Here is a 54,763-nt window from a genome sequence, read left to right as displayed (position 1 = left end):
GTGGTCCGCGACGCCGTCTTCGCGGCCGGAGTGCTGTACGTGGTGTGCCAGGTCGCGCTCGTCCTGGCCCTGCGCCGGCTCGGCACGGCGTTGCCGCGCTGGTTCCCGGCGCTGGCGTTCGCGGCGCTGACGGTCGACCCGCTGCTGCTCTCGTCGATCGGGCTGGAGGTCGCGCTGGGCGCCGCGGTGCTCGGGTGGGTGACGGTGTTCGCCGTCGAACGACGGCCCCTGGTCTTCGGGCTCGCCGCGGGCGCTCTCGCGCTCGTACGGCTGGACCTGCTGATCTTCGCCGTGGTCTTGGGTTTCTCGCTGCGTTCCGGACGGGCGGTGCTCAGTGCCGCGTTGGTCGCCGTGCCGTGGTTCGTCTTCAGCTGGGTCGTGCTCGGCGCGGCGGTGCCCGACACGTTCGTGATCAAGACGCTGCAGGGCGCGCAACGGGCCTGGGGTGACTGGACTTTCGCCAACGGCCCGCTCTTCTACGCCCGGACCGATCCGGGCGTGGCGGTGCTGTCCTTCCTGCCGCTCGCGGCCGTCCCCTTCGCCTTCCGGCGGTCGCCCGCGCTCCGGCCGTTCGCGCTCCTGGCCCTGGGCGGCGCGCTCTACCACGGGATGTACGTGCTGCTCACGGTTCCGCCGTACCACTGGTACTACGGCCCGGGGATCACCGCGGCGACCGTGTTCGCCTGCGCCTGGGCGGCTTCGAGCCGGATCGCGACCGGCGCGGTTCTCGTGCTGATGGCTGCGAGCGTGGTCGCGTATGCGGCTCCGGGAGTGCCCCGGGAGTTCGCGCCGTTGACGTCCAACTACGCCTCGACCGCTCGATATGCGGAGATCGGCCGCGACCTCCACGCGCTGGCCGGGTCACGCGTCGTCGGCAGCGCCGGGGAGATCGGCGTGCTGGCCTACACGTGCGAGTGCGCGATCGTCGACGTCTTCGCCGACCGCGGCCTGCTCCCCGCGGCCATCGACGCCCGCGGCGCCGGTGATCGGTGGATCCGCGCGGCGCTGCGGGTCGACTACGCGTTCTTCGACTTCGACGTCCGGCCGCGGCGGCCCGACCTGGTGCTGCGCCGGTTGCCGAGCCCGCCGCCGGACGCCGTCGCGCACTGGACGCTCGACGCGCCGACGCTCGGACGTCAGGAGCTCTACTTGGTGCCGTCGTGAAGGAACTGCGCGTCGGTCAGGTCGAGTTCCCGGTGTTCGCCGCCCTCGAAGTCGGCGCCCTCTTCGAAGACCGTGCGCGAAAACTCGAACCGGCCCCCGGAGCGGATCCGGGTGAAGCGGACGTTACTGGTGAAGTGCGCCCGGGAGAAGAAAGCGCCTTCCTCGAAGACCGACCGGTCGAAGTTCACGATGTCGAGGAACTCCGTGCCGTAGAACCCCACCTGGCGGGTGAAGTGCGTGCCCCGGATGTGGAGCTGACCGACGAACCGGGCGCGGCTGAAGTCGGCGGCGTCCAGGGTGCACCCGCTCAGCCGGAAGTCGACCAGCGTGGCTCGCTGCAGGTCGATGGACATCCCCGGCCAGTAGCCCGCCGCGTCGTGGCTCAGGTGCGTCTTGAGCAGCTCCTGCACGGCCAGCCGGACGAGGAGTTCACCCTCCTCGGGGTCGTGGTCCAGATCGCGTGCCGCAGTGCCCTTGAGCCCGACGACCGGGGCCTTGAACGGCATCCGCAGGTAGGCGCACAGCACGTTCACGATCGTCTGGCGCTGCTTCGCGTTGTCCTGCCCGAGCCGCTCCAGCGCGTAGAGCCCGCCGAACCGCACCGGCGCCTTGTCGCTGCCGAGCTGTTCGACGGCCTTCGTGTAGAGCTCGGTGACCCGGCGCTCCTCGAGGTCGCGTTCGGTCACGCCCGCGACGCGAGTCGTCTCGGCGAGCTGCAGCTCCATCGTGCGCTGGCGGCGCGTCGCCAGCCACAGCGCGAACACGCCGCCCGCGCCCGCACCGATGCCGAACGCCGTCTTGACGGCGTCGATGCGCACCGGCGCGTCCGGCGACCCGGACCAGCCCAGCAGCAGCCAGAGCAGCCCGGCCGTGACGACCGCGACCACCCCGGCGGCCGCGGCCACCCACCGCCACTTCAGGAGGGGCAAGGCTTTACACGGCGCCGTACTGGCGGTCACCCGCGTCGCCGAGCCCCGGGACGATGAAGCCCGAGTCGTTGAGACGCTCGTCGATGCTGGCGGTGACGACGCGGACGGGCAGGCCGGTCTTTTCCAGGTGTGCCAAGCCTTCCGGCGCGGCCAGGGCGCAGATGGCCGTGACGTCGTCGGCGCCGCGGTCGGTGAGCAGCCGGATCGTGTACTCCATCGAGCCGCCGGTGGCGAGCATCGGGTCGAGCACCAGCACCGGCCGGTCGGCGAGCGACTCCGGCAGTGATTCGAGGTACGGCGTCGGCTTGAGCGTCTCCTCGTCGCGCGCGAGGCCGACGAAGCCCATCTGCGCGTCCGGGATCAGCTTGTGCGCCTGGTCGGCCATGCCGAGGCCGGCCCGCAGCACCGGGACGAGCAACGGCGGCTTGGCCAGCTTGTAGCCCTCGGTGCGCGCGACCGGCGTGTGGATCCGCTCGGTCTTGACCGGCACGTCGCGCGTGGCTTCGTAGACCAGCATGACGGTCAGCTCGTGCAGCGCGGCCCGGAACGCGGCGCTGTCCGTGCGCGCGTCGCGCATCGTGGAGAGCCGGGCTTTCGCGAGGGGGTGATCGACGACGTGCACATCCATGCGGGTCAATCTAGCCGTCCCGCGAACCTTTTCACCCAGCCGCGCTGCCAGGGCGTTTCGACGGCGCGTTCGTTGTAGTGCTCACGCACCCAGGCGACGGCTTGGTCCGCGGGGACGCCGGAGAGGATGGCGAGGCAGGCCATCACCGTGCCGGTCCGCCCGGCGCCGCCGTAGCAGGCGACTTCGACGGTTTCGGCCTTGGCTCGTTCGTGGAGGGCCGTGATCTGCCGGCGTGCTTCGGCGGGCTTGACGGGCAGCAGGAAGTCCGGCCAGGTGACCCATTCGTGCGGCCAGGTGATGCCGCCGCCGTGCTTGCGCCGCAACCGGCTCGTCCCCAGGTACAGCCCGAAGTCCGGCTCGCTTTCGTCCGGCCGCGGGCGACCCAGCCCGCGGCCGCGGACCCGGACGCCGTCCGGGAATTCCACTGTTGTCGACCCCATCGGGTCAGTGTCCTCCGGAAGAGGGACACGCAGGGTGGTTTTCGCCGCTAAGCTCCGCCGGGTGAGCGAACTGACGCCCGACCGGATGAGGGCTTCCGACGCGGACCGCGAGCGCGTCGCGCAGGTGCTGCACAACGCCCTTTCGGAAGGGCGGATCACCGTCAACGAGCTGGAAGAGCGGCTCACGACGGTCTACGCGGCGAAAACCGTCGGGGAGCTCAAGCCGGTGACGGCCGACCTCCCGAGTTCTTCCGCCACTCTCGAACCGGCGCCGACGCGGGCCTTGGGCTTCCCCGACCAGCGCATCGGCGGCCACCCGGGTTCCCCGGTGTCGATCGGCGTGCTGTCGGGAGCGGTCCGCAAGGGCAGCTGGGTCCTCCCGCCCCAGCACAACAGCTTCGCGTTCTGGGGCGGCACGGAGATCGACCTGCGCCACGCCCGGTTCGCGGACCGCAACTGCACGATCACCGCGGTCGCGATCATGGGCGGCATCCAGATCACGGTCCCGGACGACATCAACGTCGACGTGACGGGCATCGGGTTCATGGGCGGGTTCGTGCTGGAGGACAAGTCCGGGGCGCCCCCGGCCCCGGCGACGGCTCCGACGGTGAAGATCAACGGGTTGGCGTTCTGGGGCGGGGTGGTCGTTTACCGGAGGCCGGCCAAGCGGGTCGAGCCGCCGCAGATCGAAGGCTCCTGACCTCGACGTTGTGACGCGTCGCGCACTCAGCGTCACACCCAATGGGGGCTCGCACTGTCGGACCCGCCGCCTAGACTCAGGCCCATGACAGCCACGACCAGCACGTCAGCGGCGCCGGCCACCCCGGCACCGCTGGTGGACGCGACTCGCGACGACGCGAGCCTGCGCCGCTTCCTGCTCGGGCTGCCCGGTGTCGACCAGGTCGGCGTCGAGCAGCGCGCGGCGGGCCTCGGCACGCGCAGCATCAAGAAGGACGCCAAGCGGTGGGCCATCGACACCGCCATCTCCATGGTCGACCTGACCACGCTGGAGGGCGCCGACACCCGCGGCAAGGTCCGGGCGCTCGCCGCGAAGGCCGTCCGTCCCGACCCGGAACGCCAGGACACCCCGCGCGTCGCCGCCGTCTGCGTGTACCCGGACATGGTCGCCACGGCCGTCGAAGCGCTCAAGGGCAGCGGCGTGCACGTCGCCAGCGTCGCGACCGGCTTCCCTGCTGGGCGCACCAGCCGGGAGATCAAGCTGGCCGACACCAAGATCGCCGTGGACGCGGGCGCGCACGAAGTCGACATGGTGATCGACCGCGGCGCCTTCCTCGAGGGCCGCTACATGGACGTCTTCGAGGAGATCCAGGCGATAAAACAAGCCTGCGGCGACGCCCACCTGAAGGTCATCCTCGAAACCGGCGAGCTGGCGACGTACGACAACGTGCGGCGCGCGTCGTGGCTGGCGCTGCTCGCCGGCGGTGACTTCATCAAGACGTCCACCGGCAAGGTCTCCCCCGCCGCGACGCTGCCGGTCACCCACATCATGCTGCAGGCCGTCCACGACTGGCACGTCCAGACCGGCCAGCTGCGCGGCGTCAAGCCGGCCGGCGGCATCCGGACGACGAAGGACGCGATCAAGTACCTGGTCGCGGTGCACGAGGTCGCCGGCGAGCAGTGGCTGGTCCCGGACCTCTTCCGCTTCGGCGCGTCCAGCCTGCTCAACGACCTGCTGCTGCAGCGCCGCACCCAGGTGGACGGCCACTACAGCGGCCCCGACTACGTGACGGTGGACTGATGCCTGTTTTCGAGTACGCACCGGCGCCGGAGTCGCGCGCCATCGCGAACCTCAAGGACTCCTACAAGCCCTTCATCAACGGCGAGTTCGTCGACGGATCGGGTGAGCCGCTCAAGACGATCAACCCGGCCACCGAAGAGGTCCTGGCCGAGGTCGGCACCGCGTCGAAGTCCGATGTGGACACCGCGGTCAAGGCCGCGCGCAAGGCTTACGACTCGGTCTGGTCGAGAATGCCGGGCACCGAGCGCGCCAAGTACCTCTTCCGCATCGCGCGGCTGATCCAGGAACGCTCGCGCGAGCTGGCGGTGCTGGAGAGCCTGGACAACGGCAAGCCGATCAAGGAGTCGCGCGACTCCGACGTCCCCACGGCGGCGGCGCACTTCTTCTACCACGCGGGCTGGGCCGACAAGCTGGAGTACGCGGGGTACGGCCCGAACCCGCGGCCGCTCGGCGTCGCGGGCCAGATCATCCCCTGGAACTTCCCGCTGCTGATGCTGGCCTGGAAGATCGCGCCGGCGCTGGCCACCGGCAACACCGTCGTGCTGAAGCCGGCCGAGACGACGCCGCTGACCGCGCTGGTGTTCGCCGACATCTGCCGGCAGGCGGAGCTGCCGCCGGGCGTGGTGAACATCCTCCCGGGCGCCGGCGACATCGGCGCGTCCATTGTGGACCACGCCGGGATCGACAAGATCGCCTTCACCGGCTCGACCGAGGTCGGCAAGGCGATCCAGCGTCAGGTGGCGGGCACGCCGAAGAAGCTGACGCTGGAGCTGGGCGGCAAGGCCGCGAACGTCGTGTTCGAGGACGCGCCGCTCGACCAGGCCGTCGAAGGCATCGTCAACGGCATCTTCTTCAACCAGGGCCACGTCTGCTGCGCGGGCTCGCGGCTGCTGGTGCAGGAGTCCATCGCTGAAGAGGTGCTGGAGAAGCTCCGCTACCGCGTCTCGACGTTGCGCGTCGGCGACCCGCTCGACAAGAACACCGACGTCGGCGCGATCAACTCGGCCGAGCAGCTGGCGAAGATCCGCGGGCTCGTCGAATCCGGGGACGCCGAGGGCGCGCAGCGCTGGACCAGCCCGTGCCCGATGCCGGACCGCGGGTTCTTCTTCGCCCCGACGGTGTTCGCGAACGTCCACCAGTCGATGCGGATCGCGCGCGAGGAGATCTTCGGCCCGGTGCTGTCGGTGCTGACGTTCCGCACGCCGGACGAGGCCGTCGCGAAGGCCAACAACACGCCGTACGGGCTTTCGGCCGGCATCTGGACCGAAAAGGGCTCCCGGATCCTGTGGATGGCGAACCAGCTGCGCGCGGGCGTGGTCTGGGCCAACACCTTCAACCGCTTCGACCCCACCGCCCCCTTCGGCGGCTACCAGGAATCCGGCTTCGGGCGCGAAGGCGGCCGCACCGGACTGGAGGCGTACCTGAATGTCTGACCGGATTTCCGTCGCCAAGACGTACAAGCTCTACATCGGCGGCAAGTTCCCGCGTTCGGAGTCCGGCCGGGTGTACCCGGTGACGGACGCGAAGGGCAAGTTCCTGGCGAACGCGGCGCACGCGTCCCGCAAGGACGTCCGCGACGCGGTGGTGGCGGCCCGCAAGGCGTTCCCGGGCTGGTCGGCGGCGACGGCGTACAACCGCGGCCAGGTGCTCTACCGGGTGGCCGAGGTGCTGGAGGGTCGTCGCGACCAGTTCATCGCGGAGGTTTCGGCAGCCGAGGGCTTGGCGGCGAAGAAGGCCGAGTCCCTTGTGGACGCCGCGATCGACCGCTGGGTCTGGTACGCGGGCTGGACGGACAAGATCGCCTCGGTCCTGGGGTCGGCCAACCCGGTCGCGGGGCCGTACTTCTCGTTCACGATGCCGGAGCCGACCGGCGTGGTGGGCGTCCTGGCACCGCAGGGGTCGTCGTTGCTGGGCCTGGTCGAGGTCCTGGCCCCGGTCCTGGCCACGGGCTCGACGGCGGTGGTGGTGTCGAGCGAGGAGAGGCCCCTCCCGGCGATCACGCTGTCGGAGGTCCTGGCGACGTCGGACGTCCCGGGCGGAGTGGCGAACATCCTGACGGGCCGGGCAGCGGAGCTGGGGCCGTGGCTGGCATCCCACGGAGACGTCAACGCGCTGGACCCGACTGGCGCTGCGCTGGACGACCGCCCGGGCTTGGCCCGCGAAGCGGCGAACACGGTGAAGCGGGTGCTGACGGTCCCGGCGGCGGAGCCGGACTGGACGTCGGCGCCGGACTTGACCCGGATGCGGCGTTACCTGGAGGCGAAGACGGTCTGGCACCCGCTGGGCGTCTGAGCTGCCCGAACGGAGGCCACCACCTGGGTTCACGAGGTGGTGGCCTCCTTCGTATTCGACGACGCTAAGGTGTCGAGCGAGTACGGAGAGTGGGCAGGGTGAACAGACCGATCTTGATCCCTCCTCGCATGGCCGCACGTTTCCGCGGCTCATGCCTGGTCCTGGGCGTGATCACGGCAGGCGCGAGCGTCCTGGTGGGCATCGGAATCCCGGTCGGCGGCCTTCTCCTCCCCCGCGGGACGGCCCCGGCGTTCGCCATGACGGTCGTCACGGGCGTCTTCCTCGCCCTGTTCCTGCTGGTCTCAGGCGTGACGATGACGCTGGCCCGAAGCTGGGTGACGACCGTTCCCCGGGGCCACGTCCTGGACCGGCGAAAGTCGGCGATGGCCCTCTATCCGCTCGGCGTGCCGGCCGGCGCCGCCATCCTCACGTCGTCGTTCTTCTTGGCGACCCTCCTGGGCCGCATCACCCCGGGGATCGTGGCCTACCTCTTCCTCCCGGCCATCGCGGTCGTGCTGTGCGTGGTCAATTTCCTGGTCGGCCTGCCGCTGTTCCGCCCGTCCCAGCGCACCATCCAGCGGTACGCCCGCTAGCTCATCGTCACCGAGAAGTCCGTCAGCGTGAACCTCGCCTTGCCCCCACCGGTCGAGCAGAACTCGATCCCGTAGCCGATCTGGTTCACCGTCGGGTTGGGCGGGAGCAGGCCCTTGCCGATCGCGAACGCGATCATCGCCTTCAGATCCAGGCTTCCCGAGTACTGCGTCGACCGCGAAACGAACGCCACGTACCCGTCGTCGTCCGCCCAGACGTCGTACGTGGAGCCGCCCGCCGTGTACGTCGTCAGCTTGTCGCCGGACGGCTGCTGCTTGAGGTTCTCCGTCCACACCATCAGCTCGCTGACGCCGGCCCCGTCGCCCACTCCGTTCAGCCACAGGTCGTACGCCACGTCGTAGATGCCCACGCCCGGGCCGCGGCCGGCGAACGTCGTCTTGATCACCGAATAGTCGTTGAACGGTTTTCCGTTCTGGTCGTTGATGTCCTTGTGCACATTCGGATAGGTTTTCACCGACGTCGAATCGGGTTGGGTGGATTCGACGTACCAGTTGTCGTACGCGCACGCGCGCAGCGTTTCCGGGCCCGCCTCGTCCGCGTTCCACATGTTGTTGTGGACGTAGTAGCCGCCGTCCGACCAGCCGCCGTCGGGGTCGGTCGTCGTGAACTCCGGGCTGCGGCAGCCGCGCACCGGTGTCGTCGACGGAGGCGTCGGAGTCGGTACCACCGCAGGGGAAGACGTCGTCGGTGAGACCGAAGTCGCCGGCGAGAGGGACGTGCTGGGCGACGTCGTCGAGGGGGCCGCCGGGGCCGGGGCCGCGGCGCCGCCGTCCGGGCCGTCACCGCAGCCGGCGACCACCAGGAAGGGAATCGTCAACACCACGGCCAGCATTCTTCGTCGCATTTTCCCGCCCGCAACCCGAATTCGGCAGAACGAGGCGGAACCCTAACACGGAAAACCGGGAAATCAGCCGTGGTCGTCCGCCGGATCCAGGTCGTCCGAAGTGATCGGGCGGCCCGGCAGCTCGGTACCCGGGCGCGCACTGAGCCCGTCGATCATGATCCCGACGCAGCGGCGCGCCGCCATCTCGGCCACCTCCGGAGCCTTCGCCCGCACCTGCCGCAGCAGCGTCGCGAAGAGGATGGCGATGTCCCCGGCACCGACGTCCGGGCGCAGCTTGCCCTCGGCCTGGGCGCCGCGGACGAAGTCCTCCACCACCCCCAGGATCTCGTCCCGCAGGCGCCGGACCTCCGGGTCGCCCTTGAGGATCACCAGCGCCCGGTGCGACACCATCGCCAGCTGGATGCTCAGCTGCAGCTCCACCGACTGCCGCAGCAGCCGCTCCAGCGCGCGCCACGGCGATGTCTCCTCGGCGGCGATCGTGCGGGCGTCGATCAGCACCCGCTCGAAGTTGTCCATCGCCACCGCGCGGACCAGCGCGTCCCGGTCCGGGAACCGGCGGTACAGCGTGCCGACGCCGACGCCGGCCGCGCGGGCGATCTCCTCCATCGGCACCTCGGGACCGGAAACGGCGAAGATGGTCTTCGCGGCGGCCAGGATCTGGTCGCGGTTGCGCCGCGCGTCCGCCCGCAGGGTGGTCTCGGGGTCTGCCGTCATGCCGTTCGCCTCTCGCTGGATCGCGCGGGGTGATTCTCGCATGGTCAAGCGGCCACACACTCGAACTCAAGTGAGTCACCCGTTAGCTAGTGGACGACTTCCCTCCACTTCGGTACCTTGGGTCGTAGAACCGGAATGTAATCCTCCGCATACTGTTAGTCCGTTTTAGGGGGCCCGAAATGACCGAAGTCGCCGATCCCACCACGAAGGACGAAGTCTTCCCGCTGGAGCGCACCTGCCCGTTCGCCCCGCCGGCGGCGTACGAGAGGCTGCGCGAAGCGGGGCCGGTCCAGCGCGTCGAGCTGCAGTCCGGCCAGGAGGCGTGGGCGATCACCCGGCTCGAGGACGTCCGGCAGATGCTCACCGACCCGCGGTTCAGCTCCGACCGGTTCAACCCCGGCTTCCCGTTCCTGACCAAGCAGGGGCGCCCGGTCCGGCGGACCAACTTCACCGCGTCCCTGATCAACATGGACCCGCCGCAGCACGGCGCGGCGCGCCGCGAGGTCGTGGGCGAGTTCACGGTCAAGCGGATGAAGGCGCTGCAGCCGCGGATCCAGCAGATCGTCGATGAGCACATCGACGCGATCCTGGCCGGCTCGAAGCCCGCCGACCTGGTCACCGCGCTCAGCCTGCCGGTGCCGTCGCTGGTCATCTGCGAACTGCTCGGCGTCCCGTACGCCGACCACGACTTCTTCCAGGTCCGCAGCTCGACGTTGCTCAACCGGGACGTCGACCAGGACACCCGCGTCAAGGCCGTCGACGAGCTGCAGGAGTACCTCGACCGGCTGGTCACCAGCAAGGAGACCGAGCCGGCCGACGACCTGCTCAGCCGCCAGATCGCCAAGCAGCGCGAAGAGCACGGCGAAGCCGACCACGACTCGCTCGTGTCGCTGGCGTTCCTGCTGCTCATCGCCGGGCACGAGACGACGGCGAACATGATTTCACTCGGCACCGTCGCGCTGCTGGAGAACCCGGACCAGCTCGAGCTGATCAAGAACGACCCCGGCAAGACGCTCGACGCCGTCGAGGAGCTGCTCCGGTACTTCACGATCGCCGAGTTCGCGACCTCGCGCGTCGCCACCGAGGACCTCGAGATCGGCGGGCAGCTGATCCGCGAAGGCGAGGGCGTGCTCGGGCTGAGCTACTCCGGCAACCGCGACCCGGAGGCGTTCGACAACCCGGACGAGCTGGACATCGAGCGCGGCGCGCGCCACCACGTCGCGTTCGGGTTCGGCCCGCACCAGTGCCTCGGGCAGAACCTGGCCCGGATGGAACTGCAGATCGTCTTCGACACGCTCTTCCGCCGCATCCCCGAGCTGAAGCTGGCCGTGCCCGTCGACCAGCTGCCGTTCAAGCACGACTCGTCGATCTTCGGCCTCTACTGCCTGCCCGTCACCTGGTGAGGAGAACGCCATGACCGCGGTCCACGAATTTCCGATGACCCGCACGTGCCCGTTCGCGCCGCCGCCGGCGTACGAGGAGATCCGGGAGAAGGACGCGGTCACGCGGGTCCGGCTGCCCGACGGCGGCCAGGCCTGGGTGGTCACCCGGCACGAGGACGTCCGGACCGTGCTGAACGACCGGCGGTTCAGCGCCGACCGCCAGCACCCGGACTTCCCGCAGCTGGTCAAGGGCGGCTTCCGGCGGCAGGGCGACGAGCGCACCATGATCACCATGGACGCGCCCGAGCACGGGCCGGCCCGCAAGGCCGTGCTCGGCGAGTTCACCGTGCGCCGGATGGAGGCGCTGCGGCCGCGGATCCAGGAGATCGTGGACGGGCAGATCGACGCGCTGCTGGCCGGGCCGAAGCCGGGTGACCTGGTCGAGACGCTGTCGCTGCCGGTGCCGTCGCTGGTGATCTGCGAGATGCTCGGCGTGCCCTACACCGACCACGACTTCTTCCAGGAACACACGGCGAAGCTGATCAAGCGCTCGACGACGCCGGAGGAGCGGCGGGCGGCGTTCGACACCATCCGCGGCTACATGGAAGACCTCATCGCGGAGAAGGAGGCGAACCCGCCGGACGACCTGCTCGGCCGGCAGATCGTCAAGCTCCGCGAGGACGGCACCTACCGGCGTGCTTCCCTGGCCGCGACGGGGTTCTTGCTGCTGGTGGCGGGCCACGAGACGACGGCGAACATGATTTCGCTGTCCACCGTGGCGTTCCTCCGCAACCCGAAGCAGCTCGCGGCGATCCAGGCCGACCCGGGCAAGACGCTCGACGCCGTCGAGGAGATGCTGCGCTACTGGACGATCGTCGACGCGGCCACGGCGCGCCTGTGCGTCGAGGACGTCGAGGTCGGCGGGCAGCTCATCCGGGCCGGGGAAGGCGTGCTGGCGCTGGGCTACGCGGCGAACCGCGACCCGCGGGCGTTCGAGAACGCCGACGAGCTGGACATCGAGCGCGGTGCCCGCCACCACGTCGCGTTCGGCTTCGGGCCCCACCAGTGCCTCGGCCAGAACCTGGCCCGGATGGAACTGCAGATCGTCTTCGACACGCTCTTCCGGCGGGTGCCTTCCCTCGAGCTGGCCGCTCCGGTGGACGACCTGGCGTTCAAGGACGACGCGAACATCTACGGCCTGTACCGGCTGCCGGTGACCTGGTAGAGATCGAACTGCCATCCCACCACAGGAGAGAAGAACCATGAAGATCATCGCGGACACCGGCAAGTGCGTCGGCGCCGGTCAGTGCGTGCTGACCGAGCCCGAGCTGTTCGACCAGAGCGAGGACGACGGCACAGTCATCGTCCTGAACGAGACGCCCGAGGGTGCGCTGGTCGAGAAAGCCCGCGAAGCGGTGCACGTCTGCCCCAGCCAGGCCCTCTCCCTGCAGGAGTAGCCGCAAAGCCGTGAATGTCGCATTGAGGGACTTGACGTCCCTCAATGCGACATTCACGGACTTCAGGAGAGCCGGAGCGTCGTCTCCGGGTGGAAGGCGTGGGTCTCGCCTTCGCCGCGCAGGCCCACCCGGACGTTGTCGCCCATCCGGGGCGGCGTGCGGCCGTCGACGCGGACGACGAAACGGTCGTCGCCCACCTTGCCGTGCAGGTACGCGTCCGCGCCCAGCTCCTCGACCAGCTCCACCACCAGTTCGAAGCCGCCTTCGGAGACCAGCTGCAGTGACTCCGGGCGCACGCCGAAGACCACCTCGCGCAGGTCCCCGGCCGCGGACACCACCGACCGCGGCAGCGGCAGCACGACGTCGCCGAGGCGGACACCGCCTTCGGTCAGCGGCAGTGTCGCCAGGTTCATCGCCGGCGACCCGATGAAGCCCGCGACGAACGAGTTCGTCGGGTTCTCGTACAGCTCCCGCGGGGTCGCGCACTGCTGCAGGACGCCGTCCTTCAAAACAGCCACCCGGTCGCCCATCGTCATCGCCTCGACCTGGTCGTGCGTGACGTAGATCGTCGTCGTCCGGAGCCGGCGTTGCAGCTGAGCGATGTTCGCCCGGGTCTCCACCCGCAGCTTCGCGTCCAGATTGGACAGTGGCTCGTCCATCAGGAACACGCTGGGCTCGCGCACGATCGCCCGGCCCATCGCGACGCGCTGGCGCTGGCCGCCCGACAGTGCCTTCGGCTTGCGATCCAAAAAGCGAGTCAGGTCCAGCATCTTGGCCGCTTCGCCGACCTTGGCCGCGATGTCCGAAGAGGACAGTCCACGCAGCTTCAGCGCGAAGCCCATGTTGTCGGCGACCGTCATGTGCGGGTACAGCGCGTAGGACTGGAACACCATCGCGATGTCCCGGTCCTTCGGCGGCAGGTTCGTGACGTCGCGCTCGCCGATGTGGATGGCGCCCTCGTCGATGTCCTCCAGCCCGGCGAGCATCCGCAGCGCCGTCGACTTGCCCGAGCCCGACGGCCCGACCAGGACCAGGAACTCGCCGTCCGGCACCGAAAGGTCGAACTGGTCGACCGCCTTGACCGGAGGGGAACCCGGGTAGATCCGCGACGCCCGTTCGTAGCTGACAGCTGCCATGACTACTTCACCGCTCCCATCGACAGACCCCGGACGAGGTGGTTCTGCGCGATCCAGCCGACGATCATCACCGGCAGCGAGGCCAGCAGCGCGGCGGCGGAAAGCTGGGCCCAGTACAGGCCCTCACTGGTGATGAACCCGACGAGGAACACCGGCACGGTGCCGGCGCGGGCCGCCGTCAGGTTGACCGCGTAGAAGAACTCGGTCCAGGAGAAGATCACGCAGATCAGCGCGGTCGCCGCGATCCCGGGCGCGACCACCGGCATGATGATCTTGCGCAGCAACGTCGGCAGGTTCGCGCCGTCGATCCGGCCGGCCTCGATCATCTCGTGCGGCACCTCGAGGAAGAACGACCGCATCATCCAGATGGCCAGCGGCAGGTTCATCGACGTGTAGAGGATGACGAGCGCCCACACCGTGTCCAGCAGCTCGGTGTTCTGCGAAATGATGTACAGCGGGATGATCGCCGCCACGATCGGCAGCATCTTCGTCGAGAGGAAGAAGCCGAGGGCGTTCGACGTCTTCTTCACCGGCGCCAGCGACAGCGCGTACGCCGCCGGGATGCCGAGAATGAGCACCAGCAGCGTCGAAAGCACCGTGACGAACGCCGAGTTCGACAGGTAGGGCAGGAATCCGCCCTTCAGCACGTTCGCGATCTGGTCGAACGTCGGGCTGAAGAACAGCTTCGGCGGGTCGGTGTAGGCGTCGGCCTCCTGCTTGAACGCCGTGAGGATCATCCACAGCAGCGGGAAGACGAACAGGATCGCGATCACCCAGGTGACGGCGGTGAGCGCGCCCGGGCCGAACTTGCGCTTCGGTTTACGGGCCGGGGGTGCGGTGGCGGCCGCCGGCGGGCGCGTTTCGAGAGTGGTCATTTGATGCCTCCGTCCACCGAGAAGGTCCGGAACATCAAGCGCAGCGCGAACGTCGCGACGATCATCGTCAGGATCACGACGATCACGCCCATCGCCGACGACTGGCCGACGTCGAAGCCCTCGAACGCGCGCTGGTAGATGTAGTACGGCAGGTTCGTGCTGGCCGTGCCCGGCCCGCCCTGCGTCATCAGGAAGATCGCGTCGAAGCTGTTCACGATGTAGATCGCGCCCAGCAGCGTCGCCAGCTGCAGGAACCGGGACAGGTGCGGCAGCGTGATCGAGGCGAACGTCCGCCACCTGCTCGCACCGTCCACAGAGGCCGCTTCGAGGACCTCTTTGGACTGGCTCTGCAGGCCGGCCAGGATGAGCAGCATCATGAACGGCGTCCACTGCCACACGATCTGCGCCATCACCGCGGCCAGCGGGAACTCCGAAAGCCAGTCGACGTCGGTGCCGAAGACGAAGTGCAGCAACCCGTAGGTCGGGTCGAAGACCGTGGTCTTCCACAGCAGCGCGCCGGCCGCCGGCAGGATGAGGAACGGCGTGATCAGCAGCGTCCGGACGACGCCGCGGCCGAGGAACTTCCGGTCGAGCAGGATCGCCAGGCCGAGGCCGAGCAGCAGCGCGACCAGCACGCACACCACGGTCAGCACCACGGTGTTGAGCAGCGCGACCAGGAACGTCGTGTCGCTGAAGACGTCGATGTAGTTGTCGAGGCCGACGAAGTGCCGCGAGCCCGGCCGGACCAGGTTCCACGACTGGAACGAGTAGAACACGGTGAGCAGGAAGGGCAGCTGCGTCACCGCGATGACGAAGATCAGTGCGGGCAGTAGCGGCAGCCGCCGCTTGGCCGCGGTGCTCAGACCTTTCTTCTCCTCGGCCTTCGCGTGCGAGGTGGACGTGGGGGCATCTACGGAGAGCGTGGACATCACTGCACCGCCTTGTAGGAGTCGCCCACCGTCTGGGCGTAGTCCTGGGACTGCTTCAGGGCGTCATCGACGGACTCGCGGCCGGCGATCGCTGCCGACAGCTGCTGGCTCACCCGGGTGCCCAGGTCCTGGAACTCGGGGATGCCGACGAACTGGATGCCGGGGTAGGGCACCGGGTTCGCCATGGCCTTCTGCTGGTTCGCGTCCGCGATGCCGTCCAAAGTGGGCTTCGCGTAGGCCTGCGCGGCCTTGGCGTAGTCGGGAATGTCGTAAGTGGACTGGCGCACGCCTGGCGGCACGCGGTTCCAGCCGTAGGCCTGGCCGACCTTCTGCACGTACGCCTTGTCGGTCATCCAGGCCATGAACTTCCAGGCCGCGTCCTTGTCCTTGGCGACCTTCGGGATGCCGAGGGCCCAGGTGTAGAGCCAGCCGCTGGCCTGCGTCTTGACGACCGGGGCCGGCGCGTACCCGGACTTCCCGACGATCTTGCTGCTCGACGGGTCCTCGTTGGTGCCCGCCATGACCGTCGCGTCGTACCACATCGCCGCGTTGCCCTGCGTGTAGCGCGTGCCGCACTCGGAGAACCCGGCGCTGGAGGCACCGACCTCGCCGTGCTCGCGGATCAGGTTGACGTAGAAGTTCGCGGCTTCCTTGAACTCCGGCGACGTCAGCTTGGCGTTCCAGTCCTTGTCGAACCACTGCGCGCCGAAGGTGTTGGCCACCGTCGTGAACGGCGCGAGGCTCTCGCCCCAGCCCGGCTTGCCGCGCAGGCAGATGCCGGCGACGCCGTTGGCCTTGTCGTCGAGCTTCGCGGCGTAGTCGGCGATCTGCTGCCAGGTCGGCTTGGCCGGCATGGTGATCCCGGCCTTGTCGAAGAGGTCCTTGCGGTAGGCCAGGAACGACGACTCACCGTAGAACGGCACCGCGTACATCTGGTTCTGGTACGACAGCGACTGCTTGATGCTGGGGATGAAGTCGCCTTCGTCGTAGCCCGGGGTGGCCGCCATGTGCGGTTCGAGGTTTTCGAGCCAGCCGTTGGCCGCCCACTGCGGGGCCTCGTAGTTGCTGATCATCACGACGTCGAACTCGCCGCCCTCGGTGGCGGTCGACGCGGTGATCTTGGCGCGGGCCTGGTTCTCCGGCAGCGAGACGAACTTCAGGTTGATGCCCGTGGCCTTCTCGAACTCCGGGGCGAGGGAGATCGCGTCCTTCATCTGCGGGTTGGCCACGATCGCGATGACGAGCGTGCTCCCGCCGGTGCCGACCGAGCCTGCCCCGGCGCACCCGGTGACCAGCAGGGACGTCGCGGCGAAGAGGGTGAGGAGCTTACGCACGGCTACCTCCCGGGAGTACCTGCACCTTGAGGCCCGAGCCGCTGCGCATCTTGGCGAGCGCCTCGGGGTACTGCTCCAGCGGCAGCGTGTCCGTGAGCAGCGAATCGGTGTCGATCGCACCGTTCGCGACGAGGTCGAGCGCGGCGCCGAAGCTGTGCAGCACGGCCATCGAGCCGACGATGGTGATTTCGTCGTTGTAGATGCGGAACGGCGAAAGCGCGACGCGGGCTTCGGCCGGCGCGACGCCGAAGACGAGCAGCCGGCCGCCGCGGCGGATCGAGTCGAAGGCGGCTTCGATGGCGGGGGCGGCGCCGGTGGCGTCGACGGCGACGTCGAACTTCTCGCCGTTCAGGTCGCTGACGTCCTTCGCGGTGGCGACGGCACCGAGCGTTTTTGCCCGGGGCAAGCGGGCTTCGTTGCGGTCGACCACCGTGACCTGCGCGCCGGAGCGCTGCAGCAGCTGCTGCATGATCAGGCCCATGGTGCCGGCGCCGACCACGAGGAAGCGCTCTCCGGCTTCGACACCGACGCGGCGCACGCCGTGCACCGCGCAGGAGACGGGCTCGACCAGCGCGCCCTGTTCCCAGGTCATCGAGTCGGGCATGCGGTAGCAGGTGGAGGACGGGACGGCGACGTACTCGGCGAAGGCGCCGTTGACGGTGTCGCCGGTGGCACCCCAGTTCGCGCAGAGGTTGCCGTGGCCGGCGCGGCACGGGCCGCAGTAGCCGCAGAACAGCGACGGGTCGACCGCGACGCGGTCGCCGACCTTCCACTCGCCCGGCACGTCCGCGCCGAGCTCGACGATTTCCCCGGCGAACTCGTGCCCGGGGACGATGGGATACGGCGTGGGCGGGAAGTGCCCGTCGGCGATGTGCAGGTCGGTCCCGCAGATCCCGCACGCTCCGACCTTGACGACGACCTGGCGTTCTCCGGGTTTCGGATCGGGCACCTCGCCGACCCTGATCTCACCGGGCCGGTCGACGATGGCGGCACGCATGCCTTGCCCCTTCCTCGCGCTCATACGAGCAGCGTTGACCTATGGCGTCGAGAACATGTGAAGGCATTACAGGACTGACCTCAGTGTTACGTCAACCTTTCGGGCAGATTTCGGGCTATAGTTGCTCATATGAGCGCTTCCAAGAAGCAGTCGTCGCTGACCGAAGCGATCCTGCTGGCCACCGTCGCCCGGCGCTTCTACGTGCAGGGACGCTCCAAGCTGGAGATCGCCGACGAGTTCGGCGTCAGCCGGTTCAAGGTGGCCCGGATGCTCGACACGGCCCGGGAGTCCGGCCTGGTCAGGGTCGAGTTCTCGCTGCCGGCGCCGGTGGACCTGGCACTGTCGGACGAGGTGCGCTCGGCGTACGGCCTGGAGCGCGCCCTGGTGCTCGAACGCTCAACCGAGCGCGAGCCGAGAGAGGTCGTCCGGGCCAAGATCGGGACCCTGTCGGCCCGGCTGCTGGAGGAGATCGCGACTCCTTCGGACGTCATCGGGCTGTCGTGGGCGCGGTCGGTGAACGCGATGACCGAGGCGATCCGGGCGCTGCCGCGGTGCCCGATCGTCCAGCTGTGCGGGGTGCAGGCCGGGATGGACATGCGCGGCCGGTCGGTGGAGACGGTCAGCCGCGTGACGTCGGTGTCCGGCGGCGACGCGTACCCGATCTTCGGGCCGCTGGTGCTGCCGGACCGCCGCACGACGGAGACCTTGCGACGCCAGCCCGGCATCGCGGAGACGTTCGGCCAGTTCCGGCACTTGACGAAGGCCGTGGTGAGCATCGGCGCGTGGCAGCCGGGCGAGTCGACGGTGTACGACGCCCTGGACGAGGCCGAGCGCGCGGCGATCACGGCCCGCGGAGCAACGGCCGAGGTCGCGGCGCGGCTGTTCGACGCTTCCGGCAACGCGTTGTCGACCGGCCTGGCCCACCACGTGCTGGCGATCAGCCACGAAGAGCTGACGGCGGTGCCGGAGGTGATCGCCCTGGGCTACAGCCGGCCGAAAGCGGCGGCGGTGGACGCGGTCCTGCGCTCCGGCATGGTCACAACCCTGATCACCGACGCCGCGGCAGCAGTCCCCCTCCTGGCCTTGGCAGCCAAAAACCCACCCCGCTGAGGCCTCCAGACGCCGCTTTCGCCGAGAAAGATGCGCTACCGAGCCCCTCAGGCGGAGCTTTCGCCAGGAAAGATGCGTTACTGGGCCCCCAGACGGAGCTTTCCCTAGGAAAGATGCGTCGTTTGGGACGCGAGTCTCAGGATGTGGAACGTACTCCCCTGGGTGTAGGCCTCGTCCCGGGCGCTAACCCAGCGGGTGCAGATCGCGCCCCTCGGGCTCCGGGGATTGGCCCGATGTGCGCGCGTGTTTCCTCCGCGAGCCTGGAAGACGTGACCCGAACCAAGACTTCCCCGCGCTGGCGGCAAGCCGTCGTCTGGCTACACGTCGTCTCGTCCGTCGCCTGGATGAGCCAGGCCCTCGCCCTCGTCGTGCTGATGTCCCTGGCCGTCGCGCATCCCGTCCCGGCCGCGACGTCGATGGCCGACCGGCTCGACTCCGTCCTGCTCGCCCCGATGGCGAACGTCTCGGCGTTCACCGGCCTGCTGCTCGCCGGCGCGACCGCTTGGGGTTACACAAGGCATTGGTGGGTGCTCACGAAGTTCACCCTGACCCTCATCCAGCTCTACGCCGGGATCTTCCTGCTCTCCCCCGCGCTGCGCGAGTCCGCGGACAGCGGCACCGCGACCTGGGCGCAGATCGCCGGAGCGTCGCTGATGGCGAGCGCGCTCTCGTTCCAGGCGTGGCTCTCGATCGCGAAGCCGTGGAAAAAGACGCCGTGGTCGCCCGCCGCGAAGCCGCCCACCGCGCCGACCTGGGTGTTCGCCGCCGGAATCGTCGCGCCCGCGGTCGACGTCACCGCCGGGCTCGCCCTCGGCTTCCCCATGCCGGCGGCGGAGCTGATCATGCTGGTCGTGCTCGGTCTTGAGCGGCGACGACGTCGTCGCCGTGCTCCGCGGCCCAACGTCCGAAGCCTTCGATCGGCTTCAGGAAACTCGAGCCCAGCGACGTAAGCGCGTACGCGCCTTCGCGTCGCTCGACGAGACCGTCGAACTCCAGACGGCGCAAGGCTTCCGTGAGCACCTTCGCGCTGATTCCGCCGATCGTGCGACGCAGGTCGCCGTGCCGGCGCGGGCCGTGGCGCAGCGCCCACACCACGACCGGGTGCCACGTGTTGGCGACCAGGTCGAACGCGAGCGGATCGGGATCTTCGGCACGGGCGCGATGGCGGACGCGCTCGGCACGCACTGGGCGCGCGCCGGCCACGAACTGAGGGTGGCCGGCCGCCGCACCGGAACCTGGACCGAGGTGGCGGCTTTCGCGGACGTCGTGCTCCTGGCGATCCCCGCGGACGCCGTCTTCGAAATTCTGCCGGAAGCGGGATCGCTGCGCGGAAAGGTCCTGGTGGACTGCACCAACCAGCCCGGCCCGACCGGCACCGAACCCCCGCCGGGCACCCCGGTGGCGACCCGGATCGCCGCCTGCGCGCCGGACGCGCACGTCGTCAAGGCGTTCAACCTGGCCCCGGCCGACGTCTGGCGGAAGCCACCCGCGACACTCGCCGTCCCGCTCTGCGGCGACGACCCGGCGGCCCTCGACGCGGTCCGCACGCTGGTCCGCGACGTCGGCTGCCGGCCGGTGTCCGGCGGCGGCCTCGACCGGGCGCACCTGCTGGAGGCGACGGCGGCGTTCGCCATCGGCCTGTGGTTCGCGGGTGAAGACGCCCAGGCGATCCTGGTCTCAGCCCACAGCTGAGACGTTCCCCGAGGCGAGGTCCGCCACCCGGGCGTGCAGTGCCTCGCCGCCGCGGGGAACCACCGTCACGGTGCCGTCGGCCAGATCCGTCACCACCGTGCTCAGCGTCATCAGCGGGTCACCGCCGGAGGCGGTGCGGTACACGTCGTTCGTCAACGCCGAGACCAGCCACTTCGCGTCCGGCGCGAGCGGGTTCAGGTGCGCACACACTTCCGCCCGGTCCAGGCTCTCCTCCGGCGCCACGTCCCGATGCGGCGAGAGCCGGCGGAAGTGGTTGGTGTGCCAGGAGAACCCACTGCCCACAGTGGTCACCGCGGTCTCGTCCCCGGCCTTCTCGACGACCGTCACCGCCGGCGAACCGACCTGGCCCATCGTGTACGCGAACCCGCCCGCCGAAGGACGGGAACGCAGCACCGACACCGCTTCCGCCACGGACGACGCACGCTGAGCCGTGCGCGCCACGAAGTGCCGGCCCGCGCAGGGCGACGGCGCCACCACGCTCACGCTGTCGATCCCCCAGACCAGACCGTGCGTGGTCAGCGTGAAGGTGTTGGCGGGCAGGAAACCCGGGTACCACCAGACGCACACGCCGGGCTCGCCGTCGATCAGCAGCGTCAGGAGCCGCCCGATCCCGTCGAACACCGGGGCGCCGTCTTCGTTGTGGCCGAGCAGTGACGGCGAACCCGCCCACGCCAGGTCCGTGCACCCCGTGCCGTCGCCCGCGCCGAGGTCGCCGCGCAGGTTGGCCAGCAGCAGGTCGTCGAACGGCACCCCGGCCCCCGCCGCCAGGGCCGTCAGCTCGGCGTACGCGTCCGGGTGCTCGACCTGGGACGCCGATTCGATCGCGCGGAACAGCACCGGCGACCGCCGCGCGCGCTCGGTGACCGGCCACGCCGGCAGTCCGGCCAGGACAGTTCGGATGTCGGCGGCGGCATGCGAACCCAGCGCGCGGAAAGCGGCTTCCCGGGGCCCGCGGACGACCGTCCAGCGCACGTCGCCGATCCGGTGCTCCCGCACTGTCGCCACCATGGGATCACGATGACTGAGCAGTCAGGAAAAGGCAACGGCTAGTGACATCCGGGGCTCCGCCACCTGGAACCCTCGAAGAAAGTCAGTGCGCGCCCACCTCGGTCACCCGCACCACGGCCACGCCGGCCTCGTCGGACGCCGCCAGGTCGACCTCCGCGCTGATGCCCCAGTCGTGGTCGCCCGCCGGGTCGTCGAAGATCTGGCGGACCTTCCAGACGTCCGGCAGCTGCTCGATCATCAGCAGCGCCGGGCCGCGCGCGTCCGGGCCGGTGCCGAGCGTCTCGTACTCCTCGAAGTAGTCCTCGATCGCGTCCGCCCACGCGTCGGCGTCCCAGCCGGACGCCGCGTCCAGCTCGCCGAGCACGTTCCACGCCCGGCGCCCGAACAGCTCGACCCGGCGGAACAGCTCGTTGCGCACCAGGACGCGGAACGCGCGCTCGTTGCGCGTGACGGCCGGCGGCAGCTCCGGCGGCCGCTGCGACACCGGGCCCTCTTCGTCGGGGTGCCGCAGCGCCTCCCACTCGTCCAGGAGACTCGAGTCGACCTGCCGGACGAGCTCGCCGAGCCACTCGATGAGGTCCTGCAGCGGCTCGGTCTTCGCCTCGTCCGGCACCGTGTGGCGCAAGGAGTCGTAGACGTCCGTGAGGTAGCGCAGCACCAGCCCTTCCGACCGGGCGAGCTGGTAGAAGCCGATGTACTCGACGAAGTTCATCGCGCGCTCGTACATGTCGCGCACCACGGACTTCGGCGAAAGCTCGTAGTCGTCGACCCACGGGTGGCCCTGCCGGTAGCTGTGGAACGCGCCCTGCAGCAGCTCTTCGAGGGGCTTCGGGTACGAGACGTTCTCGAGCAGCTCCATCCGCTCGTCGTACTCGATTCCCTCGGCCTTCATGGCGTTCACGGCCTCGCCTCGCGCCTTGAACTGCTGCTGCGACAGCACCGGCCGCGGGTTGTCCACTGTGGCCTCCACAGTGGACACGACGTCGAGCGGGTAGCTCGGCGACTCGAGGTCGAACAGGTCGATCGCGGCCAGCGCGAACGGCGAAAGCGGCTGGTTGAGCGCGAAGTCGAACTGCAGGTCGACGGTGAGCCGGATGATCCGGCCCTGCTCGTCCGGTTCGGGCAGCCGTTCGACGACGCCGGCGGCGAGCAGCGCGCGGTAGATCGCGATGGCGCGCAGGATGAGCTTGCGCTGCGACGCGCGGTCCTCGTGGTTGTCCTCGAGGAGGTGCCGCATCGAGTCGAACGCGTTGCCCGGCCGCGAGATCACGTTGAGCAGCATCGAGTGCGTGACCTTGAAGCTGGACGTCAGCGGCTCGGGCTCGGCCGCGATCAGCCGGTCGAACGTGCTCTCGGTCCAGTTGACGAAGCCCTCCGGCGCCTTCTTCCGGACGATCTTCTTTTTCTTCTTCGGGTCGTCACCCGCCTTCTCCAGCGCCTTCGCGTTCTCGACGACGTGGTCGGGCGCCTGCACCACGACGTAGCCGTCGGTGTCGTAACCCGCGCGCCCGGCGCGGCCGGCGATCTGGTGGAACTCGCGCGCCTTGAGGTGGCGCTGGCGGACGCCGTCGTACTTCGTCAGCGCGGAGAAGACCACTGTCCTGATCGGTACGTTGATGCCCACGCCGAGGGTGTCCGTCCCGCAGATCACCTTGAGCAGCCCCGACTGGGCCAAGGTCTCGACCAATCGGCGGTACTTCGGCAGCATGCCGGCGTGGTGCACGCCGATGCCGTGGCGGACCAGCCGCGAGAGCGTCTTGCCGAACCCGGCGGCGAAGCGGAAGTCGCCGAGCAGGTCGGCGATCGCCTCCTTCTCGGCCTTGGTCGTGACGTTGATGCTCATCAGCGTCTGCGCCCGCTCGATGGCCGCGGCCTGCGAGAAGTGCACGACGTAGACCGGCGCCTGGCCGCCGTTGAGCAGCTCGGACATGGTCTCGTGCAGCGGGGTGAGGGCGTAGCGGAAGGTCAGCGGCACCGGGCGCTGCGCCGACGTGACGACGGCGGTCGGCTTGCCGGTGCGGCGGGTGAGGTCCTTCTCGAAGAAGGACACGTCGCCCAAGGTCGCCGACATCAGGACGAACTGCGCCTTGGGCAGCTCGAGGATCGGCACCTGCCACGCCCAGCCGCGGTCGGGCTCGGAGTAGAAGTGGAACTCGTCGGCGACGACCTGCCCGACCGGGGCGTCGGCACCGAACCGCAACGCGATGTTCGCCAGGATTTCGGCCGTGCAGCAGATGATCGGCGCGTCCGGGTTGACGCTGGAGTCGCCGGTCATCATCCCGACGTTGTCGGCGCCGAAGATCTCGATGAGCTGGAAGAACTTCTCCGACACGAGGGCCTTGATGGGCGCGGTGTAGTAGCTGCGGCGGCCCTGGGCGAGCGCGGTGAAGTGCGCGCCGACGGCGACGAGGCTCTTCCCGGAGCCGGTCGGCGTCGAGAGGATGACGTTCGATCCGGAGACGACCTCCATCACCGCCTCCTCCTGCGCCGGGTACAGCTCGATGCCCCGGTCGGCCGTCCAGGTCGTGAACGCTTCGAAGAGGGTGTCGGGGTCGGGATCCGCAGGCAGGAGGTCTGTGAGAGTCATCAGGAGTCCATCGTGCCATCCGCTCGTCGCAAAGTCGGCAGGGGCAATCGCGTCGCGCGTGGTAAACCCGTAGGCTTCGCGGTACCGCGCGTCGACCGGGGGATACATTCGGTCCCGCGCGCACACGGGCGGTAATCCGGAGGGTTTAGGAATGGCACAGGACATCATCCCGATCGAACTCGGGCTGCCGCAGGGCGACGTCGTCACCCTGTGGGCCCCGCGCTGGCGGGAAGACGGCGAGGAGTGGGAAGCGTTCCTCGGCGACGAGGACGACCTGTACGCCTTCCCGGACGCCGCGCACCTGGCTGCCTTCGTCCGCACGTCCGAGCGCCACGACCTGCTGGACCACCCGGCCTGGGACGCCGTGCCGTCGCTGAACGTGCCCGAGCTGATCCCGGACGAGGACCACACGTACGACCTCGTCGGCGTGCCGGAGCTCGTCGCCGAGGAGCCGGACGTCTGGCACATCGCGGAGCTGGCCGAGATCGTCGGCATCGTGCGCTCGCTCGCCGACGTCTGCGACCTCGAAGAGGTGCACGAGATCCTCGACTCGACCGAGGGCTTCTCGCTGCTCGACCAGGGCACGCTCCCGTTCACCGGGAGTGTCGGCGTGCAGGTGTGGAACGACCTGTCCGAGACGGTGTCGCAGAAGTGGGACACCGTGCTGGACGCGATCGACGGCCTGGTGACCGCGCCGGACGTCGACGAGAAGGTGCTGGAGCAGACGGCCGAGGAGCTGGCGGCGTTCCACGAGGAGTCCGCGGAGGCCGAGGCCGGCGCCGAGGGCGAAGAGGACCTCGAGGCGATCGACTCTCTCGACTCCGACTCGGACGAAGACTCCGATGAGGACGAGGACGACGCTCCGGTCGGTTTCTGGGCCGAGGTCGGCATCGACCCGATCAAGATCATCACATCCGGCGCGGAGTACTACACGCTGCGCTGCTACCTCGACGACGCGCCGGTGTTCCTCGGCAGCGAGGGCGAGATCGACGTGTTCACGTCGGAGAAGGCCCTCGCGCGGGCCCTGGCCGACGGCAAGGACCTGGCCGACACGGACCTCGCGGACGTGTCCACGTGGGACGAGGTCCTGGCGAAGGCGACGGCGGGCGAGCTCGAGGTCGAGGTCGACGCCGAGAACACGTACGTGCTGACGGGCCTGGACGCGGACATCGCGGAAGGCCCCGAGGCGATCGACCCGACGCAGCTGGAGCTGGCGGTCGAGCTGATCACGGACGCGGCGGACTGGGCGGGCGACGACTCGGTCGAGACGGCCCTGGCGGGCAACGAAAGCCTGGGCTGGCTGGTGTCGTTCGTCCTGCGCCCGGACCCGACGCGTCTCGAGCCGTCGGCGCCGTTCGACGCTGAGCAGAGCGCTTGGCGGAAGCTGGTCGAGGGCTTCGAGAACCGCCTGACCGTGGCTTGATCTTTTGGTTCGGCGAAGGCTGCCTCCCCCGCTTTGTCGGGGAGGCAGCCTTCGCCGTGTCCGGGCCTCGCGCGCACGCCGTGAATGACTCATTCACGGCGTCGGACGAGGTGAATGAGTCATTCACGGCATGTGGGCCGCTGCCGCACACCGGCATCCACAGCCTCCGCCGGTTGTGGACAACCCGGCCCGCGGTGGGCTCCGGCAGCCGGTTTCCGTCGGAGCCGACCGATACGCTGGAGACGGGGGGCGCCCCCGCGGCCGGAGGTCGGTTCGCCGGGGCGATCAGCCGCGCGCGATGCCTCTCCAGACACAGGTGATGCCCCTGTGATCACGCGTGAAGCCGCTCCGATCACGCGTGATCGCCGTACCCGATCGTCGCAGAAGGCTCCGGCCCATGTACCCGGACAGCTGGCTCACGTACCCGGACGGTCGGCTCGCGTACTCAGGCGGTCGGCTCACGTACCCAGAGGGTCGGCTCACGTGCTTAGGCACGTGTCTCGCGTGATCAGGCGCGTGTCTCGCGTGATTGAGCGCGCAACTCGCGTGATCAGGCAGGCTTCTCGCGTGATTGGGCGGGCATCTCGCGTGACTGGAGGGGCATCACGCGTGATGGGGAGGTCGACACGGGTCAGTCGCGGGGTTCGGCGCGGACCGGGACCACCAGCACCGCCAGCGCCGGGAACACCGCCGCCACGCAGAACGCCAGCGCGTACCGGCTGTCGCCGATCACCAGGCCCAGCAGCGGCGGCGTCAGCGAGGCCGCGATGTTCTGGCCCGTGTTCTGCGTCCCCATCGCGCGGCCCGACCACGCCAGGCCGGCCAGCTCCGCCGACGCCGTGAAGCCGAGCCCGTTGTCGGCCACCGTGATGATCCCGGCCAGCGCCAGCGCCAGCAGCACCAGCCAGAGCCACGTGGCGTCTCCCAGCGCCACCAGCAGCATGACGAGACAGCTCAACACCGCGAGCTGACGCATCGGGCGCAGCCGGCTCCCCACCCGGTCGGACCACCAGCCCGACCCCAGCCGCCCCAGTGCGCCGAGCACCTGGACCACCGCCAGGTACCAGCCCGCGGACAGGGGGCTCCAGTGGTGCACCGCCACCAGGTACGCCGGCGCGAACGCCGACACCGCGAACTGCGGCACCACCAGCAACGCGCTCGCGCCGTGGACCCGCCACAGCGTCGCGTGCCGGTACGGCGACGGCGGCTTCTCCCCCGAAGACGCCCGAGGCGGCCGGGGCGGGTCCGTGACCAGCCACGCCACCAGCAGCGCGACGACGATCGCCAGCCCGGCCGGCAGCAGCACCGCCGCGCGGAACCCGAAGTGCGCGGCCAGCGGCGGCAGCCCGAGCGCCGCGACGCCGACGCCGAGCGGCTGGGCCGTCTGGCGGATCCCCATCGCGACCCCGCGCTCGGACTTCGCGAACCAGCCCATCACGACGCGACCGCTCGCCGCGTTGACCGAAGCCGTACACGCTCCGGCCGCCAGGAACACACCAAAGAGAAGCCCGACCGGGTGACTTCCGACCCCGGCGTACACCAGGAGTAACCCTGACGCACCCAGGCCGAGCGCCATGATCAGACGCTCTCCGTAACGGTCCGCAGCCGCGCCCCACACGATCAGGGTGAACAACAGGCCGATGCTCGGGGCCGCGACGACCGTGCCGGCCTGGGCCAGCGTCAGTCCCTCCGCGTCCCGCATGACCGGGACCAGGAACGGGATGCCGTAGAGGAAGGAGCAGCTCGCGGTCTGCGCGGCGAGGCCGAGCGCGAGGATGAGCCACCGTCGTGAACTCGCCTGCACCCGTTCGGCCGAATCGCCCGCGACCTGCGCCATCGTCGTCACCGTCTCAAATTCTGAGAACAACTTCCTACATGGTGAACGATAGTTGGCATGGCTAAGGACCGCAAGCACCCAGCGGGACGGTCAGCGCAGCGCGGCGTACCCGGGCTTGATGACGTCGTCGATCAGCGCGAGCCGGGCGTCGAAATCGATGAACGCGGATTTCATCGCGTTGATCGTGAACCACCGGAAGTCGTCGAGGTCGTACCCGAACGCCTCGTGCAGCGCGGCGAATTCGCTGGTCATCGTGCATCCGCTCATCAGCCGGTTGTCCGTGTTCACGGTCACCCGGAAGCGCAGCCGCTCGAGCAGCGCGAGCGGGTGCTCGGCGATGGAGCGCACCGTGCCTGTTTGGACGTTCGACGTCGGGCAGATCTCCAGCGGGATCCGGCGGTCGCGGACGTACGCGGCCAACCGTCCAAGGTGGACCGTGCCGTCCGCGCCGGTCTTGATGTCCTCGATGATCCGCACGCCGTGCCCCAGCCGCTCGGCCCCGCAGTGCTGAATCGCCTCCCAAATGGACGGAAGACCGAACGCTTCGCCGGCGTGAATCGTGAAATGCGCATTGTTCTGCCGCAAATACTCGAAAGCGTCGAGATTGCGGGTCGGCGGGAATCCGTCTTCGGGTCCGGCGATGTCGAACCCGACCACGCCGGCGTCGCGGTAGCGGACGGCCAGGGTCGCGATCTCGAGGGCCCGGGCGTGCTGGCGCATCGCGCAGAGCAACGTCCCGACGCGGATCGAACCGCCGTTCGCGGCCACGCGCCGTGTGCCCTCCGTGAACCCCGCCTGGACGGCCTCGACCACCGCATCGAGTGACAGACCGCGTTCGACGAACAACTCCGGTGCGTAGCGCACCTCGGCGTAGACGACGCCGTCGGCGGCCAGGTCCTCGACCGCTTCCGCGGCGACCCTGACCAGCGATTCCTCCGTTTGCATCACGCCACAGGTGTGCGCGAAGGTCTCGAGGTAGGACACGAGTGAGCCGGAGTCGGCCGCGCGGCGGAACCAGCTGCCCAGCTCGGCCGGGTCGGTGGTGGGCAGCCCGGCATAGCCGGTGGCTTCGGCGAGCTCGGCGACGGTGGCCGGGCGCAGGCCGCCGTCGAGGTGGTCGTGCAGGAGGACCTTCGGCGCGCGGCGGAGTGTCTCGCTGGTCAGAACAGGGCTTTCGTCAGGCATCCCCCAACGGTAACCTCGTTGTCATTCCCCTACATGGCCGTAACTCTCAGGCTCCGGTCAACGCTCAGCGTTGACGATCATGCGACGAATCGGCCATCCGGGGGCAGCCTCCGTAATACGCGCTTCACGGGGGCCATACGCACAGCAATTTCGCAATCGTTAAGCTTCGTGGCACGTCCCTCCATTTCCCCGCCGACGAAGGACACACAGCAGTGACCACTGACAACCACATTGCCGCCCCGTCCTTCGACCGGATGCGCAACATGCTGGTGCGCGCGGCCGAAGTGCGTGAGAGCGAGCAGCAGCAGATCTTCGACGCGCTCGACGACATCTACGCCCGTCTCGCGCCGGTGGACTCGCTGGGCGCGGTCCGCAAGCGGCTGTCCGAGATGCCCGACCGCACCGAGGTCAGCGTCCTGGCCGAGCGCCTCGACGAGACGATGTCGCGGCTCGAGGCCCAGGACAACGCGATCGCCGCGCTGACCCGCGCCGTCGAGAGCATCGTCGACAAGCTGGCCAAGCCGTTCGCGCAGCTCGACGGCCGGCTCGACGGCATGGCCGCCCGCTTCGAGGGCGTCGCGGGCCGGATGGACGGACTCGAGGACAAGCTCCAGAACATCCACCGCCGGATCGACGAGGTCGGCAGCCACCTCGACAAGCAGGACGCGAAGCTCGACTCGATCCCGCAGTCGGTGCACGGCCCGGTCCGCGAGCGGATCGAGCAGGCCGAGGCGTCGCTGCGCGACCGCGTCGACCACGCCGACCACGAGCTGCGGGGCAAGCTCGACGAGCTGAGCCGCACGACGCAGGAGCGCATCGGCGAGCTGGACCGCGTCACCGGCGAGCGGATCGGCGCGAACACCGAGGCGCTCAAGACGGCGCTGACCGAGACCGGCGAGATGATCGACGCGTCGGACCGCCTGGAGGGCCTGGGCAACCGGCTCGAGAAGGTCACCGTCCGCCTCGACGAGCTGGCTGGCCGCCTCGACAAGGTGGAGGACGGCTTCCTCTCCGGCATCGGCGACCTCGACGGCGCGCTCAAGGCCGGGCTGTCCAAGGTCGAGGGCACGCTGTCCAAGCAGCCGGACACCGACTCGGTCGACACGCTGGTCCGCAAGAGCAACGACGAGAGTGTCCGCCGCATCGGCGGCCAGCTCGACGAGGCGATGGCGACGTTCGCGGAGCTGATGCTCGGCGGCGGCCCGGCGGTGCAGCAGATCTCCCCGCCGCCCCCGGCCCCGCGCCAGCCGCGTCGCAGCTCCCGCAACGGCCGCGCGCCGAAGCCGGCCGACGCCAAGGCCAAGTCGGGCGAAGGCGCCGAAGAAGCCACTGAGTAACCCAGCCCCACGAAGAGGCCCCCACCGGTACACCCGGTAGGGGCCTCTTTTCCTGTCCGGAGTAACCGCTCCGGATCACTTTCTCGGGGAAAGTGACGCTTCGAGGGCCCGAACGCCGAGCTTTCGTAGGGAAAGTGGCGAGTGGGTCACTCGGGCGGGTGGTCGTCTTCGCGATGATCATCACACCGTGCCGCGGATCGTCTCCCGGACTATCGGGTTCGGTGCGGACGCCGCCGACGCGACCGAGTAAGCGCCTTCGAGAGCGGCGAGAGCCGCCGGGACCGCTTCCGGCGTGTCCGTGTGCAGCTCCAGCAGTGGCTCACCCTCGGTGACCTGGGAACCGGGCTTCGCCAGGCACAGGATGCCCGCCGCGGCCTGGACCGGGTCCTCCTTGCGAGCCCGGCCCGCGCCCAGCCGCCACGCCGCGACGCCCACCGCGTAGGCGTCCAGCGAAGCCAGCATGCCCGAGGCGGGGGCGACCACCGTGTGGACGTGTGACGGCGTCGGCAGCGGCGCCGAAGGGTCGCCGCCCTGGGCGGAGATCATCCGGCACCACGTCTCGTACGCCTCGCCGGAAGCCAGCACCGCCGCCGGATCCACGTCGAGACCGGCGAGGGCCAGCATCTCCCGCGCCAACGCGAGAGTCAGCTCGACGACGTCCGAAGGCCCCCCACCCTGCAAAACAGCAACCGACTCCGCGACCTCCACCGCGTTCCCGACCGCGCGCCCCAGCGGGACGTTCATGTCGGTCAGCAGCGCCGTCGTCGGCACCCCGTGCGCGACCCCGATCGAAGTCAACGTCGAGGCCAGCGAACGCGCCTGCTCCAGCGTCTTCATGAACGCGCCGGATCCGAACTTGACGTCCAGGACCAGCCCCGACGCGCCCTCCGCGATCTTCTTGCTCATGATCGAGCTGGCGATCAGCGGGATCGACTCCACAGTGGACGTCACGTCCCGCAGCGCGTACAGCTTCTTGTCCGCCGGCGCGAGCCCGGACGTCGCCGCGCAGACCACCGCGCCGACGTCCTCCAGCTGGGCCTGAATCTCCGACGTCGTCAGGGAAGCCCGCCACCCCGGGATCGACTCGAGCTTGTCGAGCGTCCCGCCGGTGTGCCCGAGCCCGCGCCCGGACAGCTGCGGCACCGCCGCGCCGCACGCGGCCACGAGCGGCGCCAGCGGCAGCGTGATCTTGTCGCCGACCCCACCCGTCGAGTGCTTGTCGACCGTCGGACGGGACACGGAAAGCGACAGCCGCTCGCCGGAGTCGATCATCGCGCCGGTCCAGCGCGAGATCTCGGCGGAATCCATGCCCCGCAGGAAGATCGCCATCGCGAGCGCCGACATCTGCTCTTCGGCGACGTCCCCGCGCGTGTACGCGTCGACGACCCAGTCGATCTGCTCGTCCGAAAGCCGGCCGCCGTCCCGCTTGGTCCGGATGACGTCGACCGCCGCGAAGCCCGTCACGGCAGGTCGTCCGGGCCGAAGGCGTCCGGCAGGACGTCCGACATCGGCAGGATGCCGCTCGGCGTGTCAACCAAGCAGGCAGACCCGCCCAGCTCGAACAGGATCTGCCGGCAGCGCCCGCACGGCATCAGCAGGTCACCGGCGCCACTGCGGCACGCCACCGCGACCAGCCGGCCGCCGCCGGACAGCCGCAGCTGGCCGGCCATCGTGCACTCGGCGCACAGCCCGAGCCCGTAGGAGGCGTTCTCGACGTTGCACCCGGTGACCACGCGGCCGTCGTCGACGATCCCGGCGACCCCGACGTGCAGGCCCGAATAAGGCGCGTACGCATGGGAAGCCGCTTCGATGGCCTGAGAACGCAGCGCGTCCCAATCCACAGCGGACGTCATCAGTCCTCACCTCGCCGGTACGGCTGCCCGTCGGCCTTCGGCGGCCGCAGCCGCTGCGAAGCCACCGCGAGCACGATCAGCGTCACGAAGTGCGCGGTGTACGGGATCAGGTCGGACGGCAGCGTGTCGTTCGACCAGTAGATCAAGTACAGGATCCCGGCGCCGACGACGCCGAGCCCGGCCGCGATCCACTGCTTGCGGAACAGCTGGACGACGACGATCACGGCGACCAGGATCACCGCGCCGTACAGCAGCGCGAGCACCGCTTCGCCGCCACCGGCGAGCTGCAGGCCGTCCGCGTAGCCGAACAGCGCCGCGCCGCCGAGCAGGCCACCCGGCCGCCAGTTGCCGAAGATCATCGCCGCGAGGCCGATGTACCCGCGGCCGTTCGTCTGGTTCTCCAGGTAGTCCGCGCCGCCGCGCAGCAGCACCAGCGACGCGCCGCCCATGCCGGCCAGCGCGCCCGAGATCAGCATCGCGATGTACTTGTGCCGGTAGACGTTCACGCCCAGGGACTCCGCGGCCACCGGGTTCTCGCCGCACGAGCGCAGCCGCAGGCCGAAGCGGGTCTTCCAGAGCACCCAGAAGCTCACCGGCACCAGGATGATCGCGATCATCGTCAGCGGCGCCACCTCGGTGACCAGGCCGCGCAGGATGCCGGCGACGTCGGAGATCCCGACGCGCTGCTCCTTCTCCAGGTCGCCGAGCCAGTCCGAGAGGCCGCTCGCCGAGTAGGTGTCGAACTTCGGCACCACCGGCGACTGCCGCGGGTTGCCCGACAGCGGCTCGAAGATGAGGTTCGCCAGGTACTTCGTGACGCCGAGGCCGAGCAGGTTGATCGCGACGCCGGAGACGATGTGGTTGACGTTGAACGTCACCGTCGCCACCGCGTGCAGCAGCCCGCCCAGCGCGCCGAACACGAGCGCGGCCACCAGGCCGGCCCACGCGCCGCCGTAGTACGAACCCCAGGCGGCGCCCCAGGTCCCGAGGATCATCATGCCCTCGAGACCGATGTTGACCACGCCCGCGCGTTCGGCCCAGAGGCCGCCGAGCGCGCACAGCAGGATCGGCAGGGCCAGGCGCAACGCCGTCGACGACGTGTTCGACGACGTCAGCGCGGCGACGCCGGTGGAGTACGACGCCGTCGAGACGACGGCGATGGCGATGACGGCCCAGATGACCCCGCGGAGCCAGCCGGGGATCCGGGACCGCTTGCGGTGCACCGGCATGGCGCCGGGGCTGCCCGCGTCGGGCCGGGAGACGTCGGTGACGACCATCAGACCGCACCCCCTTCGGCGACCGAAGCGCCCTTGCGGCCGTTGCCGGCGAGTGCGCGGCCGACTCTGCGTTGTTCGGCGGCGAGGTCGGCCCGGCGCACGACCTCGTACGCCACGACGACCGACAGCACGATGATGCCCTGCATGATCGTCGCGATCTCCTTGGACACGTTGATCTGCTCCAGCGACACCGCCGAGGTGTCCAGGAACGCCCACAGCAGCGCGCCGAGCGCGATGCCGCCGGGGTGGTTGCGGCCCAGCAGCGCGACGGCGATGCCGGTGAAGCCGTACATCTGGGTCGAGGTGATGCCGTAGGTGTAGTCGCGGCCGAGCAGCTCCGGCATCGCGACCAGGCCCGCGACGCCGCCCGAGAGCAGCATCGCGATCAGCGTCATCTTCTTGGCGTTGACACCACCCGCGGCAGCCGCGGTGGTCGACTCGCCGGACGCCTTGAGCTCGAAGCCGAACCGCGTGCGGTTGAGCATGAACCAGTAGGCGGCGCCGATGATCGCCGCGATGACGACGAACCCGAAGAGCGTGCCCGAGCCGAGCGGGATGCCCGGGATCCGGCCGGACGACGCGATCTCGCGGGTCCCGATGTTGTTGCCCCGCTGCACGCCGAACTGGTCGGCGTTGATGAGGAAGGCGATGATCCCGCCGACGATCGCGTTCAGCATGATCGTCGCGATCACCTCGCTCACCCCGCGGGTGACCTTGAGGATCGCCGGGACGGCCGCGTACGCCGCACCGGCGACGACCGCGACGATGAGGATGACCAGCGTGTGGATCACCGGCGGCAGCTGGAGCGCGCCGCCGGCGATGGCCGCGACGACCGCCGCGAACCGGTACTGGCCTTCGACACCGATGTTGAACAGGTTCATCTGGAAGCCGATGGCGACCGCGAGCCCGGACAGGTAGTACACGGTCGCGAGGTTCACGGTGTCGACCGCGGTCGACCCCTTGAACATCTGGCCGATCATGGTGCCGTACGCCTGCAGCGGGTCGGCCCCCGAAATGATCAGCGCGATCGCCGACAGCAGCACGGCGAACACGATCGCCAGCAGCGGTGGCAGCAGTTTCGTGCGCCAGGAGGTCACTCTTCTTCACCCTCTCCGGCGCCGGTCATCGCCGAGCCCAGTTCCTGCGGGGTCACGGTGGCGGGGTCGGCCTCGCTGACGAGCCGCCCGCGCAGCATGACGCGGATCGTGTCGGACAGGCCGATGAGCTCGTCGAGGTCGGCCGAGATCAGCAGCACGGCGAGGCCGGCCGCGCGAGCCTGGCGAATGTTCTCCCAGATCAGCGCCTGCGCGCCGACGTCGACACCGCGGGTCGGGTGCGACGCGATGAGCAGCACCGGGTTGCCGGACAGCTCGCGTCCGACGATCAGCTTCTGCTGGTTGCCGCCCGAGAGCGCCGCGGCGGGGACGTCGATCCCCGGCGTGCGGACGTCGTACTCGCGCACGATCCGCTCGGTGTCCGCGCGCGTGCCCGCGATGTCGAGCAACTGTCCTTTGGAGACCGGTTCGCGGGTCTGGTAACCGAGGATCCGGTTGACCCACAACGGTTGCGTGAGCAGCAGGCTGTGCCGCGTGCGGTCTTCGGCGATGTAGCCGATGCCGGCCTCGCGCCGCGCCAGCGTGCCGGCCTTGGTGAGGTCGCGAGCCTTGCCCTCGGCGTCGACCAGCTCGATCGTGCCGCCCGACGGCTTGCGCATGCCCATGATGGTCTCGACGAGCTCGGTCTGGCCGTTGCCCTCGACACCCGCGACGCCGAGCACCTCGCCCGCGCGCACGGTGAAGGTGACGTCGTCGAGCGCGTTGCGGTCCGAGCCCTCGGCGCCCAGCGTCAGCCCGGTCAGCCGCAGCACGGCGCGGTCGGTGACGGTGGACTCGCGGGTCTCCGGGCTGGGCAGCTCGGAGCCGACCATCATCTCCGCGAGCTGGCGCGAGGTGATGGTCTTCGGGTCGGCCGTGCCCACGGTCGTGCCGCGCCGGATCACCGTCACGGTGTCGGCGATCGCGCGCACCTCGTCGAGCTTGTGGGAGATGAAGAGGAAGGTGTAGCCGTCGGCCTTCATCTCCCGGACGGTCGCGAACAGCGCGTCGACCTCCTGCGGCACGAGGACCGCGGTCGGCTCGTCCAGGATGATGATCTTCGCCCCGCGGTAGAGCACCTTGACGATCTCGACGCGCTGGCGGTCGGCGACGCCCAGCTCTTCGAGCAGGGTGTCGGGCTTGGCGTGCAGCCCGGTCCGCTCGGCGAGCTCGGCCAGCCGCGCGCGGGCGGCGCGGCCGATGCCGTGCAGGCCCTCGGCGCCGAGGAACACGTTCTCGCCGACCGTGAGGTTGTCGGCCAGCATGAAGTGCTGGTGCACCATGCCGATCCCGACGCGGATGGCGTCCTGCGGGTTGCGCAGCTTCACCTCGTCGCCGTTGATCGCGATCGTGCCCTCGTCCGGCGGCTGCATGCCGTAGAGGATCTTCATCAGGGTGGACTTGCCGGCGCCGTTTTCGCCACAGATGGCGTGCACCTCGCCCGCGGCGACGGAGAGGTTGACGTCGGAGTTGGCCACCACGCCGGGGAACCGTTTGGTGATCCCGGTCAGCTGGACGGCGGGGACGCCCCGGTCGGGGACGGCCTCGGCCGGGGCCTCGGCAGTGCTCATGGGCGGGAGAATTCCATATCTGTCAAAACACGTGAGGGCTCGGAGGGAGAAGTCCCTCCGAGCCCTGCCCGCGTTGTCAGTTACTTCTGCGGCTTGTCCGAAACGGTGATCGCGCCCGAGATGATCTGGGCCTTGTAGCCGTCCAGGACGTCCTTGATGTCGTCGACCTTGCCGCCGGAGGTGGCGTAGCCGACGCCGTCGACCTTGAGGTCGAACCGCTTCGGCAGGGTCGTCAGGTCACCCTTGGCGACGGCCTGGATGTAGTCGAACACCGCGACGTCGACCCGCTTGAGCATGGACGTGATGATGACGTCCTTGTCGGCCGCGACGGTCTTCTGGTTGTACTGGTCGGAGTCGACGCCGATGGCCAGCGCGTTGCCCGACTTGGCGGCGTCGAAGACACCCTTGCCGGAGGCGCCGGCGGCGTGGTAGATGACGTCCGCGCCCTTGGCGATCTCGGCCGCGGCCTTGGCGTTGCCCTTCGGCGGGTCCTGGAACCCGGAGAAGTCACCGGCCGGCGTGAGGTACTCGTCCTCGATCTTGATCTTGGACGAAACCGTCTTCGCGCCCTGCAGGAAGCCGGCCTCGAACTTCTGGATCAGCGGGGTGTTGACACCGCCGACGAAGCCGATGTGGCAGCTCTTGCTCTTGTACGCGGCGGCGACGCCGGCCAGGAACGAGCCCTGCTCCTCGGCGAAGACCAGCGGCGTGACGTTCGGGAGCGTGATCGAGTCGTCGTCGACGATCGCGAACTTGGTGTTCGGGTACTTGGCGGCGACGGCCTTGACCGAGTCCGCGTAGGCGAAGCCGACCGCGACGATCGGGTTCAAGCCCTGCGAGGCCATCTGGTCGAGGCGCTGCTGCTTGGCCGACTCGGCCTCGCTGGCGGACGCGGTGCTCTCGTTGACCGTCGTCACGCCCAGGTCGGACTTCGCCTTGTCGGTGCCCGCGGCGGCGGCGTCGTTGAACGACGCGTCACCCCGGCCGCCGACGTCGAAGGCCAGGCCGATCTTGAGCTGGCTGCCGTCCACCTTGCCCCCGGCGGCGGCCGTGCTGCTCGACGCGGCGGGCGCGGCGGGCGGCTTCTGCGCGGTCACGCAGTCCGAACCACCCGACGAAGGCGCGGCGCTGTTGTTGCTGCTGCCACCGCTCGAGTCCTTGGCGCACCCGGCCAGGGTGAGCACCCCGGCCATGGCCACGGCGGCCAGCGCGGTTCCACGCATGCGACGCAACGTGTGTCTCCCTCCCCGCTGATCCAGCGGATGGTCAAGGGCACGACCCGGCCCACTGCCGGGTCGACCGCCAGACCGTACCCAACGGACAGGAAAGCGCCATAGGAACGGCACGCTACGTAACACAAACGTTTACTCACGAGTCGCACGCGCGACGGCTTGTACACTCAGGGTGATCGACGGGCTTACAGCTGGCCACTTTCGGCGGGTTCTCGGGCGGGTTCGCGGGGGCGGGACGGCCGAAATGCCGTCGAATGTCACGCACTGTGCCCGCGACCGCCCCCGAATGGCCACTCCGGCTCGAGTTGTCCACCGCGCTCACCGATTGTGGACAACTCTTCCCTCCGAAGCCGCTGGAGCCGGTTCCGTCGGTTGCCGCCGATAAACTGGATCCGGGGACGCCCCCCTGGGAGCGGCGGGGGATGTCCGGGGACTTACGGGGCCGGTTGCCTCCGGTGCAGTGAATGACTCATTGCCTGCGCCGGACGCCAGGAATGAGTCATTCACTGCACCAAGACCGGGCCTGGCGCGGCGAGTACGCGCGTTCGGAGAACGTGTTGCCGGTGCCGCGACCTGGTGAACGACCCCTCTCACCTCGTCAGATGAGGTGAAAAGGTCGTTCACGACGTCCGGGCCACCGTCGCCACGGCGATCCGGCCGTGCCGCCCCGCAACCTGCCGGAGAGCGCGAGGTCCGGCCGGTCGCGCCGCGTCCACAGTGGACCCCCCTTTTCTGTGACCGCGCCCACAATCGGTATGTGCCCCGGTGTCTGGTCCATCACAGAGAGGAACCCGGAGGTGAGCCGTCCGTCGGGAGCGGGTCTAGCATCCCTTTCATCCACGCTCGATGACCCTTGATCTCGGCATTGCCGCCGTAGTCGTCCCCAGGTGGACGACGACGATCAGTGCGGACCTCACCGGCCACCGGGCACAAGTCAGACGTTGGAGGCCGTTCACCGATGTCCACCACGGCGAGCACTGCCACTGAGGCAGGGGCGAGCGATCGGGCGGGTGCCTCACGCCGGCAGGGGACCTTCTACCGGGGCGACCCCGGCATGTGGTCCTGGGTGCTGCACCGCATCACCGGCGTGCTCACATTCTTCTTCCTGTTCGTGCACGTGCTCGACACCGCGCTGGTGCGCGTGTCGCCGAACACCTACGACCAGGTCATCGAGACCTACAAGACCCCGATCGTCAACCTCCTCGAGGTGGGCCTGGTCGGCGCGGTCCTCTTCCACGCGCTGAACGGCATCCGCGTCATGCTGGTCGACTTCTGGTCGAAGGGCCCGAAGCTGCAGAAGGCCATGCTCTGGGTGATCGGCGTGGTCTGGGTCGTCGTGATGGTCCCCGGTGCCTTCTTCATGCTGAAGCGCACCGTCGAAACGCTCTTCGGGGGTAACTGACATGGCCGACCTCGCCCTCGCGAACCCCCGCGCGCCGAAGCGTCCCGCCGCCCGCCGGAGCAACTTCGAGCTCTACAGCTGGCTGTTCATGCGGATCTCCGGCCTCGCGCTGATCATCCTGGTGCTCGGCCACCTGCTGATCATGAACATCCTCGACGGCGGCGTGCACCGGATCAACTGGGGCTTCGTCGCCGGCCGCTGGGCCTCGCCGTTCTGGCAGTTCTGGGACCTGGCCATGCTGTGGCTCGCCGAGATCCACGGCGGCAACGGCCTGCGCACCATCATCGACGACTACGCGCGCAAGGACAGCACGCGGTTCTGGCTGAAGATCCTGCTCTACGTCTCGATGGCGCTGATCCTGGCCGTCGGCACGATGGTGATCTTCACCTTCGACCCGAACATGCCCGCGAACTGAAGCCCGGAGACCTCCCACCATGCAGTTCCACAAGTACGACGTGGTGATCGTCGGCGCCGGCGGCGCCGGGATGCGCGCGGCCATCGAGTCCGGCCAGCGCGCCCGCACCGCGGTCCTCACCAAGCTCTACCCGACCCGGTCCCACACCGGCGCGGCCCAGGGCGGCATGTGCGCCGCGCTGGCGAACGTCGAAGAGGACAACTGGGAGTGGCACACCTTCGACACGGTCAAGGGCGGCGACTACCTCGTCGACCAGGACGCCGCGGAGATCATGGCCAAGGAGGCCATCGACGCGGTGCTCGACCTGGAGAAGATGGGCCTGCCGTTCAACCGGACGCCCGAGGGCAAGATCGACCAGCGCCGCTTCGGCGGGCACACGCGTGACCACGGCAAGGCCGCGGTGCGCCGCGCCTGCTACGCCGCGGACCGCACCGGCCACATGATCCTGCAGACGCTGTACCAAAACTGCGTCAAGTACGGCACGGAGTTCTTCAACGAGTTCTACGTGCTCGACCTGGTGCTGTCGGAGGACGACAACGGCAACCCGGTCGCCTCCGGCGTCGTCGCCTACGAGCTGGCCACCGGCGAGCTGCACGTCTTCCAGGCGAAGTCGATCGTGTTCGCCACCGGCGGCGCGGGCAAGATCTTCAAGACGACGTCGAACGCCCACACCCTCACCGGGGACGGCCTCGGCATCATCTTCCGCAAGGGCCTCCCGCTGGAGGACATGGAGTTCTTCCAGTTCCACCCGACCGGCCTCGCGGGCCTGGGGATCCTGATCTCCGAAGCCGTCCGCGGCGAGGGCGGGATCCTGCGCAACGCCGACGGCGAGCGGTTCATGGAGCGCTACGCCCCCACCATCAAGGACCTCGCGCCGCGCGACATCGTGGCGCGGTCGATGGTGCAGGAGGTGCTGCAGGGCCGCGGCTGCGGGCCGAACAAGGACTACGTCGTCCTCGACGTCACGCACCTGCCGGTCGAGGTCCTCGAGACCAAGCTGCCGGACATCACCGAGTTCTCCCGCACCTACCTGGGCGTCGACCCGGTGAAGGAGCCGGTGCCGGTGTTCCCGACCTGCCACTACGTGATGGGCGGCATCCCGACCAACATCCACGGCGAAGCGTTGCGGGACAACGAGAACGTCATCCCGGGCCTGTACGCCGCGGGCGAGGTCGCGTGCGTGTCCGTGCACGGCTCGAACCGCCTGGGCACGAACTCGCTGCTGGACATCAACGTGTTCGGCCGCCGCGCCGGCATCGCGGCCGCGGAGTACGCGCTGGCGCACGAGCACGTCGAGCTGCCTTCGAACCCCACCGCGCTGGTGGAAGAGCAGCTGTCGGGCCTGCTGTCGGAGCACGGCGACGAGCGCGTCGCCGACATCCGCAAGGAAATGCAGCAGACGATGGACTCGCACGCGTCGGTGTACCGGACCGAGGACACGCTGAAGCAGGCGCTGACCGACATCCAGGCGCTGAAGGCGCGTTACCAGCGGATCACCGTGGCGGACAAGGGCAAGCGGTACAACACCGACCTGCTCGAGGCCGTCGAGCTGGGCTTCCTGCTGGAGCTGGCCGAGGTGCTGATCGTGGGCGCGCTCGCGCGCAAGGAGTCCCGCGGCGGCCACGCCCGCGAGGACTACCCGAACCGCGACGACACGAACTTCATGCGGCACACCATGGCGTACAAGCAGGGCACCGGGCTGGCGTCCGACATCCGGCTCGACTACAAGCCGGTTACCTTCACCCGCTACGAACCGATGGAGCGGAAGTACTGATGACTAGTGTTGCCGAAGCTCCTTCGTCTTCTGCTGCCGACGAGCACACCCCGATCACCGTCACGCTGAAGATCCTGCGGTTCAACCCCGAGGTGGACTCGGAGCCGCACTGGGAGTCCTACGACGTCCCGGCCCAGCGCACCGACCGGCTGCTGAACCTGCTGTTCTACGTCAAGGACTACATCGACGGGACGTTCTCGTTCCGCCGGTCGTGCGCCCACGGCGTGTGCGGCTCCGACGCGATGCAGATCAACGGCATCAACCGGCTGGCCTGCAAGGTCCTGATGAAGGATCTGCTCGAGAAGGACGGCAAGAAGACCACGATCACGATCGCCCCGATCAAGGGCCTGACGACGTTGAAGGACCTCTACGTCGACATGGACCCGTTCTTCGAGGCGTACCGGGCGATCAAGCCGTACCTGATCAACTACAGCCCCGAGCCGACGCGCGAGCGTCTCCAGTCCCAGGCGGACCGGGACCGGTTCGACGACACCACGAAGTGCATCCTGTGCGCTTGCTGCACTTCGTCGTGCCCGGTGTACTGGAACGACGGGTCGTACTTCGGGCCCGCGGCGATCGTGAACGCGCACCGGTTCATCTTCGACTCCCGTGACGAGGGGGCGGAGGAGCGCCTGGACATCCTGAACGACGGCGAGGGTGTGTGGCGCTGCCGGACGACGTTCAACTGCACGGACGCGTGTCCCCGGGGTATCCAGGTGACGAAGGCGATCCAGGAAGTGAAGCGCGCTCTGCTCTTCAAGCGCGTCTGACATCCTTCACGACGAAGGGCCCCCGCTCGACTGAGCGGGGGCCCTTCGTCGTCCTGCCAGGGCAGGCAACCGCCAGCCGGCAACGCAAGCCGACCACGAGATCACCAGACCTCCCCCGCTTTCGCGCGGTAGAACAAAACTGTCCTCGCCGGACGGGCAGGCTCCGGGATGACCGCCCGTCCCGCTGACCTCTCACCTTTTCGAGGTGGGCCGCTGGGTGGTCATCCCGTCGCCTGAACGAGGCCTATCACTTTGACGGCCTCAGGCGACGGGATGACCACGCAGCTCCTTTGCTGGGGTCAGCGGACCGCGTCCAGGGCGTTGACCAGGCCGTGGCCGTAGTACGAGTTGTTCTTCGCCGGCCCCGTGCACTCCGTCTCCGCCGACGCGCACGTCACCGGGTCCGCTTCACCCGTCAACACCCGGGCCAGCAGCTGCGGCGGAAGCCCCCGGAAGCGGGACGCGATCAAAGCCGCGACCCCAGCCGCGTGCGGCGAGGCCATCGACGTCCCGCACTTCGAGCCGTACAGCCCGCCGAACACCGTCGTCGACAGCGGGCACGACGGGCCTTCACCCGATGGGGGCAACTGCGAGAAGTCCCCACCCGGAGCCGTCACGTCGATCTCGCCGTAGTTGCTGAACGACGACTTCGTGCCCGCGTACCCCACCGACGACACCGTCACGACGCCGTCGATCGCCTTCGGGAGGATGCCGCACGACGAGTCCACCGGGTGGGGGCGGTTCGGGTCCGTCGTCTGCGCAGTCGTGTCGAAGCCCGAGTTGCCCGCCGCCGACACGTTCAGGACCCCGTGGTGCGTCGAGTACTGGATCGCGCGCCGGACCGCCTCGTAAGCCGCGGCGTCTCCGGGCTCGCGAGAGCAGAAGAACATGCCCGGGTCGATGTAGTAGCTGTTGTTCGTCACCGGGAAGCCGTGCTTGGCCGCCCACACGAAGCCGCAGACCGCCGACTCCGGGAAGATGTAACCGTCGTCGTTGACGACCTTCACCGACGCCAGCTTGACCCCCGGCGCGATGCCCGTGAAGCCCGCCGCCGGGTCCTTGCCCGCGATCGTGCCCGCCACGTGCGTTCCGTGGTCGGACGTCGTCGGGGCCCACGACGCCGGTGAAGTGTCCGCGGCGCCCGTGATGCAGCCCGCCGATTCCGAAGGCGAAACGGCCGCCTTCAACGCCGGGTGCGTAGCGTCGATGCCCGAGTCCAGGACGCCGACCGTCACCGACCGGCTGCCCTGGTACTTCTTGTTCGCCTCCGGCGCGTGAATCGCCTTCATGTCCCACTGCTGCGCCGACAGGTCACCCGCGGCGGCCGTCGAGCGTGTGTCCTCCAGCGTCCGCACCGCGCCCAGCGAACGGGCGGCAAGAGCGGAAGAAGCCACGTCCTTCCCGCCCGAGTAAGCCCGGTAGACGCCGATCTTCTGCTGGAAGTCCGCGTTGCGCGAGCTGGCGATCGCGACGCCGATCTCGCCGTAGTACGCCACCTTCGTGCCGCACTTGGCCGCCAGCTCCTTGTCGACGGCCGATGCGCGCGTGCCCGGCTGGTAGGTCACCACGTAGGTGTACGGCGTGCTCGTCGTGTCGCAAGCGACCGGCGCGGCCTCGGCGGCCGGTGCCGCGGCGAACAGGCCGCCCCCGACGGCCAGCACGAGCGGGGCCGCCATTCGGCGTAAACGGGACATTCCACCTCCAGAGTCAGTGGCGTCAACCTAAACCGGCCCCGGGGACCGCGCCACCGACCAAAGTCAGGAGGGGACGCGCGAAGTAGCACGCACCCCGCGCCAGCCCAGCACGCCGATGACCGTCCCGAGCACGAACGACACGACCGTCAGCACCGCGTGCACCACGAAGTACGCGGTCGGCGAGCCGTCGGGCGTCCAGGACTGGTCGCTCGCCCACAGGTTCTTGGCGAACGTGATCCAGATGATCCACGACCACACGCCGAAGGCCAGCAGGAACAGCGAGGTGCCTCGCGAAATGCGCATGCCCCTGAGTATGCGACGCGCGCCTCGGCGCTAGATTGCATGGGTGCACTCCGCTGTCTTCCGGTCGCTCAAGGTCTTCACGACGACGCTCGCCGCCGCCCTCCTGGCCCTGAGCGCCCCGGTCCTCGCCGCCGCGGCGCCGCAGCAGGGCCAGTGCGCGAACCGCCAGGCCCCGCCGGCCCCCGTCGACACGTCGGAGAAGCCCGCGCCCGGCCAGCAGGCCCCGCCGGCGCTGGCCGTGCCCGCCGTCCCGGTCGGCGGCCCGCGGATGGCCGAGTGCGGCCTGGTCACCCCGGACGGCGCGCTCAACCCGCCGGACGGCAACACCGCGGCGTCGTGGGTGGTGCAGGACCTCGACACCGGCGCGGTGATCGCGGCCAAGGACCCCCACGCCCGGGAGCGGCCCGCGTCGCTGATCAAGACGCTGCTCGCGCTCGTCGTGGTCACCCAGCTGAACCCGCAGCAGGTGCTCGTCGCGACGAAGGAGGACGCCGAGCAGGAGTGCACCTGCGTCGGCCTCGTCGCCGGTGGCCAGTACACCGTCGACCAGCTGCTGCACGGCCTGCTGATGCACTCGGGCAACGACGTCGCGCACGCGTTCGCCACGGCGCTCGGCGGGGTCGACTCCGCGGTGGCCAAGATGAACGCGCTGGCGGCCCGCATCGGCGCGCACGACACGCGCGCCGCGACGCCGTCGGGGCTCGACGGGCCGGGCATGTCGACCTCGGCCTACGACCTGAGCCTGATCTTCCACTACGCGATGAAGCAGCCGGAGTTCGCGAAGGTCGTCTCGACGAAGAACTTCGAGATCCCGGCGACCGGCGGCAAGCCGGCCATCCCGGTCTACAACGACAACAAGCTGCTCGGCGTCTACCCCGGCTTCCTCGGCGGCAAGACCGGCTTCACCGACGACGCCCGCCACACCTACGTCGGCGCGGCGCAGCAGAAGGGCAAGCGGCTCGCGGTCGTCATGCTGCGCGCCGAGCAGAAGCCGACGAAGGTCGTCGACCAGGCCGCGAAGCTGCTCGACTACGGCTTCGAGCTGGAGGCCGACCGCGCCGTGCCGGTCGGGCGGATCGACTACCAGGCCCCGGTCACCACCCCCGAAAGCACCGACACGTCCGTGCTCGCCGACGGCGGCACCGGCAACAGCGGAACGTCTTCGGCCGCGGCCGCCGCCAAGGAAGACCCGTTCGGGGTCACCGGCTGGATCATCACGCTGGTGGTGTTCCTGATCATCGTCGGCGCGTTCGTGGTCGGGCACCAGCGCAAGAAGGCCGCGAGCTAGCGGAACCCGGGGCCGGGCTCGGGGGTCACCCGATCGGTGGTGATCGCGCCGCCGCAGTGTCCACACGCGACGTACGTCTCGGCGACCTCACCACAGTCGTGGTGGCGCAACAGGATCGGCGGGCCTTCCGGACCGGCGAGGTGCTTGTCGCCCCACTGCATGAGCGTGACGACGGCGCCGAAGAGGTCCCGCCCGGCCTGCGTCAGCACGTATTCGGGCACGGGGTCGACGCGGTCGAGGACGCCGGCGTCGACGAGGGTCTTAAGCCGCGCCGACAACGTCGGGCGCGGGATCGACAGGTTGCGCGCGAACTCGCCGTAGCGCCGCACGCCGAAGAACGTCTCCCGCAGGATGAGCAGGCTCCACCGCTCCCCGACCAGGTCGAGCGCGCGTCCGACCGAGTCGCTGGTGAACCGGTGCGTCAGGTCGGTCACAGCTGCTCCGTGCGGGCGGGGACGCCCAGCAGCAGCTTGCCGGACAGCTCGAAGCTGGCCGGGTTGACCTGGAAGTGGGCGGTCGCGGTGTGGGCGTCGCGGAAGCGGCGCTGCAACGGCGACGTCTCGTAGATCGCCGCGCCGCCGCCCAGGTCGTACATGCTTTCGGCGACCTGGGCGGCGGTGCGCGTGACGTGCGTGGCGGCCAGCCGCAGGCCGAGTTTCAGCTGGTCGGACACCGGTTCGGTGCCCTGCGCGGCCTGCCAGGCGTCGTCGATGCTCGTGTAGGAGAGCAGCCGCGCGGCGCGCACGGCGGCCTCGGCTTCCGCGACGGCCGCCTGCGTCGCCGACCGCTCGGCGAGCGACCGGCTGGAGCCGAGGGGTTTGCGCGTCGAGGCGAGCTCGACGAGGTCGTCGATCGCGCCGCGCGCGTTGCCCAGCGCGGCCGCCGCCACCGACAGCGCGAAGAAGCCGAAGAGCGGAAAGCGGTGCAGCGCAACGGCTTCCGCGGGCGGGCCGCCCAGCACCGAGAAGACGCGGTGCTCGGGGACGAACAGCTCGTCGGCGACGCAGTCGTGGCTGCCGGTGCCGCGCAGGCCGGTGGTGTGCCAGGTGTCGAGGACTTCGATCTCGGCCTTCGGCAACGCGGCGACGTACAGCTCGCCTTCGTGCACGAAGCCGGCGAAGAGCCAGTCGCAGTGCGGGATACCGCTGCAGAACGCCCACCGGCCGGAGACGACGTAACCGCCGTCGGTTTTCTTACCGGCCCCGCGCGGCGCCCAGACGCCCGCGGCGACGGTCTTCGGGTCGCCGAAGACCTCTTCGGCGCACTTCGGCGGGGCGTAGGCCGAGAGGAGGCTGCTCGTGACGGCGATCGAGACGCACCAGCCGGCCGAGGCGTCGCCGCGCGCGACGGTCTCGGCGGTTTCGAGGCTGAGCGCGGGCGGGGCTTCCGGGCCGCCCAGGTAGCCGGGGACGCCGCTGCGCAGGAGCTGGGCATCGGTCAGCTTGGCGACGAGCTCGGCCGGCAACGCGCGCTGCCGTTCGGTGACGGGTGCGAGCGACTTGGCGAGGACGGCGCACTCGCGGGCGGCGTCCAGCATGAAACCTCCGGTTCAGATTTCTTACCGGTTCAGTTTCTTTACTGGGTGGATCGGTGTCAAGGCTTGCGGCGGCCACCCAGCCACGCGAGCAGCGCGCCGGCGCCGAACGCACCCGCGACGGCGCCGACGCCCGGCCCGCGCTGCAGGGTGACGCTCTGCTCGAGCCGCACCGGCGGCGGGGGCGCGACGACCTTGCGCTCGTTCTCCTTCGCCGTCGCCGTCCAGGCGGTGACGAGCAGGAGGAAGCGCGAGACGAAGTTCGCGAAGACGAGCAGGCCGATGACCGGGCCGAACAGCGCGAACGCCGGCGACTTCGTGACGCTGGCCAGGTAGAACGTGGCGGCCTGCTGCAGGATGACGAACCCGATGGAGGCGAACACCGCGCCCTTGACCGCGCTGCGCAGCGCGACGCGTTCGCGCGGCAGGCGCGCGATGACCCAGAGGAAAACGAGGGTGTTGGCGGCCAGGCCGAGCACGATGGTCGCGATGCGGAGCAGGACCTTCGCCCAGGTTTCGTCGGCCAACCCGACGAGCCCGAGCAGGAAGTTCCCGACACCGCCGCCGATCGCGGTCAGCGCGAACGAGACGACGAGCGCGACACCCAGCCCGACCAGCGCGACGAGGTCCTTGAGCGTCTGCTTGACGATCGGCTGGGACTGCTTCTCCTGCCCCCACTGCGCGGTGAGCGCGTCCCGAAGGTTCGACATCCAGCCGACGCCGGAGTAGAGGGCGATGAGCAAACCGAAGATCCCGATCCCGCTGCCGGCTCCGATCGCGGCGTCCACGATGCCCTGGACGAGACTGCGCAGGCCCGAGGGCACCGAGTTGTTGATGCTGTCTTTGATCTGGTTGATGATGTGCGGGTCATGGTTGACGACCAGCCCGACCACGGCGAAGGCGACCATCAGGATCGGGATGACCGACAGGACGCTGAAGTAGGTGATCGCGGCGGCGTAGTGGTTGCCGTACCGCTCGGTGAAGGCCTCGTTCGCCCGGATCAGGTGATCGAGCCACGGGTACTTCCGCCGCAGCCGCGGCAGGAGCTTTTCCTTCTCTTCGTTCGCCACCGTGAAACGCTAACCACGCCCGGTGACTCCCGCAACGCGAGCGGCTCACGTGAGGGAGGCGAGGAGGGCCGGGTAGGCATCGGCTTCACGCAGGATCACAGCCCCGGGGCGCGTCGCGGCGTACCCGGCCACGCGGTCGTACGCCGCCGTCAGGTCTTCCTCAGTGAGGGGCGCCGCTGTCTCGATCTCCGACGAACCGCGTCCGGCGACGCGCCGGCGGGTCTCCTCGCGGCCGGGCAGGAGCACGATCTCGTGGAAGCTCGCGCCGGTCTCGGCGGCCAGTGCTTCGAGCCGCTCGGCGAACCCCGGGCGGGCCAGCAGCTGGGGCACCACGACGTCGTGGCCCGCGGTCAGGTGCGTGCGGGCCGCCGTCACCGCGAGGTCTCGCGCCAGCACGCCCGCTTCGCCCGGCGAAGAACGCCAGCCGCCGATCATTGCGCGGACGACGTCCACGTCCAGGGCGAGCGCCGGTGGGTGGGTGTCGGCGTAGCGCCGGGCGAGCGTTGACTTGCCGCTGCCCGGCGGGCCGTTCAGCAGGATCAGCTTCACCGCACCGGCGGCAGGAAACCGATCCGCTGGTACGTCTTGGCCAGCGTCTTCGACGCCACGTCGCGGGCGCGCTCCGCTCCCGCCGCGAGGACCTTGTCCAGCTCCGCGACGTCGTCCAAATAGGACTTGGCGCGCTCCTGGATCGGGGTCACCCACTCGACGAACACCTCGCCGAGGTCCTTCTTCAGGTCGCCGTAGCCCTTGCCTTCGTACGCCGCCTCGAGGTCGGCGATCGTGCGGTCGGTCAGGGCCGAGTAAATAGTCAGCAGGTTCGAGACGCCCGCCTTGTTCTCGGCGTCGAACTTGACCTCGCGGCCCGTGTCGGTGACCGCCGAGCGGATCTTCTTCGCCGAACGCTTCGGGTCCTCGAGCAGCTCCACGATCCCGTTCGCGCTGGAGGCCGACTTGCTCATCTTGGCCGTCGGGTCCTGGAGGTCGTAGATCTTCGCCGTGTCCTTGATGATGTACGGCTCCGGTACGACGAACGTCTTGCCCAGCCGGTTGTTGAAGCGCTGCGCGAGGTCGCGCGTCAGCTCCAGGTGCTGGCGCTGGTCCTCGCCGACCGGGACCGCGTCCGCCTGGTAGAGCAGGATGTCCGCGGCCTGCAGGATCGGGTAGGTGAACAGGCCGACGCTGGAGCGGTCGGAGCCTTGCTTCGCGGACTTGTCCTTGAACTGCGTCATCCGGCCGGCCTCGCCGAACCCGGTCTGGCACTCCATGACCCAGCTCAGCTGGGCATGCTCCGGGACGTGGCTCTGCACGAACAGGGCGCTGCGCCGCGGGTCGATGCCGATGGCCAGCAGCTGCGCGGCCGAGACGCGGGTGCGCTGCCGCAGCACCTTCGGGTCCTGCTCGACCGTGATGGCGTGCAGGTCGACCACGCAGTAGAACGGCTCGTGGGTGTCCTGCAGCCGCACCCACTGGCGCAGCGCGCCGAGGTAGTTGCCGAGGTGGAACGAGTCGGCGGTGGGCTGGATCCCGGACAGGACCCGCGGACGGCGTTCGGCGACGGTCTGCTCTTCGGACACGGGAGGATTCTTCCAGGCCGGGCGGTGCGGCGGGTGCCGAGGGGGCCCAAGCTGGGGATTCTTCCAAGCCGCGCCACGGCCGGGAATCGCCCGCCGGGTAGCACAACGGACGCCGCGCGACAGGTCAGGCGTGCGGGCGCTGCGTGAGGAACGGGCGGGTCGGCGTGGCCTCGGGCTCACCGAGGACGGCCTCGGCCATCGCCGTGACCGGGCCGGGCGCTTCGGGGACCGCCGGGGCGGCCTCCGCGACGCGGGCCTTGCGACGCTGGCGCAGCACACCCAGCGTCATGCCGACGATGCCGAGCGCGACCGCGACCAGCCCGACGGGGCCGAGCACGCCGAAGCTCTCCGCGCCCGGGTCCGCCTGCGCGGTCACGACGTCGGCGAACGCCTTGCCGCCGCCGGCCAGGAGCAGCGCCGCCGGGACGAGCGCGACCACCGCGGCGGCGCGAGATGCGCGCAGCGTGGACCGCATCAGGGTTGGACCTGGGTTGCGCACCGGAGTGCCTCCCGCGATTGACGAGCGAAACGCTCACCCATACGAGTGAGACGCTGCATGCTGCTGGTCAAAAAACTACCGAGTGTGTCAAGACCCGGAGGCGCTGACCGACTCGGCGGCCGACACTAGCGCCCAACCGAGAACACGATCCGGGCACCCCCACGGTTCAGATCGCCACCCGAGTGGGTGTTGCGGAAGACGGAACGCTCGTACCGAAAGTAGAGAATGACCGGTCACTGTCCGGCCGTCCGTCACCCGTTCATCGCAATCCGAGCTCACCCTCTGCCATTCGCCGCAGTCACCACTGCTCCGATCGCGCGGTCTTATTCGGAAAACTATTAACACGAAAGTGATTGGTCTATACCTCTTGGTGTAACCCATTCGGCTCGGTCGGACCGCGCACGACCGGCGTGATCAAGAGGAGTCCCGAATGTCGATTACCCGGTTCCTGAAGCGCACCGGCGTGGCGGTGAGCGCGCTCGCCGCGGCGGCCGCCGCCGTCGTGCTCCCGGCGACCACCGCGTCCGCCGCGGCGGACGCGTCCTTCGTGGTCAGCGAGGCCCAGTTCGACCAGATCTTCCCGAGCCGCAACAGCTTCTACACCTACAGCGGCCTGACCGACGCGCTGTCGGCCTACCCCGGCTTCGCCACCACCGGCGACGACACGGTGAAGAAGCAGGAAGCGGCGGCGTTCCTGGCGAACGTCAACCACGAGACCGGCGGCCTCGTCTACGTCGTCGAGCAGAACACCGCGAACTACCCGCACTACTGCGACGCGAGCCAGTCCTACGGCTGCCCGGCCGGCCAGGCCGCGTACTACGGCCGCGGCCCGATCCAGCTGAGCTGGAACTTCAACTACAAGGCCGCCGGCGACGCCCTCGGCATCGACCTGCTCGGCAACCCGTACCAGGTCGAGCAGAACGCGGCCGTCGCGTGGAAGACCGGGCTCTGGTACTGGAACACCCAGAGCGGGCCGGGCACGATGACGCCGCACGACGCGATGGTCAACCAGCGCGGCTTCGGCGAGACCATCCGCAGCATCAACGGCTCGATCGAGTGCAACGGCGGCAACCCGGCGCAGGTGCAGAGCCGGATCGACAAGTACACGCAGATCACCGGCATCCTCGGGGTCCCGGCCGGTGACAACCTGTCCTGCTGAGCCGGGCGCGGCGAGAAGGGCCTTCCCGGCACACCGCCGGGGAGGCCCTTTTTCGCGTCACGCCTGGGGATCGAGGTGCCCCAGGAGCTTGCGCAGGACGTCGTCGAGCAGACTTAGGTCCTTTTCGGACAGTCCGGACAGCAGCTCGGAGACGTTCGCGGTGTGCTCGGTCATCGCGGCGTCGACGGCGTCGAAACCCTGGTCCGTCAAGCGGATCCGGAAGCTGCGGCGGTCGTTCGGGTCCAGCGCGCGCTCGACGAACCCGGCCTTCTCCAGCCGGTCGAGACGGCTCGTCATGCCGGCGCGGGACATCATCAGCGTCGCGGACAGCTCGGAGGGAATCAGCGTGTAGGGCGGCCCGGACCGGCGCAGCGCCGCCAGGACGTCGAACTCCCCACGCTGCAGGCCGAACTTGCCGAACACCCGCTCCTGGGCCGGGCCGAGCACCAGCGCCAGCCGGCCCATCCGCCCGGCCACGCCGATGGCGGTCAGGTCGAGGTCGGGGCGTTCGCGATGCCAGGCCGACACGACGGCGTCGACGGCGTCTTCGTCACTCACCCCGCTCACCCTATTCGACGCCAGCACTATTCGCTGCCTGATAGTTTGACAGCGAACTATAAGACATGAAACCATCTTCGGCATGACGACACTGCTGGTACGCCACGACGAAGCCGAGCAGCTCGGCTCGACCCCCGACACGATGACCCTGCTCGCGGACGTCTCCCAGACCGGCGGGCACCTCAGCACGAACCGCGCGTCGCTGGGCCGCGGACGCGACGGCGCGACGCCGCACTTCCACACCTCGTCGGCCGAGATGTTCTTCATGCTGGACGGCGAGCTCGAGGTCCTGAACGGCGAAGACGTCGTGACGGTCCGGACCGGCGACATGCTGTTCGTGCCGCCGCACACGAATCACGCGTTCGGCGCGACGGCGCGGTCGGGCGCGGACTTCCTGATCGTCTTCACGCCCGGAGTCGAGCGGTTCGAGTACTTCCGGATGATCGACCGGATCCGCCGGGGCGAGGCGTCGCCGGCGGAGATCCTGGCGACGCAGGACCGGTTCGACAACCACTTCGTGGACAGCGCGGCCTGGCGCGCCGCCCGCGCGGCCTAGATGTCGTAGGTGGCGGTGACCGGCGCGTGGTCGGACCAGCGCTGGTCGTAGGCGGCCGCGCGCTCGACGACGACGTCGACGACCTTCTCGGCGAGGCCCGGGGTGGCGAGCTGGCAGTCGATGCGCCAGCCGGAGTCGTTGTCGAAGGCCTGGCCGCGGTACGACCACCAGGTGTACGGGCCGGGGCCTTCGGGGTCGAGGCGGCGCTGGACGTCGGTGTAGCCGGCCTCGGTGTACACGCGGCCGAGCCAGGCGCGTTCCTCGGGGAGAAATCCGGAGTTCTTGCGGTTGCCGCGCCAGTTCTTGAGGTCGACGGTGTCGTAGGCGATGTTCCAGTCCCCCACGACGACCACTTCGCGTCCGGCCGCGGCGGCCTTCGCCCGCAGTTCGACGAGGTAGGGCAGGAACGCGGCCATGAAGCGTTCCTTTTCGTCCTGGCGCTCGGTGCCGACGTCCCCGCTGGGCAGGTAGAGGCTCGCGATCACGACGTCCGGCAGGTGGACTTCGAGGTAGCGGCCGCTGTCCTCGAATTCGGGTTCCCCGAAGCCGATCCGGACCTCTTCGGGCTCGATGCGGCTGTAGACGGCGACGCCGTTGCGTCCCTTGACCGCGGAGGGGGCGTGCACCGCGAACCAGCCCTCGGGCGCGACGACCTCGGCGGGGAGCTGCTCCGCCGTGGCGCGTACTTCCTGGCAGCAGACGACGTCGGCCTTCGTGGCGGCGAGCCACTCGACGAAGCCCTTTTTGGCGGCGGCGCGGAGGCCGTTGACGTTCACGGTGGAGACGGTCAGCACGTGCTGCACGCTACCTGCCGGAACTCGCGTGCTGCCCGGTGGCCGCTCTGCCAGACTGCCGGGCATGGGTGAGCTGACGGTGCTCGGCAGCTGCGGCGCGTTTCCGGAGCCCGGGCGGGCGTGCGCGGGATTCCTGTTGTCGCACAACGGGTTTCGCGTCGTTCTCGACCTCGGGTACGGCGCGGCGTCGCGCCTGTTCGCGCACGGGCTGCCCGACGCCGTGGTGGTGACGCACGAGCACCCCGACCACTGCGCGGACGTGAGCGCGCTCGGGCGGGCCTGGTACTACACGGTCCAGGCCGGCAGCGGATCGCCGCGGTTGCCGCTGCACTGCACGCCCGGCACGCTCCGGCGCCTGGAGGCGATGGAGCCGCGGCCGCACCCGGCGGAGCTGTTCGAGGTGCACGACCTCGGCTCGCCGGCCGAGGTCGGCCCGTTCCGGCTCACGACTTACGAGCTGCCGCACTACCTGCCGAACTTCGGCGTCCGGCTGACGGCGCCCGGGCTCACGGTGGCTTACACCGGGGACACGGGACCGTCGCCCGCGTTGGCGGACCTCGGCCGCGACGCGGACCTGTTCATCTGCGACGCCACCCTCCGCACCCCACCGGCGGAGGGAGAGCCCCGCTTCTTGATGACCGCGGCCGAGGCAGGCCACTGGGCAGCCGAGGCCGGAGCGCGCCGGCTCATGCTGACCCACTTCTGGCCGGGCACCGACCGAGCGGCGGCTGCCGCCGAGGCCCGCGCCGAGTTCGGCGGCGAGGTGCTGGTCGCGGAAGAGGATCTGACCGTCACGCTCTGACGCTCGGGAGTGGTTGCCCTGGGCTGGCACCGCGGAGCGCCCGCGCTGCCACGGCCGGGAAGCTCGCTCACGCAGCCGACCTCGGTCCGCCGAGCGCCACCTCGCATGCCGATGCCTAGCCCGCGCGCCGACGAGACCGGGGGCGCGCTGGCCTGGCACAGCCTGCGCGCGGCCACGGCCGAACCCTCGCCTACGCAGCCAGCCTCGGCCCGCCGAGTGTCCCCTCGCACGCTGATGCCGAGCCCGCGCGCCGACCAGACTTGGAGTCGCGCTCCGCCGTCCCGGCAGGCACGGAGGAAGCTCGCCCTCGCGCTCCGACCCCCGTCGGAGCGCGGTCCCCAGGCTTCTTCCCCCGGCACCCGCCGAGCCGCCGGCAACCCACCGCCCGCGGAACTCCCCCTGGAGACCCCGCGGACACCGCCTCAGCCCATGCCGCATTCAGTTGTCGTCCGCCCTCGGACGTTCGGCACCTCCGCTCACCTGCGTTTTCCGGCTCGCCAAGTTCTATCAGCGACCACCGACAAAAAACGCGCCTCGAAGCCACCCGCGCGCGTTTCGCCGGGCTTGAGACGAGTGGGAACTCAGCAGGCGGACCCGGCGACCGGCTCGGTGAACGCGGCGGCCACCCACTTGTCGTCGGCCACCTTCCGGAAGCCGTTCTGCACGCCCGGGAGCGCGTCGAACTGGGCGTCGCGCAGGTACTTGCCGACGATCTTCGCGTTGCCGTCGGCCGTCTCGCGGGCGTTGAGGACGTCCGCGGTCACGGTCACCTTGCAGCCGGTCGCCGAAGCGCCCGAGGCCTGCTTGTCCGTGTTCACCACGTAGACCAGGACGACCAGGACGATGGCGCCCAAGATGAGCAAAGTCTTCTTCGACATGCCTTCCTCCAACCGCGTGCCCCGTCCCACGCCAAGGGTAGGCAATCCTTTACCCGTACCGACAGCGCCGGACGCAGCAACCACCCGGAGGCGCCAGTCCGCATCCCCCGCCGGTGACGCACCGTGTACGAAAAAGGCCCCCTTCCCGGCGAACCGGAAAGGGGGCCCTTCGACCACGCTCAGCCCTGGGCGATCTTCTTGGCCAGGTTGTCGTCCAGCGTCGCGAGGAACTCCTCGGTCGTCTGGAACGGCTGGTCCTTGCTGATCAGCAGCGCCAGGTCCTTCGTCATCTGGCCGGCCTCGACCGTCTCGACGACGACCTGCTCCAGCTTGTTCGCGAAGCCGATCAGCTCCTGGTTGCCGTCCAGCTTGCCGCGGTGCTCGAGGCCCCGGGTCCACGCGTAGATCGACGCGATCGGGTTCGTCGAGGTCGGCTTGCCCTGCTGGTGCTGGCGGTAGTGCCGGGTGACCGTGCCGTGCGCGGCCTCGGCCTCGACGGTCCGGCCGTCCGGCGTGCGCAGCACCGACGTCATCAGGCCGAGCGAGCCGAAGCCCTGCGCGACCGTGTCGGACTGGACGTCACCGTCGTAGTTCTTGCACGCCCAGACGTAGCCGCCCTCCCACTTCATCGCCGCGGCGACCATGTCGTCGATCAGGCGGTGCTCGTAGGAGATGCCCTTGGCGTCGAAGGCGGCCTTGAACTCGTTCTGGAAGATCTCCTCGAACACGTCCTTGAACTGGCCGTCGTAGGCCTTGAGGATGGTGTTCTTGGTGGAGAGGTAGACCGGCAGGCCGCGGTCGAGGCCGTACTGCAGCGACGCGCGCGCGAAGTCCTCGATCGACTTCTTGAAGTTGTACATCCCCATGGCGACGCCGCCGCCCTCGGGGAACTTCGCGACCTCGAACTCCATCGGCTCGGAGCCGTCGTCCGGGGTGTAGCTGACGGTCAGCGTGCCCGGGCCGGGGACCTT

General features: G+C 69.6%; 55 protein-coding genes (2 of these 55 running past the window's edge). 22 read left to right on the top strand and 33 right to left on the bottom strand.

The features are described from left to right. Positions 1 to 1,164: the 3' portion of a hypothetical protein gene (locus ACZ4TR_RS45265; protein ID WP_465294807.1), read on the top strand. It extends 234 nt beyond the left edge of the window; 1,164 of the gene's 1,398 nt are visible here — the last part of the coding sequence; the start codon falls outside the window, past its left edge; its stop codon occupies positions 1,162 to 1,164. Here ACZ4TR_RS45265 and ACZ4TR_RS45260 read toward each other — a convergent pair. The 3 genes from ACZ4TR_RS45260 to ACZ4TR_RS45250 are packed head-to-tail and all read right to left on the bottom strand — an operon-like array spanning position 1,146 to position 3,161. Continuing rightward, a complete protein-coding gene (locus tag ACZ4TR_RS45260) occupies positions 1,146 to 2,093 on the bottom strand; it encodes a pentapeptide repeat-containing protein (RefSeq protein WP_465294805.1) in 948 nt (315 codons plus the stop codon). The genes ACZ4TR_RS45265 and ACZ4TR_RS45260 overlap by 19 nt on opposite strands. A gap of 4 nt (positions 2,094 to 2,097) precedes the next feature. Then, positions 2,098 to 2,721 (bottom strand): uracil phosphoribosyltransferase, encoded by a 624-nt coding sequence (gene upp / locus ACZ4TR_RS45255; RefSeq protein ID WP_285482509.1) that lies wholly within the window; start codon positions 2,719 to 2,721, stop codon positions 2,098 to 2,100. Positions 2,722 to 2,726: 5 nt separating this feature from the next. Beyond that, complete coding sequence (locus ACZ4TR_RS45250) at positions 2,727 to 3,161, bottom strand: protein-tyrosine phosphatase family protein (RefSeq protein WP_465294803.1); 435 nt, start codon at positions 3,159 to 3,161, stop codon at positions 2,727 to 2,729. Between the two features lie 85 nt (positions 3,162 to 3,246). On the opposite strand from ACZ4TR_RS45250, the gene ACZ4TR_RS45245 reads away from it, so the two are divergent. The 5 genes from ACZ4TR_RS45245 (at position 3,247) to ACZ4TR_RS45225 (ending at position 7,805) form a co-directional block, all read left to right on the top strand. Beyond that, a complete protein-coding gene (locus tag ACZ4TR_RS45245) occupies positions 3,247 to 3,861 on the top strand; it encodes a DUF1707 SHOCT-like domain-containing protein (RefSeq protein WP_465294919.1) in 615 nt (204 codons plus the stop codon). 84 nt (positions 3,862 to 3,945) lie between these two features. After that, positions 3,946 to 4,920: a deoxyribose-phosphate aldolase gene (gene deoC, locus ACZ4TR_RS45240; RefSeq protein WP_465294801.1), complete on the top strand. Its 975-nt coding sequence runs from the start codon at positions 3,946 to 3,948 to the stop codon at positions 4,918 to 4,920. Next, on the top strand, positions 4,920 to 6,353 hold the full coding sequence (locus tag ACZ4TR_RS45235) for an aldehyde dehydrogenase family protein (protein ID WP_465294799.1): 1,434 nt from the start codon (positions 4,920 to 4,922) through the stop codon (positions 6,351 to 6,353). Before deoC ends, ACZ4TR_RS45235 begins: the two co-directional genes overlap by 1 nt. Next, positions 6,346 to 7,212 (top strand): aldehyde dehydrogenase family protein, encoded by an 867-nt coding sequence (locus ACZ4TR_RS45230; RefSeq protein ID WP_465294797.1) that lies wholly within the window; start codon positions 6,346 to 6,348, stop codon positions 7,210 to 7,212. Before ACZ4TR_RS45235 ends, ACZ4TR_RS45230 begins: the two co-directional genes overlap by 8 nt. Before the next feature lie 128 nt (positions 7,213 to 7,340). Beyond that, the gene (locus ACZ4TR_RS45225; protein WP_465294795.1) at positions 7,341 to 7,805 is read left to right on the top strand and encodes a hypothetical protein; all 465 of its coding nucleotides are present in this window, start codon (positions 7,341 to 7,343) and stop codon (positions 7,803 to 7,805) included. Here the strand turns inward: ACZ4TR_RS45225 and ACZ4TR_RS45220 are convergent. Then, positions 7,802 to 8,656, bottom strand: a complete 855-nt coding sequence (locus ACZ4TR_RS45220; protein ID WP_465294917.1) for a GH12 family glycosyl hydrolase domain-containing protein — start codon at positions 8,654 to 8,656, stop codon at positions 7,802 to 7,804. The genes ACZ4TR_RS45225 and ACZ4TR_RS45220 overlap by 4 nt on opposite strands. A gap of 75 nt (positions 8,657 to 8,731) precedes the next feature. Further along, complete coding sequence (locus tag ACZ4TR_RS45215) at positions 8,732 to 9,382, bottom strand: TetR/AcrR family transcriptional regulator (protein WP_465294792.1); 651 nt, start codon at positions 9,380 to 9,382, stop codon at positions 8,732 to 8,734. Between the two features lie 179 nt (positions 9,383 to 9,561). On the opposite strand from ACZ4TR_RS45215, the gene ACZ4TR_RS45210 reads away from it, so the two are divergent. The 3 genes from ACZ4TR_RS45210 to ACZ4TR_RS45200 are packed head-to-tail and all read left to right on the top strand — an operon-like array spanning position 9,562 to position 12,221. Then, a complete protein-coding gene (locus tag ACZ4TR_RS45210; protein ID WP_465294790.1) occupies positions 9,562 to 10,785 on the top strand; it encodes a cytochrome P450 in 1,224 nt (407 codons plus the stop codon). A 10-nt stretch (positions 10,786 to 10,795) separates the two neighbouring features. Next, positions 10,796 to 11,989, top strand: a complete 1,194-nt coding sequence (locus ACZ4TR_RS45205; RefSeq protein WP_465294788.1) for a cytochrome P450 — start codon at positions 10,796 to 10,798, stop codon at positions 11,987 to 11,989. 37 nt (positions 11,990 to 12,026) lie between these two features. Continuing rightward, on the top strand, positions 12,027 to 12,221 hold the full coding sequence (locus ACZ4TR_RS45200; RefSeq protein ID WP_284747985.1) for a ferredoxin: 195 nt from the start codon (positions 12,027 to 12,029) through the stop codon (positions 12,219 to 12,221). A gap of 62 nt (positions 12,222 to 12,283) precedes the next feature. On the opposite strand, the gene ACZ4TR_RS45195 is transcribed toward ACZ4TR_RS45200, so the two are convergent. From ACZ4TR_RS45195 to ACZ4TR_RS45175, 5 genes are read right to left on the bottom strand one after another with little or no spacing between them, the layout of a single operon-like run. Then, on the bottom strand, positions 12,284 to 13,357 hold the full coding sequence (locus ACZ4TR_RS45195) for an ABC transporter ATP-binding protein (RefSeq protein WP_465294786.1): 1,074 nt from the start codon (positions 13,355 to 13,357) through the stop codon (positions 12,284 to 12,286). A gap of 2 nt (positions 13,358 to 13,359) precedes the next feature. Then, positions 13,360 to 14,232: a carbohydrate ABC transporter permease gene (locus ACZ4TR_RS45190; protein ID WP_465294784.1), complete on the bottom strand. Its 873-nt coding sequence runs from the start codon at positions 14,230 to 14,232 to the stop codon at positions 13,360 to 13,362. After that, positions 14,229 to 15,161, bottom strand: a complete 933-nt coding sequence (locus ACZ4TR_RS45185; protein WP_364517992.1) for a carbohydrate ABC transporter permease — start codon at positions 15,159 to 15,161, stop codon at positions 14,229 to 14,231. The genes ACZ4TR_RS45190 and ACZ4TR_RS45185 overlap by 4 nt, the downstream gene beginning before the upstream one ends. Next, on the bottom strand, positions 15,161 to 16,495 hold the full coding sequence (locus ACZ4TR_RS45180; RefSeq protein WP_465294782.1) for an ABC transporter substrate-binding protein: 1,335 nt from the start codon (positions 16,493 to 16,495) through the stop codon (positions 15,161 to 15,163). Before ACZ4TR_RS45180 ends, ACZ4TR_RS45185 begins: the two co-directional genes overlap by 1 nt. Beyond that, a complete protein-coding gene (locus ACZ4TR_RS45175) occupies positions 16,488 to 17,492 on the bottom strand; it encodes a zinc-dependent alcohol dehydrogenase family protein (protein ID WP_465294780.1) in 1,005 nt (334 codons plus the stop codon). Before ACZ4TR_RS45175 ends, ACZ4TR_RS45180 begins: the two co-directional genes overlap by 8 nt. Positions 17,493 to 17,621: 129 nt before the next feature. On the opposite strand from ACZ4TR_RS45175, the gene ACZ4TR_RS45170 reads away from it, so the two are divergent. Together ACZ4TR_RS45170 and ACZ4TR_RS45165 are read left to right on the top strand one after the other, a co-directional pair. Then, the gene (locus ACZ4TR_RS45170) at positions 17,622 to 18,602 is read left to right on the top strand and encodes a sugar-binding transcriptional regulator (protein ID WP_465294778.1); all 981 of its coding nucleotides are present in this window, start codon (positions 17,622 to 17,624) and stop codon (positions 18,600 to 18,602) included. 269 nt (positions 18,603 to 18,871) lie between these two features. Further along, positions 18,872 to 19,552, top strand: coding sequence for a hypothetical protein (locus ACZ4TR_RS45165; protein WP_465294776.1), 681 nt, complete (start codon positions 18,872 to 18,874; stop codon positions 19,550 to 19,552). On the opposite strand, the gene ACZ4TR_RS45160 is transcribed toward ACZ4TR_RS45165, so the two are convergent. Further along, positions 19,443 to 19,787, bottom strand: a complete 345-nt coding sequence (locus tag ACZ4TR_RS45160) for a winged helix-turn-helix transcriptional regulator (protein ID WP_465294774.1) — start codon at positions 19,785 to 19,787, stop codon at positions 19,443 to 19,445. The two genes, ACZ4TR_RS45165 and ACZ4TR_RS45160, sit on opposite strands and share 110 nt — an antisense overlap. On the opposite strand from ACZ4TR_RS45160, the gene ACZ4TR_RS45155 reads away from it, so the two are divergent. Further along, the gene (locus ACZ4TR_RS45155) at positions 19,764 to 20,294 is read left to right on the top strand and encodes an NADPH-dependent F420 reductase (protein WP_465294772.1); all 531 of its coding nucleotides are present in this window, start codon (positions 19,764 to 19,766) and stop codon (positions 20,292 to 20,294) included. The genes ACZ4TR_RS45160 and ACZ4TR_RS45155 overlap by 24 nt on opposite strands. Here the strand turns inward: ACZ4TR_RS45155 and ACZ4TR_RS45150 are convergent. Beyond that, positions 20,280 to 21,323 carry a C45 family autoproteolytic acyltransferase/hydolase gene (locus tag ACZ4TR_RS45150; protein ID WP_465294770.1) on the bottom strand — a complete coding sequence of 348 codons (1,044 nt, stop codon included), beginning with the start codon at positions 21,321 to 21,323 and terminating at the stop codon, positions 20,280 to 20,282. The genes ACZ4TR_RS45155 and ACZ4TR_RS45150 overlap by 15 nt on opposite strands. Before the next feature lie 82 nt (positions 21,324 to 21,405). Continuing rightward, complete coding sequence (locus tag ACZ4TR_RS45145) at positions 21,406 to 23,910, bottom strand: DEAD/DEAH box helicase (protein ID WP_465294768.1); 2,505 nt, start codon at positions 23,908 to 23,910, stop codon at positions 21,406 to 21,408. Between the two features lie 151 nt (positions 23,911 to 24,061). Between ACZ4TR_RS45145 and ACZ4TR_RS45140 the strand changes: the two genes are divergently transcribed. Continuing rightward, positions 24,062 to 25,333 carry a primosomal protein gene (locus ACZ4TR_RS45140; protein ID WP_364518010.1) on the top strand — a complete coding sequence of 424 codons (1,272 nt, stop codon included), beginning with the start codon at positions 24,062 to 24,064 and terminating at the stop codon, positions 25,331 to 25,333. A gap of 631 nt (positions 25,334 to 25,964) precedes the next feature. Here ACZ4TR_RS45140 and ACZ4TR_RS45135 read toward each other — a convergent pair. After that, positions 25,965 to 27,170 carry an MFS transporter gene (locus ACZ4TR_RS45135; RefSeq protein ID WP_465294915.1) on the bottom strand — a complete coding sequence of 402 codons (1,206 nt, stop codon included), beginning with the start codon at positions 27,168 to 27,170 and terminating at the stop codon, positions 25,965 to 25,967. Positions 27,171 to 27,260: 90 nt separating this feature from the next. Then, entirely contained in the window at positions 27,261 to 28,355 is a 1,095-nt protein-coding gene (locus ACZ4TR_RS45130) for an adenosine deaminase (protein ID WP_465294766.1), read from the bottom strand. A gap of 212 nt (positions 28,356 to 28,567) precedes the next feature. On the opposite strand from ACZ4TR_RS45130, the gene ACZ4TR_RS45125 reads away from it, so the two are divergent. Continuing rightward, positions 28,568 to 29,692, top strand: a complete 1,125-nt coding sequence (locus ACZ4TR_RS45125; RefSeq protein ID WP_364518014.1) for a PA containing protein — start codon at positions 28,568 to 28,570, stop codon at positions 29,690 to 29,692. Positions 29,693 to 29,872: 180 nt separating this feature from the next. Here the strand turns inward: ACZ4TR_RS45125 and ACZ4TR_RS45120 are convergent, their stop codons facing one another. The 6 genes from ACZ4TR_RS45120 to ACZ4TR_RS45095 all read right to left on the bottom strand — a co-directional run bounded on the left by ACZ4TR_RS45120 (position 29,873) and on the right by ACZ4TR_RS45095 (position 36,710). Then, positions 29,873 to 31,156: a thymidine phosphorylase gene (locus tag ACZ4TR_RS45120; protein ID WP_465294764.1), complete on the bottom strand. Its 1,284-nt coding sequence runs from the start codon at positions 31,154 to 31,156 to the stop codon at positions 29,873 to 29,875. Then, a complete protein-coding gene (locus tag ACZ4TR_RS45115; protein WP_465294762.1) occupies positions 31,153 to 31,545 on the bottom strand; it encodes a cytidine deaminase in 393 nt (130 codons plus the stop codon). Before ACZ4TR_RS45115 ends, ACZ4TR_RS45120 begins: the two co-directional genes overlap by 4 nt. Next, the gene (locus ACZ4TR_RS45110) at positions 31,545 to 32,822 is read right to left on the bottom strand and encodes an ABC transporter permease (RefSeq protein ID WP_364518020.1); all 1,278 of its coding nucleotides are present in this window, start codon (positions 32,820 to 32,822) and stop codon (positions 31,545 to 31,547) included. Before ACZ4TR_RS45110 ends, ACZ4TR_RS45115 begins: the two co-directional genes overlap by 1 nt. Further along, the gene (locus ACZ4TR_RS45105) at positions 32,822 to 33,919 is read right to left on the bottom strand and encodes an ABC transporter permease (RefSeq protein WP_465294760.1); all 1,098 of its coding nucleotides are present in this window, start codon (positions 33,917 to 33,919) and stop codon (positions 32,822 to 32,824) included. Before ACZ4TR_RS45105 ends, ACZ4TR_RS45110 begins: the two co-directional genes overlap by 1 nt. Continuing rightward, entirely contained in the window at positions 33,916 to 35,487 is a 1,572-nt protein-coding gene (locus tag ACZ4TR_RS45100) for an ABC transporter ATP-binding protein (protein WP_465294758.1), read from the bottom strand. Before ACZ4TR_RS45100 ends, ACZ4TR_RS45105 begins: the two co-directional genes overlap by 4 nt. 80 nt (positions 35,488 to 35,567) lie before the next feature. After that, positions 35,568 to 36,710 carry a BMP family lipoprotein gene (locus ACZ4TR_RS45095; RefSeq protein ID WP_465294756.1) on the bottom strand — a complete coding sequence of 381 codons (1,143 nt, stop codon included), beginning with the start codon at positions 36,708 to 36,710 and terminating at the stop codon, positions 35,568 to 35,570. Positions 36,711 to 37,677: 967 nt separating this feature from the next. Between ACZ4TR_RS45095 and sdhC the strand changes: the two genes are divergently transcribed. Genes sdhC through ACZ4TR_RS45075 form a run of 4 tightly spaced genes read left to right on the top strand, consistent with a single transcriptional unit; the run spans position 37,678 to position 41,080 of the window. Next, positions 37,678 to 38,121, top strand: coding sequence for a succinate dehydrogenase, cytochrome b556 subunit (sdhC, locus tag ACZ4TR_RS45090; protein ID WP_086861784.1), 444 nt, complete (start codon positions 37,678 to 37,680; stop codon positions 38,119 to 38,121). A 1-nt stretch (position 38,122) separates the two neighbouring features. Then, positions 38,123 to 38,536: a succinate dehydrogenase hydrophobic membrane anchor subunit gene (locus ACZ4TR_RS45085; RefSeq protein ID WP_155549007.1), complete on the top strand. Its 414-nt coding sequence runs from the start codon at positions 38,123 to 38,125 to the stop codon at positions 38,534 to 38,536. 19 nt (positions 38,537 to 38,555) lie between these two features. Beyond that, positions 38,556 to 40,310, top strand: coding sequence for a succinate dehydrogenase flavoprotein subunit (sdhA, locus tag ACZ4TR_RS45080; RefSeq protein ID WP_465294754.1), 1,755 nt, complete (start codon positions 38,556 to 38,558; stop codon positions 40,308 to 40,310). Further along, positions 40,310 to 41,080 (top strand): succinate dehydrogenase iron-sulfur subunit, encoded by a 771-nt coding sequence (locus ACZ4TR_RS45075; protein ID WP_465294752.1) that lies wholly within the window; start codon positions 40,310 to 40,312, stop codon positions 41,078 to 41,080. The genes sdhA and ACZ4TR_RS45075 overlap by 1 nt, the downstream gene beginning before the upstream one ends. Before the next feature lie 299 nt (positions 41,081 to 41,379). Here ACZ4TR_RS45075 and ACZ4TR_RS45070 read toward each other — a convergent pair whose 3' ends face one another. Beyond that, the gene (locus ACZ4TR_RS45070; RefSeq protein WP_465294750.1) at positions 41,380 to 42,774 is read right to left on the bottom strand and encodes a S8 family peptidase; all 1,395 of its coding nucleotides are present in this window, start codon (positions 42,772 to 42,774) and stop codon (positions 41,380 to 41,382) included. Positions 42,775 to 42,837: 63 nt separating this feature from the next. After that, complete coding sequence (locus ACZ4TR_RS45065; RefSeq protein WP_465294748.1) at positions 42,838 to 43,077, bottom strand: SCO4848 family membrane protein; 240 nt, start codon at positions 43,075 to 43,077, stop codon at positions 42,838 to 42,840. A gap of 43 nt (positions 43,078 to 43,120) precedes the next feature. Here ACZ4TR_RS45065 and ACZ4TR_RS45060 point away from each other — a divergent pair, with 43 nt between their 5' ends. Then, positions 43,121 to 44,365: a D-alanyl-D-alanine carboxypeptidase family protein gene (locus ACZ4TR_RS45060; protein ID WP_465294746.1), complete on the top strand. Its 1,245-nt coding sequence runs from the start codon at positions 43,121 to 43,123 to the stop codon at positions 44,363 to 44,365. Here ACZ4TR_RS45060 and ACZ4TR_RS45055 read toward each other — a convergent pair. The 6 genes from ACZ4TR_RS45055 to ACZ4TR_RS45030 all read right to left on the bottom strand — a co-directional run bounded on the left by ACZ4TR_RS45055 (position 44,362) and on the right by ACZ4TR_RS45030 (position 49,021). Beyond that, a complete protein-coding gene (locus ACZ4TR_RS45055) occupies positions 44,362 to 44,799 on the bottom strand; it encodes a winged helix-turn-helix transcriptional regulator (RefSeq protein ID WP_465294744.1) in 438 nt (145 codons plus the stop codon). The genes ACZ4TR_RS45060 and ACZ4TR_RS45055 overlap by 4 nt on opposite strands. Next, positions 44,796 to 45,902: an acyl-CoA dehydrogenase family protein gene (locus ACZ4TR_RS45050; protein ID WP_465294742.1), complete on the bottom strand. Its 1,107-nt coding sequence runs from the start codon at positions 45,900 to 45,902 to the stop codon at positions 44,796 to 44,798. The genes ACZ4TR_RS45055 and ACZ4TR_RS45050 overlap by 4 nt, the downstream gene beginning before the upstream one ends. A gap of 56 nt (positions 45,903 to 45,958) precedes the next feature. Next, entirely contained in the window at positions 45,959 to 46,969 is a 1,011-nt protein-coding gene (gene yhjD, locus ACZ4TR_RS45045; protein WP_465294740.1) for an inner membrane protein YhjD, read from the bottom strand. 45 nt (positions 46,970 to 47,014) lie between these two features. After that, the gene (locus ACZ4TR_RS45040; protein ID WP_465294738.1) at positions 47,015 to 47,518 is read right to left on the bottom strand and encodes an AAA family ATPase; all 504 of its coding nucleotides are present in this window, start codon (positions 47,516 to 47,518) and stop codon (positions 47,015 to 47,017) included. Further along, the gene (gene trpS, locus ACZ4TR_RS45035) at positions 47,515 to 48,546 is read right to left on the bottom strand and encodes a tryptophan--tRNA ligase (RefSeq protein ID WP_465294736.1); all 1,032 of its coding nucleotides are present in this window, start codon (positions 48,544 to 48,546) and stop codon (positions 47,515 to 47,517) included. Before trpS ends, ACZ4TR_RS45040 begins: the two co-directional genes overlap by 4 nt. A 124-nt stretch (positions 48,547 to 48,670) precedes the next feature. Beyond that, the gene (locus tag ACZ4TR_RS45030; RefSeq protein ID WP_465294734.1) at positions 48,671 to 49,021 is read right to left on the bottom strand and encodes a hypothetical protein; all 351 of its coding nucleotides are present in this window, start codon (positions 49,019 to 49,021) and stop codon (positions 48,671 to 48,673) included. A gap of 454 nt (positions 49,022 to 49,475) precedes the next feature. On the opposite strand from ACZ4TR_RS45030, the gene ACZ4TR_RS45025 reads away from it, so the two are divergent. After that, the gene (locus ACZ4TR_RS45025; RefSeq protein WP_465294732.1) at positions 49,476 to 50,204 is read left to right on the top strand and encodes a chitinase; all 729 of its coding nucleotides are present in this window, start codon (positions 49,476 to 49,478) and stop codon (positions 50,202 to 50,204) included. Positions 50,205 to 50,261: 57 nt separating this feature from the next. Here ACZ4TR_RS45025 and ACZ4TR_RS45020 read toward each other — a convergent pair whose 3' ends face one another. Beyond that, complete coding sequence (locus ACZ4TR_RS45020) at positions 50,262 to 50,762, bottom strand: MarR family winged helix-turn-helix transcriptional regulator (protein ID WP_465294730.1); 501 nt, start codon at positions 50,760 to 50,762, stop codon at positions 50,262 to 50,264. Positions 50,763 to 50,844: 82 nt separating this feature from the next. On the opposite strand from ACZ4TR_RS45020, the gene ACZ4TR_RS45015 reads away from it, so the two are divergent. Then, positions 50,845 to 51,318 carry a cupin domain-containing protein gene (locus tag ACZ4TR_RS45015; protein WP_465294728.1) on the top strand — a complete coding sequence of 158 codons (474 nt, stop codon included), beginning with the start codon at positions 50,845 to 50,847 and terminating at the stop codon, positions 51,316 to 51,318. Here ACZ4TR_RS45015 and ACZ4TR_RS45010 read toward each other — a convergent pair. Continuing rightward, positions 51,315 to 52,121 (bottom strand): exodeoxyribonuclease III, encoded by an 807-nt coding sequence (locus ACZ4TR_RS45010; protein WP_465294726.1) that lies wholly within the window; start codon positions 52,119 to 52,121, stop codon positions 51,315 to 51,317. The two genes, ACZ4TR_RS45015 and ACZ4TR_RS45010, sit on opposite strands and share 4 nt — an antisense overlap. Before the next feature lie 55 nt (positions 52,122 to 52,176). On the opposite strand from ACZ4TR_RS45010, the gene ACZ4TR_RS45005 reads away from it, so the two are divergent. Next, entirely contained in the window at positions 52,177 to 52,914 is a 738-nt protein-coding gene (locus tag ACZ4TR_RS45005) for an MBL fold metallo-hydrolase (RefSeq protein WP_465294724.1), read from the top strand. Positions 52,915 to 53,495: 581 nt separating this feature from the next. Here the strand turns inward: ACZ4TR_RS45005 and ACZ4TR_RS45000 are convergent. Both ACZ4TR_RS45000 and ACZ4TR_RS44995 read right to left on the bottom strand, forming a co-directional pair. Then, positions 53,496 to 53,792 carry an SH3 domain-containing protein gene (locus ACZ4TR_RS45000; RefSeq protein ID WP_364518062.1) on the bottom strand — a complete coding sequence of 99 codons (297 nt, stop codon included), beginning with the start codon at positions 53,790 to 53,792 and terminating at the stop codon, positions 53,496 to 53,498. Between the two features lie 179 nt (positions 53,793 to 53,971). Then, positions 53,972 to 54,763 carry the 3' portion of an NADP-dependent isocitrate dehydrogenase gene (locus ACZ4TR_RS44995; RefSeq protein ID WP_465294722.1) on the bottom strand. The gene runs 432 nt beyond the window's last position, so only the last 792 of its 1,224 coding nucleotides appear in the window; its start codon lies off the right edge, out of view — the gene reads right to left on this strand; it ends in the stop codon at positions 53,972 to 53,974.

This window comes from Amycolatopsis sp. NPDC028719, from assembly GCF_055565395.1.
This window is presented reverse-complemented; position numbering and strand designations above follow the sequence as displayed.

Excerpts from the sequence above, each read along its gene's own strand:
- upp (WP_285482509.1), bottom strand. The coding sequence starts at position 2,721 with ATGGATGTGCACGTCGTCGATCACCCCCTCGCGAAAGCCCGGCTCTCC.
- ACZ4TR_RS45250 (WP_465294803.1), bottom strand. The coding sequence starts at position 3,161 with ATGGGGTCGACAACAGTGGAATTCCCGGACGGCGTCCGGGTCCGCGGC.
- ACZ4TR_RS45245 (WP_465294919.1), top strand. The coding sequence starts at position 3,247 with ATGAGGGCTTCCGACGCGGACCGCGAGCGCGTCGCGCAGGTGCTGCAC.
- deoC (WP_465294801.1), top strand. The coding sequence starts at position 3,946 with ATGACAGCCACGACCAGCACGTCAGCGGCGCCGGCCACCCCGGCACCG.
- ACZ4TR_RS45235 (WP_465294799.1), top strand. The coding sequence starts at position 4,920 with ATGCCTGTTTTCGAGTACGCACCGGCGCCGGAGTCGCGCGCCATCGCG.
- ACZ4TR_RS45230 (WP_465294797.1), top strand. The coding sequence starts at position 6,346 with ATGTCTGACCGGATTTCCGTCGCCAAGACGTACAAGCTCTACATCGGC.
- ACZ4TR_RS45225 (WP_465294795.1), top strand. The coding sequence starts at position 7,341 with ATGGCCGCACGTTTCCGCGGCTCATGCCTGGTCCTGGGCGTGATCACG.
- ACZ4TR_RS45220 (WP_465294917.1), bottom strand. The coding sequence starts at position 8,656 with ATGCTGGCCGTGGTGTTGACGATTCCCTTCCTGGTGGTCGCCGGCTGC.
- ACZ4TR_RS45215 (WP_465294792.1), bottom strand. The coding sequence starts at position 9,382 with ATGACGGCAGACCCCGAGACCACCCTGCGGGCGGACGCGCGGCGCAAC.
- ACZ4TR_RS45210 (WP_465294790.1), top strand. The coding sequence starts at position 9,562 with ATGACCGAAGTCGCCGATCCCACCACGAAGGACGAAGTCTTCCCGCTG.
- ACZ4TR_RS45205 (WP_465294788.1), top strand. The coding sequence starts at position 10,796 with ATGACCGCGGTCCACGAATTTCCGATGACCCGCACGTGCCCGTTCGCG.
- ACZ4TR_RS45200 (WP_284747985.1), top strand. The coding sequence starts at position 12,027 with ATGAAGATCATCGCGGACACCGGCAAGTGCGTCGGCGCCGGTCAGTGC.
- ACZ4TR_RS45195 (WP_465294786.1), bottom strand. The coding sequence starts at position 13,357 with ATGGCAGCTGTCAGCTACGAACGGGCGTCGCGGATCTACCCGGGTTCC.
- ACZ4TR_RS45190 (WP_465294784.1), bottom strand. The coding sequence starts at position 14,232 with ATGACCACTCTCGAAACGCGCCCGCCGGCGGCCGCCACCGCACCCCCG.
- ACZ4TR_RS45185 (WP_364517992.1), bottom strand. The coding sequence starts at position 15,161 with ATGTCCACGCTCTCCGTAGATGCCCCCACGTCCACCTCGCACGCGAAG.
- ACZ4TR_RS45175 (WP_465294780.1), bottom strand. The coding sequence starts at position 17,492 with ATGCGTGCCGCCATCGTCGACCGGCCCGGTGAGATCAGGGTCGGCGAG.
- ACZ4TR_RS45170 (WP_465294778.1), top strand. The coding sequence starts at position 17,622 with ATGAGCGCTTCCAAGAAGCAGTCGTCGCTGACCGAAGCGATCCTGCTG.
- ACZ4TR_RS45155 (WP_465294772.1), top strand. The coding sequence starts at position 19,764 with ATGGCGGACGCGCTCGGCACGCACTGGGCGCGCGCCGGCCACGAACTG.
- ACZ4TR_RS45150 (WP_465294770.1), bottom strand. The coding sequence starts at position 21,323 with ATGGTGGCGACAGTGCGGGAGCACCGGATCGGCGACGTGCGCTGGACG.
- ACZ4TR_RS45145 (WP_465294768.1), bottom strand. The coding sequence starts at position 23,910 with ATGACTCTCACAGACCTCCTGCCTGCGGATCCCGACCCCGACACCCTC.
- ACZ4TR_RS45140 (WP_364518010.1), top strand. The coding sequence starts at position 24,062 with ATGGCACAGGACATCATCCCGATCGAACTCGGGCTGCCGCAGGGCGAC.
- ACZ4TR_RS45135 (WP_465294915.1), bottom strand. The coding sequence starts at position 27,170 with ATGGCGCAGGTCGCGGGCGATTCGGCCGAACGGGTGCAGGCGAGTTCA.
- ACZ4TR_RS45130 (WP_465294766.1), bottom strand. The coding sequence starts at position 28,355 with ATGCCTGACGAAAGCCCTGTTCTGACCAGCGAGACACTCCGCCGCGCG.
- ACZ4TR_RS45115 (WP_465294762.1), bottom strand. The coding sequence starts at position 31,545 with ATGACGTCCGCTGTGGATTGGGACGCGCTGCGTTCTCAGGCCATCGAA.
- ACZ4TR_RS45110 (WP_364518020.1), bottom strand. The coding sequence starts at position 32,822 with ATGGTCGTCACCGACGTCTCCCGGCCCGACGCGGGCAGCCCCGGCGCC.
- ACZ4TR_RS45100 (WP_465294758.1), bottom strand. The coding sequence starts at position 35,487 with ATGAGCACTGCCGAGGCCCCGGCCGAGGCCGTCCCCGACCGGGGCGTC.
- ACZ4TR_RS45095 (WP_465294756.1), bottom strand. The coding sequence starts at position 36,710 with ATGCGTGGAACCGCGCTGGCCGCCGTGGCCATGGCCGGGGTGCTCACC.
- sdhC (WP_086861784.1), top strand. The coding sequence starts at position 37,678 with ATGTCCACCACGGCGAGCACTGCCACTGAGGCAGGGGCGAGCGATCGG.
- ACZ4TR_RS45085 (WP_155549007.1), top strand. The coding sequence starts at position 38,123 with ATGGCCGACCTCGCCCTCGCGAACCCCCGCGCGCCGAAGCGTCCCGCC.
- sdhA (WP_465294754.1), top strand. The coding sequence starts at position 38,556 with ATGCAGTTCCACAAGTACGACGTGGTGATCGTCGGCGCCGGCGGCGCC.
- ACZ4TR_RS45075 (WP_465294752.1), top strand. The coding sequence starts at position 40,310 with ATGACTAGTGTTGCCGAAGCTCCTTCGTCTTCTGCTGCCGACGAGCAC.
- ACZ4TR_RS45070 (WP_465294750.1), bottom strand. The coding sequence starts at position 42,774 with ATGTCCCGTTTACGCCGAATGGCGGCCCCGCTCGTGCTGGCCGTCGGG.
- ACZ4TR_RS45065 (WP_465294748.1), bottom strand. The coding sequence starts at position 43,077 with ATGCGCATTTCGCGAGGCACCTCGCTGTTCCTGCTGGCCTTCGGCGTG.
- ACZ4TR_RS45050 (WP_465294742.1), bottom strand. The coding sequence starts at position 45,902 with ATGCTGGACGCCGCCCGCGAGTGCGCCGTCCTCGCCAAGTCGCTCGCA.
- ACZ4TR_RS45030 (WP_465294734.1), bottom strand. The coding sequence starts at position 49,021 with ATGCGGTCCACGCTGCGCGCATCTCGCGCCGCCGCGGTGGTCGCGCTC.
- ACZ4TR_RS45025 (WP_465294732.1), top strand. The coding sequence starts at position 49,476 with ATGTCGATTACCCGGTTCCTGAAGCGCACCGGCGTGGCGGTGAGCGCG.
- ACZ4TR_RS45015 (WP_465294728.1), top strand. The coding sequence starts at position 50,845 with ATGACGACACTGCTGGTACGCCACGACGAAGCCGAGCAGCTCGGCTCG.
- ACZ4TR_RS45005 (WP_465294724.1), top strand. The coding sequence starts at position 52,177 with ATGGGTGAGCTGACGGTGCTCGGCAGCTGCGGCGCGTTTCCGGAGCCC.
- ACZ4TR_RS45000 (WP_364518062.1), bottom strand. The coding sequence starts at position 53,792 with ATGTCGAAGAAGACTTTGCTCATCTTGGGCGCCATCGTCCTGGTCGTC.